This is a genomic window from Chromatiales bacterium (genome assembly GCA_014762505.1).
Taxonomy (GTDB): domain Bacteria; phylum Pseudomonadota; class Gammaproteobacteria; order SpSt-1174; family SpSt-1174; genus SpSt-1174.
In genome coordinates this window covers 1-54,251 of record JABURS010000042.1, presented here as the reverse complement: position 1 = coordinate 54,251, position 54,251 = coordinate 1, and the positions used below count along the sequence as shown (strand labels likewise).

Genomic DNA, 54,251 nt, shown 5'->3' with positions numbered 1-54,251 from the left:
GGAGGGGGCGTGCACGAAACGGCCGTCGCCCAGGTAGATGCCGACATGGCCGGTCTTGCCCTGGATGCGGAAGAACAGCAGGTCGCCCGGGCGCAGATCGTTCAGTGCCACGGGGCGGGCGGTGGAATGCTGCTGGGTGGTGGTGCGGGGGACGGGGATGCCCGCCACGCGATGGGCGTACTCCACCAGGCCGCTGCAGTCGAAGCCGCGGCTGGGGGAGTTGCCGCCGTAGCGGTAGGGCTTGCCGATCATCGACTGCGCCGTGCGCACCACGTACTGGCGCTCGATCTCGAGGGCACGCAGTTCCTGGGCGCCGGGGCCGCGCGACCCGGTCTGGACGTTGCTGCCGCCGCCGCAGCCGTAGAGCAGGGCGGTGGCGAGGCAGACTGTGGCGAGCGGTCGGATCGGCATGGCTGGGGTCCCGTTTCTGGTTCGATTCGAGTCTAGTCCCGGCGGGCCGGCAGGGCCAAGGCCGGGGCCATCAGTTTGTGACCTGCCGCTGAATCGGGACTGAATCGCTGCGGGACGGCCTACTGGCCGAGACGCTCCCGCAGGATCGCGAGCGGCAGGTCCTCGCCGGAACGCAGGCTGAGCACGGCCTCGCCCTCGGGCGGCTCGCGGCTGGCGAACTGCTGTTCGAGCACGGCGAGGTCGGCCTCGGAGGCGTCGCCGCCCTGCTGGGCGCGCGCCACCACGCGCCGGCGCAGCTCGGCGTTGTCCACGCTGAGCTCCAGCACCAGGAAGGGACAGCCGAGCGTGCCGGCCAGGTCGGCAAAGGCCCGGCGCTGGGCCCGCTTGAGGAAGGTGGCGTCGGCCACGGCGAGAAAGCCCGATTCGGCCAGCACGCCGCAGAGTTCGCGCAGGCGGTCATAGGTGCGTTGCGTGGCCTCGGCGGTGTAGATGCCGGCGTTGACGGCGGACCTGGAGTCCGCCTCGGGCGACAGCCCGAACAGGCGCTTGCGCTCGACGTCCGAGCGCAGGCGGATTGCGCCTAGGTCGTCGACCAGGGCCTGGGAGACGGTGGTCTTGCCCGAACCGGAGAGGCCATAGGTGATGGCGATGCCCGGGCGGTGCAGGGTGGTGTAGTGCTCGGCCAGATCGGCATAGCCCTGGTAGGCCTTCAGGATGCGTGCGCGCTCCTCGTCGGACAGGCCGCCCTGGGACAGGCGGATGCTCGAGACCTTGGCGCGCACCATGGCGCGGTAGACCTGGTAGAACCGCAGCAGGCGCAGGCCCTCGTAGTCGCCGGAGCGTTCGAGGTAGTGGTTCAGCACGTGACGGGCGTGGGTGTGGGCGCCGCGATCGTCGAGGTCCATCACCAGGAAGGCGATCTCGCTCATCACGTCGATCCAGCGGAAGTAGTCGTTGAACTCGATGCCGTCGAAGATGGCGAGTTCCCCGTCGATCAGGGCCATGTTGCCCAGGTGCATGTCGCCGTGGCACTCGCGAACAAAGCCGTCGCGCTTGCGTGCATCGAGCAGGGGGCGGAGCTCCTCGAAGCGCGCCCGCGTCCACGCCGCCAGGCGTTCGAGCTGGGCCTGCTGCTCGGGGTCGGTGATGAGCGGGGCGAGCTGTTCGAAGTTCTGCGCCATGGGCGCGTACACCGCCTCGCTGGTGCCGAAGGGCAAGTCGTCACCGGCCACGGCCGCCCCGGCGTGGAAGACGGCCACGCGGTCGGCGATCTCCTCCATGCGTGCAAGGCTCAGCTCGCCGCGCGCGAGCACGCGGTCGAGCAGGGTGTCCTGGTCGAACTGGCGCATCTTCACGGCGTATTCGAAGGCCTCGCCCTCGCCGTCGAAGCCGGGTGACTCCGGGCTGCCGGTGAAGGCGACGACATCGAGATAGAGACTGGGGGCGAGCCGGCGGTTGAGTCGCAGCTCCTCCTCACAGTAGCGCTTGCGGTCGGTCAGGGTGGCGAAGTTGAGAAAGCCGAGGTCCAGCGGCTTCTTGAGCTTGTAGGCGTAATCGCCCGTCAGCAGCACGGTGGAGATGTGGGTCTGGATCTCCTCGACGCCGGTCACGGGGTGCGGGTACGCACCGGGATGCTTCAGGGCCTCGATGAGGCGGCGCTGGGTGTCGATGGCGTCGGACATTATACTGGCTCGATGGTCATGGGCGGCGGAAAGCCGAAAAGGATAAAGAAAATGCACCTCTGGCGCCAATGGCGATGGGTCCTGGCAGGCCTGCCGGCCCTGCTGCTGACGGCCTGTCTGGATATGCCGGTGAGGCTGCCCGCCACCGTCGCAGGGACGTCCGTGCAGCCGACGCAGCAGGAGGTCGCCGATGCCCTGCGCGAGGCCCTGTCGCAGGGGGTCACGCGCGCCACCACCCAGCTGGGTCGTGAGGGCGCCTTCAGTGCGGATCGGCGCGTGCGCATCCCGCTGCCGGACGAGCTCGCGCGCGTGGCCGGCACGCTGGAACGGCTCGGCCAGGAACGCCATGTGCGGGAGTTTGAACAGTCCCTCAATCGCGCGGCGGAGGAGTCGGTACCCTATGCCACGGCGATCTTCGCCCGGGCGCTCCGGGCGATGACGCTGGAGGATGCCCTGGGCATCGTGCGCGGCCCGGACGATGCCGCCACGACCTATTTCCGCCAGCATGCCGGGGATGAACTCTATGCCGTCTTTCTGCCCGTGGTGGCGCGACAGACCGACAGCGTCGGCGTGACCCAGGCCTACAAGGACATGATCGACCGCACCGGCATGCTGAAGTCCATGCTCAGTCCCGAACTGCAGGACCTCGATGCCTACGTCACCCGGCGGGCGCTGGACGGCCTGTTCCTCTATATCGCCGAGGAAGAGGGCCGTATCCGTGAACAGCCGGTGGCCCGCACGACGGCACTGCTGCGCAAGGTCTTCGGCTACTATGCCGCACGATAGCCCCGGCGCGGTCACCACTGGATAACCCGACACCGATCCATGCCACCCAGGAAGAAAACCGCGAAACCGCGGCGCCGGAACAACCCGCCGCGCAAGTCACCGCCCGGCCGGCGGCCGTCGAACTGGCGCCGCTACGCCCTGCGCACCGCGGCCCTGCTGGCCGTGCTGCTGGCCGGTTACGTGGTCTGGCTCGACTATTCCGTGCGCCATCACTTCGAGGGCAAGCGCTGGGCGTTGCCGGCGCGGGTGTTTGCGCGCCCGCTGGAGCTGCATGCCGGACAGCTGCTGACGCCCGATGCGCTGCAGCGCGAACTGGAGCTCCTGCACTACCGGCGCGTGGCGCGGCCGCAGAACCCGGGCGAGTTCCGGCGCAGCGGCGGGCACTTCCTGCTGCATACCCGCGGCTTCGCCTTTGCCGCCGATGCCGAGCCGGCCCATGCCCTGAGCCTGACCCTGCGGGACGGCCGGGTGCAGGCCCTCAACCATGCCATCAGCGGCGAGCCGCTGGCCCTGGCCCGTGTCGAACCCCTGCTCATCGCCAACATCTATCCGGTGCACAATGAGGACCGTCTGCTGGTGCGCCTGGACGAGGTGCCGCCCCTGCTGGTGGCGGCGCTGCTCGCGGTGGAGGACCGGCAGTTCTACGAACACCATGGCCTGAGCCCGACGTCCATCGCGCGCGCGGCGCTCGCCAACCTGCGCGCCGGACGGGCGGTGCAGGGCGGCAGCACCATCACCCAGCAGCTGGTGAAGAACTTCTACCTGAGCAACGAGCGCACCCTCACGCGCAAGTTCAACGAGGCCATCATGGCCCTGTTGCTGGAGTGGCACTACGAGAAGGATGCCATCCTCGAGGCCTATCTCAACGAGATCTATCTCGGCCAGGACGGGGCGCGCTCGATCCACGGCTTCGGCCTCGCCAGCGAGTTCTACTTCCAGCGTCGTCTCGACCGGCTGGCGCCGCACCAGGTGGCCCTGCTGGTCGCCATCGTCAAGGGCGCCTCCTACTACGACCCGCGCCGTCACCCCGAGCGCGCACTGGCGCGGCGCAACCTCGTGCTCGACCTCCTGCACGAACAGGGGCGGCTGACGGACGCCGAGCTGGCCTCGGCCCGCGGCCGCGGGTTGGACGTGGTGGACTCGCCACCCTCCGGCGTCACGCCGTTCCCGGCCTACCTCGACGTGGTACGCGAGCAGCTCAGGCGCGACTACCGCGAGGAGGACCTGCGCAGCGAGGGGCTGTTCATCTTCACCAACATGGACCCGGCCGTCCAGCTGGCCGCCGAACGGGCGGTCGAGACGCGCCTGTCGCGCATCGAGGCCGACTACCGCCTGGCGGCCGGCACGCTGCAGGCCGCCACCGTGGTGGCGGCGGGGCAGGGCGAGCTGCTGGCGGTGGTGGGGGGTCGCGACCCGCGCTATGCGGGCTTCAACCGGGCGCTCACGGCGCGTCGGCCCATCGGCTCGCTGATCAAGCCGGCGATCTATCTCGAGGCCCTGTCGCGGCCCGCGGACTACACCCTGATGACGCGCGTCGACGACGGGCCGCTCACGGTGACGCTTACGGCCGACCAGGACTGGACGCCGGGCAACTACGACGGCGAGCACCATGGCGAGGTGACCCTGCTCGACGGGCTGGTGAACTCCTACAACGTCTCCAGCGCGCGGCTGGGCCTGGCACTGGGGCTGGACGCCATCGCCGATCGGGTGCGTGCGCTGGGCGTGGACCGTCCCATCAATCCCTATCCCTCCATGCTGCTCGGGGCGGTGGAGCTCTCGCCGCTGGAGGTCACCCAGATGTACCAGACCCTGGCCGCCGGCGGCTACCGCGCACCCCTGCGCGCCATCCGCCAGGTCATGGACCGCAACGGCGATACCCTGCAGCGCTACGCCCTCGAGATTGAGGAAGCTGCGGACCCTGCCGCGACCTACCTCGTCACCACGGCCCTGCACGAGGTGACGCGTCGCGGCACGGCCACCTCGCTGCAGCGGCTGCTGCCGGAGACACTCCCGGTGGCGGGCAAGACCGGCACCACGGACGACCTGCGCGACAGCTGGTTCGCGGGTTATACCGACAGCCACGTGGCCGTCACCTGGATCGGCCGCGACGACAACCAGCCGGCAGGACTGACCGGCGCCACCGGGGCCCTGCCTGTGTGGGCCGAACTCATGGGCAGCATCCCCACGCGCCCGCTCTCGCCCCTGCGGCCCGGGAACGTCACCTGGGTGCCGGTCGATCCCGCCAGTGGCCTGGCCACCGGGGAGCATTGTCCGGGGGCCGAGTGGGTGCCCTTCGTGGTGGGCTCGGAACCCGCCGGCCGGGCCGACTGCGCGGCCGGCCTGGGCGGCTCGATCCGGCGCTGGTTCCGCGGCGTCTTCGACTGACCGGCCGGCGCCGCTGCCTGTCGCGGGCATCGGCCGTCCTGTGTAAACTGCGCGCAGCATGAAACCGACCCTCATCCCAAGCCGTCTCGTCGGGCCGCTGGCCCTGCTGGTCCTCCTTGTGGCCGGCTGTGCCACGGCGCCGCCCGTCGGCCCGCGCGACCCGGGCACGGGGGCGAGTCCGGCGTTTCGACCGGCGCCGGCGGATGCGTCGGCCGCCCACGAGCTATCGCCTGCCGCCGCCAGCCTGGTCGCCGCCGCCGACGCGCGGCGGCGGGCCGGCGAGCCGGATGCCGCCATCGCCGAGCTCGAGCGGGCGCTGCGCATCGAGCCGCGCAATCCCCGCATCTGGCAGCGCCTGGCGGCGGCCCGGCTGCAGCAGGGCGACTACGCCCAGGCCGAGGCCCTGGCCGGCAAGGCCAATCGCCTGGCCGGCGACAACCGCGCCATCCAGAGCGTCAACTGGCGCCTGATCGCCGAGGCCCGGCGGCAGCAGAACGACCAGGTCGGTTTCGAGGCGGCGATGCGGCGCGCGGCCGAGCTGCAGGGGCGCTGACGTGGACCTCGACGCCCACGACGCCCTGGGGCCGCAGGGCCCCTTCGCCACGCTGCTGCAGGGCTTCCAGGCCCGCCCGCAGCAACAGGCCATGGCCGCGGCCGTGGAACGGGCCCTGGGTGATTACGCCATGCTCATCGCCGAGGCCGGCACGGGCGTGGGCAAGACCTTCGCCTACCTGGTGCCGGCGCTGCTCTCGGGCGGCAAGGTGATCGTCTCCACCGGCACCAAGACCCTGCAGGACCAGCTCTTTCACAAGGACCTCCCCCTGGTGCGCAAGGCGCTGGGCGTGAATGCCCAGTGCGCCCTGCTGAAGGGGCGTTCCAACTACCTCTGCCTGCACCGCTTTCGCGCCACCGTGGCCGAGGGGCGGTTGCGCGACCGCCAGCAGGTGGCCGAGCTGCGCCAGATCCGCGAGTGGGTGGGCGTCACGCGCTCCGGCGACATCGGCGAGGTGAGCGGGGTGGCGGAGAACGCCGAGATCTGGTCGCAGGTGACCTCCACGGTCGACAACTGCCTCGGCCAGGACTGCGAGGACTACAGCCGCTGCCACGTGGTGCAGGCCCGCCGCGCCGCGCAGGAGGCCGACGTGGTGGTGATCAACCACCACCTCTTCTTTGCCGACCTGGCGCTGAAGGAGGAGGGCTTCGGCGAGCTGCTGCCCAGCGCCAATGCCGTGATCCTCGACGAGGCCCACCAGCTGCCGGAGATCGCCTCGGTCTTCTTCGGCCAGACCCTGGGCAGCCGCCAGCTGCTCGAACTCGGCCGCGACAGCACCAGCGAGAGTCACAACGAGGCCCCGGACATGGAGGCCATCCGCACGCACGCTGCGGGCCTGGAGAAGGCCACGCTCGACCTGCGCCTGGCCCTGGGCCGTGCCGGGCAGCGCGAGCCCTGGGAGCGCATCCGCCACAAGCCCGACGTGGCCGACGGCCTGGAGCAGCTGGGCGACTGCCTGGCGGCGCTGACCGGGGCGCTGGAGCTCGGCGCCGAGCGCGGCAAGGGCCTGGAGGCCTGCCTGCGCCGTGCCCACCTGGCGCAACAGCGGCTCGAGCGGCTCAAGTCCCCGGACGATCGCGCCATCCAGTGGTACGAGACCTTCACCCGCGCCTTCACCCTGAACATCACGCCGCTGGACGTGGCCGAGCTCTTCCACAGTCGCTTGGCGGCCCATCCCTGCGCCTGGATCTTCACCTCGGCCACCCTGGCGGTGGGCGAGCGCTTCGACCACTTCGCCTCGCAGCTGGGCCTGTCCGAGGCCAAGACCCTGCAGCTCGACAGCCCCTTCGACTATGCCCGCAACGCCCTGCTGTATCTGCCGAACGGCCTGCCGGATCCCAACGACCCGGGCTATACCCGCGCGGTGGTGGAGGCGGCCCTGCCCGTGATCCGTGCCAGCCGCGGGCGCTGCTTCATGCTGTTCACCAGCCACCGCGCCCTGCGCGAGGCGGCCGAGCTCCTGGAGGGGCGGCTGCCGTTCCCGCTGCTGATCCAGGGCGACATGCCGCGCGGCGAGCTGATCGAGCGCTTTCGCGCCCTGGGCAATGCCGTGCTGCTCGGCACCAGCAGCTTCTGGGAGGGCGTGGACGTGCGCGGCGAGGCCCTGAGCTGCGTCATCATCGACAAGCTGCCCTTCGCCTCGCCGGGCGACCCGGTGCTGCAGGCCCGTCTCAATGCCATCCGCAGCGGCGGCGGCAACCCCTTCATGGACTACCAGCTGCCGCAGGCGGTGATTACCCTGAAACAGGGGGTGGGCCGGCTGATCCGCGACGCCGCCGACCGCGGCGTGCTGATGCTCTGCGACCCGCGCCTGCGCACCAAGCAGTATGGGCGCATCTTCCTCGACAGCCTGCCGCCGGTCCCTGTCACCCGGGATCACGACGACGTGACCGCCTTCTTCACCGTCGGCGAGCTCGCCGGCCGCGAAGCCACCGACAGGACCGCCTGATGAAGATCCTCGCCATCGACACCGCCACCGACGCCTGTTCCGCCGCACTGTTTCTCGACGATGCGGCATCGAGTCGCTTCGAACTCGCGCCGCGCCGCCATACCGAGCTCATCCTGCCCATGGCCGGCGAGCTGCTGGCTGCGGCGGGCCTGGCGGCCGCCGATCTCGACGCCATCGCCTTCGGCCGCGGCCCCGGTGCCTTCACCGGCCTGCGCATCGCCGCCGGCGTGGCCCAGGGTCTCGCGCTCGGGGCCGGGCTGCCCGTGATCCCGGTCTCCACCCTGGCGACCATGGCCCAGCAGGTGATGGACGAGCAGGGGGCGGAGCGGGTGATGGCGGCCCTGGATGCGCGCATGGGCGAGGTCTACTGGGGCTGTTACCGGCGTGCCGCCGACGGGGTGGCCGAACCGGTCGGCGAGGAGGTCGTCTGTGCCCCCGGGGCCGTGCCGCTGCCCCCGGGGGAAGGTGGGGATGAAGCTGGCGACGCGGGCTGGGTCGGCGTCGGCAGCGGCTTTGCCGCGCATGCCGAGGCCCTGCAGGCACGCCTGGGCGGCAGGCTCGCGCGGACCCTGCCCGATGTCCTGCCCGCTGCCCGGGCGATGCAGCGGCTCGCGGCCCGGGCCTATGCCCAGGGCGACTGCCTGCCGGCCGAGGCGGCCCAGCCCGTCTACCTGCGCGACAACGTCGCGGTTAAGCCGGGGCAGGACGCATGAGCGATCTCCGGGAGCCATGGACCACCGACTGGGCGCGCTGGCGGGCACCGGCGCTGACGGCCGGCATCATCCGCCAGCAGCCCGACGACTTTCGCGTCGACGAGATCCTGCCCTACACCGCCGAAGGCGAGGGGGAACACCTTTGGCTGCAGGTGGAGAAGACCGGCGAGAACACGGATTTCGTCGGCCGCGCCCTGGCGCGGGCCATCGGCGTGCCGCCGCGCGGGGTCGGCTATGCCGGCCTCAAGGACCGCCATGCCGTCACCACGCAGTGGTTCAGCGTCCACGCCCCCAAGGACCCGCCGGCCGACTGGCAGTCGGGCCTGCCATCGGGTATCCGGGTCCTCGAGGCCACGCGCGGGCGGCGCAAGATCCGTACCGGCAGCCTCAGCGGGAACCACTTCACGCTCGTGCTGCGCGACTGCCAGGGCGATGCGCAGGCACTGGCCGAGGGCCTGGCCGCGCTGACCGCCCACGGCGTGCCCAATTACTTCGGCGAGCAGCGTTTCGGTCGCGGTCGTGGCAATCTGGACCGGGCCGTGGCCCTGTTCGAGGGGCGTCTACGCGAGCCCGACCGCAAGCGCCGTGGCCTGTATCTCTCGGCAGCCCGTTCCTGGGTGTTCAACCAGGTGCTGGACCGGCGCCTGCGGGACGGGACCTGGGACCGGCCGCTGGACGGTGAGCTGCTGATGCTCGACGGTACGCACAGCTGGTTCCAGGCGCCGGTCATCGACGACACCCTGCGCCGTCGCCATGCCGAACTGGATGTGCACCCGACCGGCCCGCTCTGGGGGGCGGGGGCGCTGGAATCGACGGGCGCGGTGGCCGCGCTGGAGACCGCGGTGGCCGGGGAGTGGCAGGCGCTGTGTGCCGGGCTCGAGGCGGCCGGGCTGAGGCAGGAGCGGCGCGCCCTGCGCCTGCGCCTGGCGGACGTGGAGCACGCGTGGCTGGCGGCCGATACGCTGCAGCTGGCCTTCACCCTGCCGGCCGGGGCCTATGCCACGGCGGTGCTGAGAGAACTCGGCACGCTGCGCGATGCACAGCGTGCCGAGGGGGAGAACGAACTCTAGCCGGATAGCTGGCCGGATGTCTGGCCTCGCGCGCCGGCGTCCGGGCGGGTTACATGCTGTGGCGCAGGGTGAAGGCGCCGCGGATGTCGCCCTCGCTGAAGCCGCGTGCGCGGTCGTTCGGGTAGAGCGCGTCCAGGCGGGCCTTCACCGGCTCGCTGATCTTGCTGCCGTGGCAGGTGAGGCAGGCGGCCTCGGTGCCGATGGCCTTCATGTAGCGGAACTCGGTGCCGTGCGCGGTATCCACCACCTCGCTGTATTCCAGCGTGGCCACGTCCTTGCCTTCCGCCTTCTGCTGCTCGAAGCGTTCCAGCACGGCCTTTTCCCAGGCGTCCGGGTTGTTGTTGTCGTTACGGGTCTTGAGCGAGGTGCGGGCCACCTTCCAGCCGTCCTGCGAGAGGCTGTCGGCGATCTCGGGGGCGCGGGTGTTGCACACCTCGATGGCGGCCACCGGCCCTTCGGCCTTCATGGCGGAGACCAGCTCACCCTTGAGCGTGCCGCCGAACTGTTTCACCAGGGCGCGGGCCTCGGCGACGTCGGGCATGGCGGCCTGCTGGCCATGGTTGTCGGCGGCCACCGGCAGGGCGGCGACCAGCAGCAGAGCGGGAAGCATCTTCTTGTACATGTGAATCACCTCGACGGTTGGTCAGGCAGAAAGGGTCGTTGCGCAGAGCTTACGGCCGGACGGGGCAGGGGGTCGGTGACTTAATCACCGGTGCCACGCCAGCGGCGCAGCAGCACGTAGACCGCGCCGGTGCCGCCATCCACCGGCCGCGCCGAGCAGAAGGCCAGCACCTCGTCGCGCTGGCGCAGCCAGCGGTTGACCATGATCTTGAGTACCGGCCCCTGGTTGCTGGAGCGCAGGCCCTTGCCGTGGATGATGCGCACGCAGCGCGCGTCGAGGCGCCGGCATTCGTCGAGGAAGGTGACCAGGGCCTCGCGGGCCAGCGGCACGGTCAGTCCGTGCAGGTCGAGCTCGGCGGCCTGGGCGTATTCGCCCCGGCGCAGCTTGCGGTAGTGGGTCTTCTTCAGCCCGGGCCGGCAGAAGGCCAGCATGTCGCCCGGCTGCAGTTCGCTCGGGTCGTAGTCGTCGGAGAGCATGTCATCCAGCACGCGCGCCTCGTCGGCCATCAGCTGTGCCGGTCGCGGCGCCGGGCGCGAGGGCGGGGGTTCCACCTTGTCGTGGCGCAACGGCGCCACTTCTTCGCCCATCAGTTGGCGAAAGAGGTGGATGTCGCCATCGTTCGGATTGTCGTCGTCATCGGTCATGTCGGTTCCGGTGGCCGGGGGAATGGGCGGTCAGAACTATGGGCGGCCCGGATTCATTCCAGTATATTAACACCCTGATATCAAGGCCGGATCTTCATGCACATCCTCGTCAGCAACGATGACGGCTACCAGGCCCCGGGACTCGCCGAGCTCGCCCGGGCGCTTGCCCAGGTAGCCCGCGTCACGGTGGTCGCGCCCGATCGCGACCGTAGCGGCGCCAGCAACTCGCTCACGCTGGACCGCCCCCTGCGCGCCACCACACAGCCCAGCGGCTTCATCGCCGTCAACGGCACGCCTACCGACTGCGTGCACGTGGCCATCACCGGGCTGATGGAGGAGGAGCCGGACATGGTGATCTCCGGCATCAATCTCGGTGCCAACCTGGGCGACGACGTGCTGTATTCGGGGACGGTGGCCGCCGCCATGGAGGGGCGCTTCCTCGGCCTGCCGGCCATGGCCGTCTCGCTGACCTCCTTCGAGGGCCGGCATTTCGCGACCGCCGCGCGCGCTGCCATGCTGCTGCTCGCGCGCATGCAGGCGCGCCCGCTGCCCTCGGACACGATTCTCAACGTCAACGTGCCGGATATCCCCTGGGAGCAGGTGCGCGGCTTTCGTTCCACGCGACTCGGCTACCGGCACAAGTCGGAGTCGGTGGTGCGCGGTACGGACCCGCGCGGGCGCCCCATCTACTGGATCGGTCCGGCGGGTCCCGAGGCCGATGCGGGACCGGGGACCGATTTTCATGCCATTGCACAGGGGTATATCGCCGTCACCCCGCTGCAGGTGGATCTGACACGCCACAAGGCGCTGGACACCGTGGGTGACTGGCTGGGGGACATTCTTTGATCGATGATGTGAGCCGCCGAGGTATCGGCATGACCTCCCAGCGTACGCGCGACCGCCTGGTGGAGCGCCTGCGGGAACGGGGGATACGCAACGAACGCGTGCTGGAGGTGATGCGGCAGACCCCGCGCCACCTGTTCGTGGATGAGGCCCTCTCCAGCCGCGCCTACGAGGACACGGCCCTGCCCATCGGCTTTCGCCAGACCATCTCCCAGCCCTATACCGTGGCGCGCATGACCGAGATCCTGCTGGCCGGCGAACAGCCCGTGCGCCGGGTGCTGGAGATCGGTACCGGCTCGGGCTACCAGGGCGCGATCCTCGCCCAACTGGTGGAGAAGGTCTACAGCGTCGAGCGCATCCGCGACCTGCATCTGCGCACCCGCGACCTGGTGCATCGCCTGGGTTACCGCAATTTCTTCATGCGCCACACCGACGGCACCTGGGGCTGGCCCGAGCAGGCCCCCTTCGATGCCATCATCGCCACGGCGGCGGCCGACGAGATCCCGCAGGCCCTGCTGGAACAGCTCGCCGATGGCGGGCGCATGCTCATCCCGCTGGCGGAAGGGCAGGGGCAGCGACTGTGCCTGCTGGAGCGCAAGGGACAGGTCGTCGAGCGCCAGGAGGTGGAGGCGGTGAGCTTCGTGCCCTTCTGCCAGGGCGAGGTGCGCTGATGCTCTTCGGGCGGCTCTACGACTGGGCCATGCGACTGGCCGCCCACCGGCATGCGCCACGCTACCTGGCCGGCCTGAGCTTCGCCGAGTCGTCGTTCTTTCCCGTCCCGCCGGACGTGATGCTCATCCCCATGATCGCGGCGCAGCCGGAACGGGGCTATCGCTATGCCCTCATCACCACCCTGGCCTCGGTGGCGGGCGGCCTGTTCGGCTATCTCATCGGTTACCTCGCCTTCGAGGCCATCGAGCCATGGATCCACGAACTCGGCTACGGCCCGCGGCTCGACGAGGTGAAGACGGCCTTCGCCTCCTGGGGGGTATGGTTCGTACTGGTGGCCGGTTTCTCGCCCATCCCCTACAAGCTCTTTACCGTGACCGCGGGTGCCCTCTCTCTGGCATTGCTGCCCTTTCTGCTGGCCTCCTTTGTCGGCCGCGGGCTGCGCTTCTTTCTCGAGGCCGTACTCATCATCACCCTCGGGCCGAGCATGATTCCCATCGTGCGCCGTTACATCGAATGGTTTGGCTGGATCTCGGTGATCCTGTTGGTTCTGGCCGTATTGTTCGTTACGCTGGCGCAGGGATGAAACGCGCGCTACGCATTCTCGCCTGTGGATTGATGCTCCTGCTGCTGGCCGGGTGCAGTACCAGCGGTTCCCGCCTGCTCTATCCCGATCACTACACCGTACGGCGTGGCGACACGCTCTATTCCATCGCCTGGCGTTTCAAGCTCGATCACAAGGAACTCGCCCAGTGGAACGGCATCGGTCCGCCGTACACCATCTATCCCGGTCAGCGCCTGATCATGAATCCGATGCAGGCCCAGGCCGAACGCAGCCGGCGTGCCGCCGCTGCCAACACGACCAGCAGTGCGCCGCGCGAGCCGACGACGACGCGCCCATCGGCACCGGCATCGACCGCATCCGTCTCCCGACCGACCGTCACCACCACCACGGGCAAGATGGCCGCGGCACCGGCGCCGAGTCGCTGGATATGGCCCACCGATGGTGAGGTGATACGCCGGTTTTCGCAGGAAAATGCCGGCAAGAAGGGCATTGCCATCAGTGGTAAAAAGGGGCAGCCGGTGATGGCCACGGCGGGGGGCGAGGTGGTCTACAGCGGGAGTGGACTTCTCGGATACGGCCAGCTTATCATCATCAACCATAACAAGAATTATCTGAGTGCCTACGCGCACAACAGCAGTTTGCTGGTGAAGGAGGGTGACATCGTCGAGGCCGGTCAGCAGATCGCGAAACTCGGCGATACCGGAACCGATCGCGTCATGCTGCACTTCGAGATACGGCGTGACGGTCGGCCGGTCGATCCCCTGAAATACCTTCCCGCACGTTAGTCGCAAGCCACCGCCACCATGGGAGCTGAACTGCAATGCCGTCCAAGCAGCGCAGGAAGAAGGAATCGACCCGGCTGAAGAAGGGCATGCCTCGTGGCATGGACGACGATGTGAAGGACGAGCATGTCGATGAGCCCGAGGACGAGGAGCAGGCAGAGTCCGAGCTCGACCTCAATGCACAGGCGGACGTCCCGGACACGCCAGACGAGGGTGTTGAGGACGAAAAAAAGGTCTATGCGGCCGGCGATGTCCCCAAGCGTGAGCTCGATGCCACGCGCCTCTATCTGAGCGAGATCGAATACTCCCCGCTGCTAACCCCCGAGGAAGAAGTCTATTACTCGCGCCTGGCCCGCAAGGGCGACGAGTCGGGCCGGCGCAAGATGATCGAGTGCAACCTGCGTCTGGTGGTGAAGATCGCGCGGCGCTACATGAATCGCGGTCTCGCCCTGCTGGACCTGATCGAGGAGGGGAACCTCGGTCTGATCCGCGCCGTGGAGAAGTTCGACCCGGAGCGCGGCTTCCGCTTCTCCACCTACGCGACCTGGTGGATACGCCAGACCATCGAGCGTGCGCTGATGAACCAGACGCGCACCATCCGCCTGCCCATCCACGTCATCAAGGAACTCAACAGCTACCTGCGTACCGCCCGGCGCCTGGCGCAGGAGCTGGAACACGAGCCCACCCCGGACGAGGTCGCCCGCGAGCTGAACAAGTCGCCGGACGACGTGAAGCGCCTGCTGAACCTGAGCGAGCGCGCCACCTCGGTGGATCTGCCCATCGGCAAGGACAGCGATCGTCCGTTGCTGGACGTGATCCCCGACGAGCACATGCCCGAGCCCGCCGAACTGATCCAGGACCAGGACGTGCACGACTACGTGGACCACTGGCTGATGGAGCTGGACGAGAAGCAGCGCGAGGTGATCGTGCGCCGCTTCGGCCTGCACGGCTACGAGCGCTGCACGCTGGAAGAGGTGGGCAACGAGCTGGGCGTGACCCGGGAGCGGGTGCGCCAGATCCAGATGGATGCCCTCAAGCGCCTGCGCAAGATCCTGGAGAGCCGCGGCTTCTCCGAGGAGAACCTGCTGCACGAGTAGGGCGAAGGCCCCTCAGATCTGCAACAGGGCGGCCATCACGTGACGGCCCTCGGCCATCAGGATGTTGTAGGTCCGGCAGGCCGAGCCCGTGTCCATCACCTCCAGCCCGATGCCCTGTTCACGGAACAGCCGGAACACCTCCGGGGCAGGGAAGCGCTGAGACTCGCCGGTACCCAGCACCAGGATCTCGGGCTCCCAGGCGAGCAGGGGGGCCAGGGTTTCCGTGTTCAGGTCCTCAAAAACCTCCGGCGCCCATTCCGTATCGAGCCGTGCCGGTGCGATAATGAGACTGGTGGTGTGTACCGTCTCGTTCACCCGGATCTGCCCGCTGGCGTAGGCCGTGATCGCGTAGGTGCCCGCGCCGAATTCCTGTGTGAATTTCATTGCCATTTCCGACGGTTGCGGTCGCAAGCGCGCATTATAGCGCAGCGCATCGCCCCGGTCGGCGCAATTGACAGCATTTCCCGGCGTCAGTAATGTTGCCCGTTTACCCCGGGCCCGACCTTTTGTGGATAAATCACGGTGATAGACGAGTTTCCCAGAATCAAGCGACTGCCTCCTTACGTCTTCAATATCGTCAACGATCTGAAGGCCAAGGCCCGGGCCCGGGGCGAGGACATCATCGATTTCGGCATGGGTAACCCGGACCAGCCCACGCCCCAGCACATCGTCGACAAGCTGGTGGAGGCGGCCCAGCGCGGCGACACCCACCGCTACTCGGTCTCGCGCGGCATCCCGCGCCTGCGTCGCGCCATCGCCACCTGGTACAAGCGCGAGTACGACGTGGAGCTCGACCCCGAGTCCGAGGCCATCGTCACCATCGGCTCCAAGGAGGGCCTGGCGCACCTGGCGCTGGCCACCCTGGGGCCGGGCGATGCGGTGCTGGTGCCGAATCCGGCCTATCCGATCCACCCCTACGGCTGCGTGATCGCCGGGGCCGACATCCGCCACGTGGCCATGACCCCGGACGTGGACTTCTTCGCCGAGCTGGAGAAGGCCATCAAGGACTCCTGGCCCAGGCCGAAGATGCTGATCCTGAACTTCCCGGGCAATCCCACCGCGCAGTGCGTGGAGCTGGATTTCTTCGAGAAGGTGGTGGCCATCGCGCGCGAACACCAGATCTGGGTGGTGCACGACATCGCCTATGCCGAGATCGTCTTCGACGGCTACAAGGCGCCGTCGATCCTGCAGGTGCCGGGGGCCAAGGACGTGGCGGTGGAGTTCTACTCCCTGTCCAAGACCTACAACATGCCGGGCTGGCGCGTGGGCTTCATGTGCGGCAACAAGACCCTGGTCGCGGCCCTGGCGCGCATGAAGTCCTACCTCGACTACGGCACCTTCACGCCCATCCAGGTGGCGGCGATCACCGCCCTGGAAGGACCGCAGGACTGTGTCGAGGACATCCGCAAGCTGTACCTGAAGCGCCGCGACGTGCTCTGTGATGGCCTCAACGGCATCGGCTGGCAGGTCGAGAAACCGAAGGCCACCATGTTCGTCTGGGCCCGCATTCCGGAGCCCTACGTCGAGATGGGCTCGCTGGAGTTCTCCAAGAAACTCCTCAAGGAGGCCAGGGTGGCGGTCTCGCCCGGTGTCGGCTTCGGCCAGTATGGCGACGATCACGTGCGCTTCAGCCTGATCGAGAACGAACACCGCACTCGCCAGGCCCTGCGCGGCATCCGCCAGATGTTCCGCAACGACGGCCTGCTGGAAACCGATTAACGCAAGATTGGGAGCAATTCTTTGGAACCGGTCAAAGTAGGCCTGCTGGGCCTGGGCACGGTGGGCGGCGGGACCGTCAACGTGCTGAGGCGCAATGCCGAGGAGATCGCCCGCCGTGCCGGTCGCGGCATCGTGGTCACGCACGCCTCGGCGCGCGATCTCTCGCGCGAGCGCATCTGTGACACCAGCGATATCTCGCTCACCGACGACCCCTTCGAGGTGGTGAACGACCCGAGCGTGCAGATCATCGTCGAGCTGATCGGCGGTTACGATCTCGCCCGCGAGCTGGTGATGCAGGCCATCGACAACGGCAAGCACGTGGTCACGGCCAACAAGGCCCTGATCGCCCTGCATGGCAACGAGATCTTCGCCCGCGCCCAGGAAAAGGGTGTGATGGTGGCCTTCGAGGCAGCCGTGGCAGGGGGCATTCCCATCATCAAGGCGATCCGCGAGGGCCTGGCGGGCAACCGCATCCAGTGGCTGGCCGGTATCATCAACGGTACCGGCAACTTCATCCTCACCGAGATGCGCGACAAGGGCCGCGACTTCGACGACGTGCTGCGCGAGGCCCAGGCCCTGGGCTATGCCGAGGCCAACCCGGTGTTCGACGTGGAGGGCATCGACGCCGCCCACAAGCTCACCATCCTGGCCTCCATCGCCTTCGGCATCCCGCTGCAGTTCGAGAAGGTCTACACCGAGGGCATCACCCGCATCACCAGTGAGGACGTGGCCTTCGCCGGCGAGCTGGGGTATCGCATCAAGCACCTGGGCGTGGCGCGCCGCACGCCCAGGGGCTTCGAGCTGCGTGTGCACCCGACCCTGGTGCCGCACCGCCGCCTCATCGCCAACGTCGACGGCGTGATGAATGCGGTGCTGGTGTTCGGCGATGCCGTCGGGCCCACCATGTACTACGGCGCCGGTGCCGGCGCCGAACCCACGGCCTCGGCGGTGGTGGCCGACCTGGTGGACGTGGTGCGCACGCTCACCTCCGATCCCGAGAACCGGGTGCCCCACCTGGCCTTCCAGCCGGACGCGCTCTCCGACGCGCCGATCCTGCCCATCGAGGAGGTCGAGACGGCCTACTACCTGCGCATGAACGCCAGCGACAAGCCGGGCGTGCTGGCCGAGATCACGCGCATCCTGGGCTCCCGCGGCATCAGCATCGAGGCCTTCGTGCAGAAGGAGCCGCTGGAGGGTATGGTGGATGCTGATATCATTCTTCTGACGCAGCGTGTGATCGAGCGCGAGATGAATGCGGCCATCACCGAGATCGAGGCCCTGGACGTGGTGAACGCCCCGGTGACGCGGATCCGCGTCGAGGGGCTGAAGTTCATCCCGACCTGACGTCAAACTTGTTTATCGTTATCTGAATCAACAGGACAATCCCATGCCTTTTCGACCCCGTTATACCGGCCTGATCGAGCGCTACCGCGACCGCCTTCCGGTGCACGACGACACGCGCATCATCAGCCTGGGCGAGGGCAACACCCCGCTGATCCGCCTGCACAACGTCCCGGCGAAACTCGGCAAGGACGTGGACATCTACGTCAAGTTCGAGGGGCTGAACCCCACGGGTTCGTTCAAGGACCGCGGCATGACCATGGCCGTGACCAAGGCGGTGGAAGAGGGCAGCAAGGCCATCATCTGCGCCTCCACCGGCAACACCTCGGCGGCCGCCGCGGCCTATGCCGCGCGGGCCGGCATCACCGCCTTCGTTCTCATCCCGGACGGCAAGATCGCCATGGGCAAGCTGGCCCAGGCCATGATGTACGGCGCGGTCACCATCCAGATCAAGGGCAACTTCGACGACGGCATGCGCCTGGTGAAGGAGGTGGCCGAACAGGCCCCGGTCACCATCGTCAACTCCATCAACCCCTATCGCCTGCAGGGGCAGAAGACCGCCGCCTTCGAGATCATCGAGGAGCTGGGGCGCGCGCCGGATTACCACTGCCTGCCGGTGGGCAATGCAGGCAACATCACCGCGCACTGGATCGGCTACTGCGAGTATTCCTCGGCCTCCGGCGACCACGTCACCGAGTCCTGCGCCTTCTGCAAGGGCCACTGCAAGTATGCCGGCGGCGCCATCGTCGGCAACCGCCCGCGGATGATCGGCTACCAGGCCGCGGGTTCCGCGCCCTTCATGCGCGGCCACATGGTCGACAACCCGGAGACGGTGGCCACCGCCATCCGCATCGGCCACCCGCAGAGCTGGGACATGGCCTGGAAGGTGAAGGAGGAATCCGGCGGCTGGTTCGACGAGTGCACGGACGAGGAGATCCTCGCCGCACAGAAGCTGCTGGCCGAGACCGAGGGCGTGTTCTGCGAGCCCGCCTCCGCCGCCTCGCTGGCCGGTGCGATGCGCGACATCAAGAACGGCAAGATCCCCGAGGGCAGCAGCGTGGTCTGTACCCTGACCGGCAACGGCCTCAAGGATCCGGACACGGCCATCAAGCAGTCCACCGCCCCGGTGCTGACCGTGGATGCGACCCTGGACGAGGTGAAGCGCTCCATCATGGACAACATGACCGACTGAGCGTGTTTCATGCAGCCGTCATGAAAAAAGGCCCCGGATCGGTGATCCGGGGCCTTTTTCGTGGCGGGGCATGGTGGCAGAATCGATGCCATTGTCTTACGACGGACGAGATGGACGACCGATGATGAAAAAGTTCGAACACCTCTTCGAGGCCGCCCTGTTCGGCAGCCGCTGGCTGCTGGCGCCGCTCTTCGCCGGCCTGATGGTGGCGGTCATCGCCCTGCTGGTGAAGTTCTTCAAGGAGCTCTGGCACCTGCTCGGCGGGTTGTTCACGCTCACGTCGCAGGAGTCCATCGTCAGCATCCTCACACTGGTCGACGTCGCCCTGCTGGCCAGCCTGCTCCTGATCATCGCGCTCAGCGGCTACGAGAACTTCGTCTCCAAGTTCGCACTGGGCGATCACGAGGACCGTCCGGGCTGGATGGGCAAGGTGGGTTTCTCGGACCTCAAGATCAAGCTCATCGGCGCCATTGTCGCCATCTCCGCCATCGAGCTGCTCAAGGCCTTCGTGAATGCCGCCGAGGTCAGCCAGGAGATACTGATGTGGAAGGTGATCATTCACCTCACCTTTGTCTTATCGGGGGTGCTGTTCGCGGTGACCGACTACATCGTCGCGAAGGGCAAGGCGGCCGGAAAATAGCCGCGTGCGTCCCGACGGGACAATAACCGCCCAGGGAGGGCATGATGATGCAACATGGCGGAAGCTGTCATTGCGGGGCCGTGCGCTTCAGTTTCGAGGGAGAGCCGATCACACGCGGCCTGCGCTGCAATTGCTCGATCTGCGCGCGCAAGGGCGCGATGATGACACCCGAGGCGATCCCGCCGGAGCGTTTTCACATCGAGGCCGAGGAGGGTGCCCTGGGGCTCTACGAGTTCGGGGCCGCGACCGCCAAGCACTATTTCTGCCGCCACTGCGGCATCTATCCCTTCCACATCACCGCCCGCGTGCCGGGGCATTATCGCGCCAACCTGGGCTGCATCGAGGGCGTGGATCCCTTCGCCCTCGACTGCGATGTCTTCGACGGGCGTCACCTGCTCTGACTGGGGCGATGTCTGTTCAGTCGGCGGCCGTCACCCCGTAGGCAAGCGCCTTGCGCCGGTATTCCTGGGCGGCCTTGCGCTGCCCCGTGCGCATCAGGTAGCGCGTGATCAGCTGGCAGCCGTCCGGCACGTAGCCCGCATCCTGGTGCATGGCCGACTCGATGGCCTGCACCCCGTCCGCTTCGTTGCCGGCCAGCAGATAGCGGCCGATGAAGTAGTGCAGGCGGGCGCAGTCGGGGCAGGCGGTGAGCAGCTGGCGGTAATAGCCGCTCACTTCGTGGCGATCGTTGAGCTGGGCCTGGATGAGCTGGGCGCATTCCCAGGCGTCCTCTGCCGGCAGGCGCCCGTTCTGGGCCTGCACGATCAGCTGTTTCATGCGCTCCCACTGACGCTGGTTCTGGCTGTACTGCTGCTTCCAGGCCGCGAGGTTCTCGTCCAGCCAGGCGCGGTCCATCTGGACGCGGATGGCATCGAGGCGGGCCGGCAGGAGCTGGCGCGAGGCGGGCTGGTCGAAACCGCGCGGCTCGGGGATGCGGCTGTGACCGATCTCCTGCAGGTGCTCGGCGAGCGTGGGGCCATGCGGCGTCTTCTGGTAATGGCCGAGCACGTGGGTCAGCCAGTAGGCACTGGCGCCCTTGCGGTAGGCGCGGCGCATGTAGTTTTCCAGGTTGAGGTAAGGCGGATGCTTGGGCGTCGGGTGACGCTGGGCGCCCTTGTAGATGGCCGGCCAGTACTGGTGGTGCATGACATACTGGGCAAAGTGGTCGCTGACCAGGGCCTGGGCGACCACGTCGTCGTTGATCAGCTCCATCGGATGATGGTTGGCCAGACGCTGTTCCTGGCGCCCGTGTTCCTGACTCATCCATGCATAGACGGGCGCGTGCAGGGCGTAGAACAGGCGCGGCAGCAGCTGCTGCGGGCCCCAGCCGGCCCGGTAGTGACTGCGATAGGCACGGCTGATGTCGTCGACGGCCATCAGCCAGGCGCCTGGACGGCGACGGGCCTGGGCGAGGTAGCCGACCTCGCGGGCGAGCAGTACCTGCAGCTGGGGCGCCGAGAGCGATTCCAGCACCGGCAGGCCGATGATGAGGCTGTTGCGCAGCCGCAGGGGATAGCCGTTGACCGGCGTGCGCTCGACGCGCAGCTCGTATTCGGGCGAGAGGATGATCTGTTCGAAGTCCACCTTGCCGAAGTGCTGTTGCAGGTCGGCGAGCAGCGGGTAAAGCAGCGGGGCCTCGCGCGCGTCCAGGCGCCGTCCCTGGGGCAGGACCGGCCGTTCCTGCCACAGGTACCAGCTCATCGCGCCGGCCAGTACCAGCAGGGCAAGGTGGGAGAGGAAGAGCTGGAAGGAAAAACCGGTGTCCAGGGCGAACAGCTGACCTGCCAGCGAGGCCAGCATGGCCACGCCCAGCAGCGGGAAGGCAAAGGGAAAGACGGCGCCGGGCAGGGCGGTGAGGACGAGTACCAGTCCGTAGAGCTGGGGCCAGCGCTGCGCCAGGCCATGGCGCAGCCGGTCTTGGGTGCTCGGCATGTGGGTGGTGCGCAGCACCGTCTGCTGCAGGGCGTCTTCGGAACGCATGGGGCTACCCTCCGGGCTGTCTGTGTCGCCGTGATGGATAGCCAGCTTAGGGGGCGGGGCCGCGCCTCAGCGTGAACCCCCTCGCGTTTCGGCGTCTCATACTCCCCGGGTTGCAGGAAATGCGATCGCGATCACGGGCACCCGTCCTCGCGCTGCGGCTGCCAGTTCGCCACGTCGAGCGCCGGGGCCGTCCGCCAGGGGGCGGCCTGTCCCGGGCGGGGGCAGTATTCGTCCAGCAGCGCGCTGAAGGTCTCCCGCGGTATGCCCTGTGCGCCCATGCGCAGCATGTGCGGCGTGGCCTGCTGGCAGTCGATGAGGCGATAGCCCCAATGCTGCAGGTGGCAGGCCAGCCAGGCCAGTGCGATCTTCGAGCCGTCGCGCACGCGGCTGAACATGGATTCGCCGAAGAACACACGGCCGATGGCCACGCCGTAGAGCCCGCCGACCAGCCGGCCGGTGTCGTCGCTCACCTCCACCGAGTGGGCATGGCCGGCTGCGTGCAGCGCGCAGTAGGCCTCGATCATCTCGGGGGTGATCCAGGTGCCGTGCTGGTCGGGACGCGGCGCGGCGCAGGCCTGCATCACCTCGCGAAACCGCGTATCGAAGGTCACCGCGTACGGCCGGTTGCGCAGGGCCTTGCGCAGGCTGCGGCTGATGTTGAGGTCCTCGGGGTAGAGGATGGTGCGCGGATCGGGCGACCACCAGAGGATGGGCTGGCCCGCCTCGTACCAGGGAAAGATGCCGGCACGGTAGGCCCGCAGCAGGCGGGGGGTGGAGAGGTCGCCGCCGGCGGCCAGCAGGCCGTCGGGATCGCGCAGGGCACGGGAGACGGGCGGGAAGGGCTGGTCGGGGTCCAGCGGGTCGAGCCAGTGGATGCGGTTCATGAGATTGAGCGCCATGGTCCCGCGTCGGTCGTCACCATTCGAAGCGGTCGTAGAGGTCCGCCCCGTCACGCTTGTCGCCCGGCAGTTCGGTGACGCTGAGCTTGTACACCCGCTCGTTGGGGGCGGCCACCATGTGCGCCTCCACGGCAATGGCCACGGCCTTGTAGGCACCCATGTGGGTGGCGACCGAGTAGGAGAAGGAGCGCTTGGTGGGCGTCATCAGGCTCACGCGATAGCGCAGGGCGCTCGCCTCGGCGGGCATGTCCTTGCCATTGTAGGGATTGGTGCGCATTCAGCCATTCTCGCCCGAATCGCGGTCGACTTGCACGTCGATATCCTCACGAAACGGCGATTCGCGCAGCAGTTCCTGGCAGCGCTCCTGCATGAAGCCGCGTTCGCGGCGGCAGAAGGTGTCGATCACGGTGCGGAAGTCCTCATCGAGGATCCAGTGGGCGGACCAGGTGGTGGTGGGGAGGAAGCCGCGCGCGATCTTGTGCTCGCCCTGGGCGCCGGGCTCGAAGCGGGTCAGGCCCTCGGCGATGCAGTAGTCGATGCCCTGGTAGTAACAGGCCTCGAAGTGCAGGCTGTGGAAGTCCCGGTCGCAGCCCCAGTAGCGGCCGAACAGTGCCTTGTCATTGCGAAAGTTGAGTGCGCCGGCCACCCGTCGCCCGGCGTGCTCGGCGAAAACCACCACGATGCGCTCGCCCAGGGTGCGGCCGATCTCGCGGAAGAAGTCCAGGCTCAGGGTCGGGATGCCGGCGTTCTTCTCGAAGGTGTCGACATAGAAGCGATGGAAGGTCGCCCAGTCGTCGTCGGTGAGTTCCTGGCCGTGCAGCGTGCGGAGCCGGATGTCCTGTTCCGCCACCCGGCGGCGTTCCCGTTTCACCTTCTTGCGCTTGCGTGCGCTGAAGTCGGCGACAAAGGCCTCGAAGTCGGCGTAGCCGCGGTTGTGCCAGTGATACTGGCAGTCCCGGCGCAGCAGCATGCCCCGTGCCGCCAGGCGCTGCCGGTCGGCCGGCGTGAGGAACAGCCAGTGGATGCCCGACAGGCCGTTGTCCGTGGCGAGCCGGACGGCCGAGTCGATCAGCAGGTCGCGCATGGCCTCGCCGTCCACGTCGTCGGCCACCAGCAGCCGGCGGCCGGTGACCGGGGTGTAGGGGATGCCGACGACGAGCTTGGGATAGTAGCGTCGTCCGCTACGCTCGTAGGCCGATGCCCAGCTCCAGTCGAAGACCAGCTCGCCGTAGGAGTTGGTCTTGAGGTACATGGGCATGGCACCGACCAGGCGGCCCGTCTCGTCGCGCACGACGAGGTGGCGCGGATACCAGCCGAAGGTCTCGCCCACGCAGTCGTGGCGCTCCAGGGCGCTGAGGAAGGCGTGGGAGAGGAAGGGGTCGGCATGCCCGCCGAGGGCATCCCATTCCGCCGGCTGGATGCCCTCGAGCGAGGTCTCGATACGGATGTCCATGGCGGGGGGAGGGGCCGGAGGCGGTGCCTCCGGCCATGGGCCTACTTCGCGGCGAGGTTGTCGAGGTAGCGTTCGGCGTCCAGCGCGGCCATGCAGCCGGTGCCGGCGGAGGTGATGGCCTGGCGATAGATGTGGTCCATCACGTCGCCGGCGGCGAACACGCCCGGGATGCTGGTCTGCGTGGCATTGCCCTCGGTGCCGCTCTTCACCTTGAGGTAGCCGCCGGCCATCTCGAGCTGTCCCTCGAAGAGCTGGGTGTTGGGCTTGTGGCCGATGGCGACGAACACGCCCTGCAGTTCGATGTCCCGGGTCTCGCCGGTCTTCACGTTCTTCACGCGCATGCCGGTGACGCCGCTGTTGTCACCCAGCACCTCGTCGAGCACGCTGTCCCAGAGGATGGTGACGTTGCCGTTCTTTTCCTTCTCGAACAGGTGGTCCTGCAGGATCTTCTCGGAGCGCAGCTTGTCGCGGCGGTGGACCAGGATCACCTCGGAGGCGATATTCGACAGGTACAGCGCCTCTTCCACGGCGGTATTGCCGCCGCCGATGACGGCGACCTTCTGGTTGCGGTAGAAGAAGCCGTCGCAGGTGGCGCAGGCGGAGACCCCCTTGCCCTTGAAGGCCTCCTCGGACTCGAGGCCCAGGTACATGGCCGAGGCGCCGGTGGCGATGATGAGGGCGTCGCAGGTGTAGGTGGCCTGGTCGCCGATCAGGGTGAAGGGCTTCTCGGTGAGCTTCGCCGTGTGAATGTGGTCGAAGACGATCTCGGTGTCGAAGCGCTCGGCGTGCTTGCGCATGCGCTCCATCAGCTCGGGGCCCATCACGCCGTCGTTGTCACCGGGCCAGTTGTCGACATCGGTGGTGGTCATGAGCTGACCACCCTGTTCGAGACCGGTGACCAGGACGGGCCTGAGGTTGGCACGGGCGGCGTAGACGGCGGCCGTGTAGCCCGCGGGGCCGGAGCCGAGGATCAGGAGGCGACAATGCCTGGCTTCGCTCATGTATCTTTTCTCCGCAATTTTATTTATAAAACAAGGCGCTAGATAATCGCTGCGTCGCGACGGACCGCCCGCTATGGTAGGGGATGCCCGTCAGGGCGTAAAGCGCAGAACCCACAGCACCAACCTGTGAAGGAGCCCCGGATGCACATAGCCATTCCCCGCGAGATCAAGCCGGCCGAGGGCCGCGTGGCCCTGATCCCGGCGGCCTGCGGTGCACTGATCGCAGCCGGCCACGAGGTCTTCATCGAGTCCGGAGCCGGGACCAGGGCCGGGTATGCCGATGCCGACTACCAGGCCGCCGGAGTGACTGTGCTGCCGGATGCGGCAAGTCTGTATGCCCAGGGTGAACTGATCGTGAAGGTCAAGGAGCCGGTGGAGGCCGACCTCGCGTTGCTCAGACCCCATCACTGCCTGTTTTGTTTCCTGCACCTGGCGGCGGCGCCGGCACTGGGCGAGCGCCTGCGCGAGATCGGCCTCACTGCCGTGGCCTTCGAGACCCTGGAGGAGGACGGCGGGCTGCCTCTGCTGGCGCCCATGAGTGACATCGCCGGGCGCATCGCCGTGCAGATGGGGGCGCAGTTGCTGCTGCAGCCGCAGGGCGGGCGCGGGGTGCTGCTGGGCGGCGTGGCGGGGACCACGCGCGGCCACGTGGTCGTGGTGGGGGCGGGGCATGTGGGCCTCACCGCGGCCCGGCTCGCCGCCGGCATGGGGGCCCGCGTGACGGTCTTCGACAAGCGCCGCGACCGGCTGGAGGCGGCCCGCGCCATCGGGCCGAACGTCACCGGGCTGCAGGCCTTTGGCGATGATGTCGCCGAGGCCCTGCACGGCGCGGACCTGACCGTGGGCGCCGTGCTGGTGCCCGGGCGGCATGCCCCGCGGGTGATCACCCGCGAGATGGTGCGGGCCATGCCGCGGGGCAGCGTGCTGGCCGATGTCTCGGTGGACCAGGGGGGCTGTGCCGAGACCACCCGGCCCACCACCTACGAGGAAGGCGCCTACGTGGAGGAGGGGGTGCTGCACTTTACCGTCACCAACATGCCGGGGGCGGTTCCGCGCACTTCGTCGCAGGCCCTGTCGGCGGTTCTGGTACCCTATGTGCTGCGCCTGGCGGCAGCGGGCTGGGAGCGCGACGCGGCGCTTGCCACGGGCGTGAACGTGCGCGATGGCGCCTATGTGCACCCGGGTGTTCGCGAGGAACTATCCCGCGTATAATCAAGCTATTACAAGAACTACTTAAGAGCGAATATTACTTTGGCACAAGCCACTTCCAAGAAGTCGGAGCGCCGCCCGCTGCGCGTGCACGTGGGCCATGGCCTGCGCGAGGGGGCGCTGGTCGTGCTGGTCGCGGCAGGACTTTACCTGGCGATCGCGCTGCTGAGCTACGACCCGGCCGATCCCGGCTGGTCGCATACCGGCACCGGACATGCCGATGCCGCCAACCTCGGTGGCGTGGCCGGGGCCTGGTTCGCCGACGTGCTGTTCTCCCTGTTCGGCTACCTGGCCTTCCTCGCCCCGGTGATCGTGGCCTACAGCGGCCTGCTGGTGTACCGCGGGCGCAACGAGGATGGCAGCCTGGACCTGCGTACCCTCGGCCTGCGCTGGGCCGGGTTTCTGGTCACCCTGGCCGCCGGCTGCGGGCTGGCGGCACTGCACTTCGCCCCGGGCAGCCTGCCCATGTTCGCCGGCGGCATCCTCGGTGACGTCGTCGGCCTGGGCATGGAGGGCGTGCTGAACCTCGTCGGCACCACGGTCATCCTGCTCGCCCTGTTCCTCTTCGGCCTCACCCTCTTTACCGGCATCTCCTGGCTGGCGGTGATGGACCTCACCGGGCGTCTCACCCTGGATGCGATGGCCTGGGTGCAGGGACGCATCAACGAGCTGCGCGAGCGGCGCGCGGCACGGCAGGTGCGCCAGGAGCGTGAGGAGAGCTTTCTCAAGGAGAAGGTGAAGAAGGCCGAGCGCAAGAAGCCGCGCATCGAGCCGGTGATCACCAAGCCCGAGCCCAGCGTACGGGTGGAAAAGGAGAAGCAGATTCCGCTGTTCGAGGCCAAGGGGGGTGAGGGCGGTCTGCCGCCGTTCGCCCTGCTGGACCCGGCACCCGAGCGCCGCGGCAATTACTCCGAAGAGGCCCTGGCGGCCATGTCCCGCCAGGTGGAGCTCAAGCTGAGAGACTTCGGCATCGAGGTGGAGGTGGTGGCCGTGCATCCCGGGCCGGTGATCACGCGCTTCGAGCTGCAGCCTGCGCCGGGGCTCAAGGTGAACAAGATCACCAACCTGGTGAAGGACCTGGCGCGCGCCCTGTCCGTGGTGAGCGTACGCATTGTCGAGGTGATCCCGGGCAAGCCCACCGTGGGGCTGGAGATCCCTAACGAGAACCGCGAGATCGTCACCCTGGGCGAGATCCTGGAGTCGGCGGCCTACGACAAGTCGGCCTCGGCACTCACCCTGGCGCTGGGCAAGGACATCAGCGGGGCCGCCACGGTGGCCGATCTGGCCAAGATGCCGCACCTGCTGGTGGCGGGCACCACCGGTTCGGGCAAGTCAGTTGCGGTTAATGCCATGCTGCTTAGCCTGCTCTACAAGGCCACACCGGAGCAGGTCCGCTTGATCCTGATCGACCCCAAGATGCTCGAGCTGTCGGTATACGAAGGTATTCCGCACCTGCTGGCGCCCGTGGTCACCGACATGAAGGAGGCCGCCAACGGCCTGCGCTGGTGCGTGGCCGAGATGGAGCGCCGCTACAAGCTGATGTCGGCGCTCGGCGTGCGCAACATCACCGGCTACAACCGCAAGGTGAAGGACGCCCGGGAGAAGGGCGAGCCGATCCGCGACCCGCTGTGGGATGCGGCACGCGCCTTCGATCCCGAGGCGGGCCCGCCGGAGCTCGAGACCCTGCCGTTCATCGTCATCGTGGTGGACGAGTTCGCCGACATGATGATGGTGGTGGGCAAGAAGGTGGAGGAACTCATCGCGCGGCTCGCGCAGAAGGCGCGTGCCGCCGGGATCCATCTCATCCTCGCCACGCAGCGTCCGTCGGTGGACGTGATCACCGGCCTCATCAAGGCCAACATCCCGACCCGCGTCGCCTTCCAGGTGTCCTCGCGCGTGGACTCGCGCACCATCCTCGACCAGATGGGCGCCGAGCAGCTGCTGGGGCACGGCGACATGTTGTACCTGCCGCCGGGCACGGCACACCCGGTGCGCGTGCACGGGGCCTTCGTCTCCGACCAGGAGGTGCACAAGGTGGTGGACTACCTGCGCGGCTGCGGCGAACCGAATTACATCGAGGAAGTCCTACAGGAACCGCTGGGCGGCGGCGATGGCGTGCCGGGTCTCGAGCCCATCGAGGGCGATGCCGAGAGCGATCCGCTCTACGACCAGGCGGTGGCCATCGTCACCGAGTCGCGCAAGGCCTCCATCTCCTACGTGCAGCGACGCCTCAAGGTCGGTTACAACCGCGCCGCGCGCATGGTGGAAGACATGGAGGCGGCCGGCGTGGTGGGCCCCCTGCAATCCAACGGTCAACGTGAAGTGCTGGCGCCTGCGCCGCCGAAAGGATGATGATGAAACCACTGCTTCAAACCCTGTTGCTGCTCCTGCTGCTTGCCGCCCAGTCCGCCTGGGCGGGACGTGGCGAGGAGCGTCTCGATTTCTTCTTCCAGAACGTCGTTACCCTGAAGGCGGATTTCACCCAGACGGTCACCGACGAGGACGATGTCATCGTGCAGGAGGCGGCCGGACGCATGAAGCTGCTGCGTCCCGGGCGCTTTCGCTGGGATTATGAGACCCCCTTCAGCCAGACCATCGTGGCCGACGGCCAGTTCGTCTGGATCTACGACAGGGAGCTGGCACAGGCGAGTGTTCGCGGCATGGGCGAGGCCCTGGGCTCCACCCCCATCGTGCTGCTCAGCGAGAGTCGGCCGCTGGGCGAGGACTTCACCATCATCGAGGAGACCACCGATGGCGACATGGACTGGGTGGTGATCGTGCCGAAGATGAAGGACACCGACTTTCATCGCATCCGCTTCGGGCTGGACAGCGAGGGGCTGAAACAGATGGTGCTGTTCGACCAGTTCGGTCAGCGCACGGTGATTCGTTTTTCCAACATGCGGGTGAACGAGCAGATCTCTGCCGCCGACTTTCGCTTCGAGGCGCCGCCCGGTGTGGACGTGATCCGCGGGGAATAGGGACAGGCGCGCAATGGACCTGTTCGCACAGGACGGCAACGACTTCAAGCCGCTGGCCGATCGCATGCGGCCGCGGCACCTGGACGACTACGCCGGGCAGGGTCATCTGCTGGCCCCCGGCAAGCCGCTGCGCAAGGCGATCGAGGAGGACCGCCTGCACTCGATGGTCTTCTGGGGCCCGCCGGGCACAGGCAAGACCACGCTGGCCAAGCTCATCGCCAATTACTGCGGCGCACAGTTCCTCTCGCTCTCCGCCGTGCTCTCGGGCGTGAAGGACATCCGTGCCGCCATCGAGCAGGCGCGCCTGGCACGCGACCAGCAGGGGCGGCGCACCGTGCTCTTCGTCGACGAGGTGCATCGCTTCAACAAGTCGCAGCAGGATGCCTTCCTGCCGCATATAGAGGACGGCACCATCTTCTTCATCGGTGCCACCACCGAAAACCCCTCCTTCGAACTGAACAACGCGCTGCTCTCTCGCGTGCGCACCTACGTCCTCAAGTCGCTCACCGAGGAGGACATCGCGCGCATCATCGATCGCGCCCTGACCGACAGCGAGCAGGGTCTGGGCGATCGCGAGCTGACCATCGACCCGGCCGCGCGCGAGCTGCTGGCGAAGGCCGCGGACGGCGATGCCCGGCGCGCACTCAACCTGCTGGAGATCGCCGCGGATCTCGCCGAGCCAGGCACGGACGGGGCAGGGCAGATCGGCACCGACACCATCGTCGAGGTGACCAGCCAGAGCCTGCGCCGATTCGACAAGGGCGGCGACTACTTCTACGACCAGATCTCGGCCCTGCACAAGTCGGTGCGCGGCTCCGACCCGGATGCGGCGCTCTACTGGTTCTGCCGCATGCTGGATGGCGGCTGCGACCCGGTCTATATCGCGCGTCGCGTGGTGCGCATGGCCAGCGAGGACATCGGCAACGCCGATCCCCGCGGGCTGTCGCTCGCGCTCGATGCCTGGGATACCTACGAACGCCTGGGCAGCCCCGAGGGCGAGCTCACCCTCGCACAGGCCATCGTCTATCTCGCCGTCGCGCCCAAGAGCAATGCCGTCTACAAGGCCTACAACCAGGCCATGAGCGTGGCCCGCGAATCGGGCAGCCTGGAGGTGCCCATGCACATCCGCAACGCGCCGACGAAACTCATGAAGGAACTGGGGCACGGCGACGGCTACCGCTATGCCCACGACGAGGCAGACGGCTATGCCGCCGGGGAACGCTATCTGCCGGAGGAGCTGGGCGACCTGCGCTTTTACGAGCCGGTGGAGCGGGGGCTCGAGATCAGGATCCGGGAAAAGCTGGCCGAGCTGCGCCAGCGGGACCGGGCGAGGAAGACCTGAGGCCTTAGGCGAGGGGCGGCAGTCCAGTCACAGAAGACGCAGGGTTCACAGAGTAAAATCACGAAATCGACACATCTCTGTGTCCTCTGTAGCAAATCACATGGGCCGTGCCCGTCTGCTTGCTGTGGTTTGTCCCCGCTCACCAGCTCCCGCGCCCTCCGCAACAGGGGCAAATCCCAGTCGAATGGTTGGTTTTTTCGCCGAGCTGCTAAGCTCGGTAGTGTTGCCCTGCATGGAACGACCCGGCCCGGTATGAAATTACCGCTCGCAGACCGACGGCGCACACGGTCCCAGACCCTGACGCCGGCCGTTGCCGCCCTCTGGATCGGCCTTTTCTACGCCGTTATCGGTGGCCTGTGGATACTCTTTTCCGATCGGCTGGTCGGGGCGATTGCCACCGATGCGCGCATGCTCACGGAACTGCAGACGCTGAAGGGGTGGTTTTATGTCGCTCTCACTGCCGCCTTGCTGTCTCTCCTCGTTTATCACTATGGCCGTCATCTCTTCGCCCAGAATCAGGCCTTGCAGGAGCACCAGGAGGCCCTGGCCCGGCTCAATCGCGGCTATCGCATGCTCAGTGCAATCAACGGCAGCATCGTGCGCATACGCGAGCGCGACGAACTGGCCGGGGAGGCCTGTCGCATCTGTGTTGAACTGGGCGGCTTCGACTTTGCCTGGCTGGCAGTGCCCGAGGCCGACGGCCGTGGCTTTGCAACGGTGGCGCGGGCCGGCGACGACCGCGGCTGGCTGGGGCGCGCCATGCGGGCGCGCATGGTGCACCGGCCCGACTCGGCCCTGACACGGCTCATCAGGGAACGCCGCGCCTTCGTGGCCACCGACCTGTCGGATGAGGCACTCTGCGATACCTGGTGTACCTGGGCGTCGAGTTGCGGATTTCGAGCCCTGGCGGCCTTTCCGGTCAGTGCCGAAGACCGGCTCTCGGCCGTGATGGTACTGCTCTCGCGCGACCCGTCTGCCTTCGATGATGCCGAGTTACGGCTGCTCGACGAGATGTCGAACGACGTGGGACTGGGGCTGGACGTTATCAGCAAGGCGCAACGTCTGGACTACCTTGCCCGACATGATCCGGTGACCCAGCTGCCCAACGAGAGCTATCTGCGTGATCGTATCGACCAGGCCATTGCCCACCATCGGCCCGGTGATTCGGTGGGGTTGATGGTAATCAATGTGCAGGGATTTCGCCGCATCAATGACCTGCATGGCCATGGCGTGGGTGACGAGGTGTTGCGCGCGGTGGCAGATACACTGGGCAACCGGCTGCGCCCCGGAGATACCCTGGCGCGACTGGGTAGCCACGAGTTTGCCGTGATGGCGCCCGAACTGGCAGACCTGGACCAGCTCTATGTGTTGACCCGGGAGGTCATGGACGTGTTCCCACTCAAGCTGGTGCTCAACGATGAGACGTTGGAGGTCAGTGCCGGTGCAGGAGTCGCCTCCTGTCCACAGGACGCGGAGACGGCGGATGAGCTGGTGCGCGCGGCCATGCTCACGGTCAATGCCCGCGGGCATGCCAGCAATGACGTCGTGCACTTTTACTCGGTGGAGGAGGATCGCGCCTACGCCGAGCGCATGCTCCTGGAGCAGGCGCTGCGCGATGCCGTGCGCGATCGGGGTTTCGAGCTCTACTATCAACCGGTGGTGGAGCTGCAAACGGGCCTGTTGCGTGGTGCCGAGGCCTTGCTGCGCTGGCGCTCGCCGTCGCTGGGCAATGTGCCCCCCGGTCGCTTCATCCCCGTCGCCGAGGAGAGCGGGTTGATCGGCGAAATCGGTTTGTGGACGGTGGAACAGGCCTGGTGGCAGGCCCAGGCATGGCGTGGCGAGGGGCTCCCCGAACTGCAGATCGCCGTGAATGTCTCGGCACGCCAGCTCGACAGCTCGGCCTTCGTGCAGCAGATGCGCGTGCTGGCGAACCAGTCGCACGAGACCGCCGCCGGTATCGCCCTGGAGATCACCGAGACCAGCCTGCTGGCTGATCCCGTGCGGGCCAACGAGTTGCTGAGCGAATTGCGCGAGCACGGCTTTCGCATCTATCTCGACGACTTCGGTACCGGCTACTCGACGCTGGAGTACCTGGCAAGCCTCAACATCGATGCCCTCAAGATCGATCGCAGCTTTGTCTCACGGCTGGGAGAGGATGAGACCTACGGGCTGCTGGTCAACACGATGTTGTCCATGGCCGAGGCACTGGGTTTGAGTGTCATTGCCGAAGGGGTGGAGACCCGGCAGCAGGCCGAACTCCTCAGGGAGGCGGGCTGCGAGCTGGCGCAGGGATTCTATTTCGCCCGTCCGCGCTCGGCCCAGGTGCTGGAATCCCTGCTGCGCGAGTTCGCACCGGCCGCGCCATATATCCAGCCATCGACATGACGCACTGGTGGCGCCTGGAGGCGGGGGATGCGCTCGTGGCGGAGGACCTTTGCGAGGCCGTCCGCCAGGCCTGCCTGGATGCCGGGCAGGGGGCTACGGGCGCCTACCGCTACAGCCGCCTGGGGGATGGCCTGCATTGCCGGGTGACGATCTATTTTCCGCCCGCAGCGGCGGAAGTGGCAAAACGATTCAGCGCTGTCCCATGTAATCCGCCGCCCCGTGTGGGCCTCGAGCCGCTGACGGACGACCCGGGGGCCGGCGGTTAGCCAGACGCGAAAAGGCCCGGACATGCCGGGCCTTTTCCTTGGGGCTTGCGGGTTGGCCGGTCAGGCGCCGTAGACGGCCCGTGCGGCGGCCACCGCCTTGCCGCTGTCGATGTCGGCACCCATGCCGCCGAGCACGCTGTCCAGCGCCCCCAGGCAGAACAGCACGTTCTTCGGGTTGCTGGCAAAGCCCATCAGGCCGACGCGCCAGATCTTGCCCGCCATCGGGCCCAGGCCGGCACCGATCTCCAGGCTGTATTCCTTCAGCAGGGCGCTGCGCACGGCGGCCTCGTCGACCCCGTCCGGCACGGTGATGGCGTTGAGCTGCGGCAGGCGATGGGCCTCCTCGACGAAGAAGGACAGGCCCATGGCCTCGACACCGGCCTTGAGGGCCTCGTGGTTCTTGCGGTGGCGTGCCCAGGCGTTTTCCAGGCCTTCCTCCTGCAGCAGCACCAGGGCCTCGTGCAGGGCGTAGAGGGTGTTGATGGGCGCGGTGTGGTGATAGGCGCGCTTGGCGCCGCCACCCCAGTAGCCCATCACCAGGTTGAGGTCGAGGAACCAGCTCTGGACCTTCGTCTTGCGGCCCTTGATGCGTTCCACGGCGCGTTCGCCGAAGGAGACCGGCGACAGGCCGGGCACGCAGGACAGGCACTTCTGGGTGCCGGAGTAGATGGCGTCGATGCCCCATTCGTCGACCTTGAGCGGGGTGCCGCCCAGCGAGGTCACGGTGTCGGCGATCACCAGGCAGTCGTGGGCGTGGGCCAGTCTGGCGATGGCCTCGGCATCGGACTGCGCGCCGGTCGAGGTCTCGGCGTGCACGAAGGCGACGATGCCGGCCCCGGGGTTGGCCTTGAGGGCGGCCTCCAGTTTGTTGAGGTCCACCGGCTTGCCCCAGTCGTCCTCGACCATGATGGCCTTGCCGCCACAGCGCTCGACGTTTTCCTTCATGCGTCCGCCGAACACGCCGTTCTGGCAGATGATGACCTCGTCGCCGGGTTCGACCAGGTTCACGAAACAGGTCTCCATGCCGGCCGAACCGGGGGCAGAAACGGGCAGGGTGAGCTCGTTCTTCGTCTGGAAGGCGTATTGCAGCAGCGACTTCATCTCTTCCATCATGCCGACGAATACCGGATCGAGGTGACCGATGGTCGGTCGCGACATGGCCTCCAGGATGCGGGGATTGACGTCGGAGGGGCCGGGGCCCATCAGGGTGCGGACCGGGGGATGGAAGGAGTGTGCAGTCATGGGTGCTCCAGTGGAGTCGTTGTTTGTCTTGGCGAGAAAAATGCTCGCCAGAGTATATTGGAGTGCCAGAGTCAGGTACAACCACACCGGCGGAAGCCGGAAAACCGGGGCGGGTATATGGGTAGGATCTATACGGAATTAAGCCAGGAACACATTGATTTCATTGAGTGCCAGCATCTCTTCTTTACGGGCTCTGCGCCCGGTGAGGGACGAATCAACATCTCGCCCAAGGGCATGGACACCCTGCGGGTGCTCGATGCGCACACCGTGGGCTACCTGGACCTGACCGGTTTTGGTGCGGAGACGGCCGCTCACGTGCGCGAGGATGGTCGGCTGACGTTCATGTTCTGCAGCTTCGAGGGGCGCCCGCTCATTCTGCGCCTCTACGGGCGCGGCGAGCTGAGGCGGCCGTCGGATGACGGCTGGGAGGCCCTGAGCAGACGGTTTCCCGATCACCCGGGTGGCCGCCAGGTGGTGCTGCTGCACGTCGAGTCGGTGCAGACCTCCTGTGGCTTTGGCGTTCCGTTGATGGACTACCGGGGCGAGCGGGAGGAGTACGGCCGCTGGGCGGCGAAGAAGGGCGAGGAGGGACTGCTGCAGTATCAGCGTGACAAGAACCAGGAGAGCATCGACGGGCTGCCGACGGGTCTGGGCGAGGCGGACTGACTACGGCCGGGCTCAGTATTCGCGCAGGCTGCCATGGGTCTCCATGGCAGTGAGCTCGAGTCCGGGACTGAACTGCAGCAGGCTGAGCTTGGCCCCGTCCACGTCCTCCCAGTAGGCGGCCGCGGTGTCCAGGTAGTAGATGTTCTCCATCTGTGCCGCCTGGCGCAGCGGGGTATGTCCGACGAGCAGCAGCCGCAGTCCCTCCACCCGTGGTACCTCGCCACGGGCCTCGGCCCGGCGCAGCCGGTTGCGCGACCAGACGGCGTAGTACTGGAGGTACTTGTCGTCCTCCATCAGCTCCAGGAAGTCGTGCCAGCTGGTCTCGGCGGGGATATCGGCATGCACGATGCCGACCAGGCCTTCCTCGGTCTCCACCTCCATGGCGATGGGCAGGGCATCGATGGCCTTGCGAAACACCGCCTGCGTGCCGGCATCGATGTCCAGCCACCATTCGCCGCCGTTGTTCGTGGTCCAGTTGTGCATGCCGTCCGGGTCATCGATCGACTCGATGAGCATGCGCTCGTGGTTGCCCTGTACGGCATGGAACCATTCATAGGCCAGGAATTCCAGGGTGCGGTCGGACTCGGGGCCGCGATCGATCAGGTCGCCGACGCAGAACAGGCGGTCGCATGCCGGGTCGAAACCGACCTGGTCGAGCAGGTCCTCCAGCATGCTGTACATGCCGTGGACGTCGCCCACGGCGAAGTCGCGACCCCGCGTGTTTCTGTCGAAGTGCCTGACCAGCCTGCTCGTCATCGGATGCCCAGTTTCAGGGCCTGGCGGGGTTGCCGCCCGGCATCATGTTGGGGCATTGTTCGCCCTCGCCCACTATATCGAATCCTTGATGCCATGGACCAGCAGGAATTCCAGCAGTTTCGCGGCCCGCTGCTTCGCTTCGTCGGCCGCGTCCACCAGGTCACGGCCGCCATCGTGCTGCTGGCGTTTGCCGGTTACGGCGCGGCGCTCTACGCCTGGTTCCAGGGCCAGCAACTGGGGGCGCTGGTGATCGCGACCCTGGCCTACCTGCTGTTTCGCGCCTTTCGACCGATCTCGGTATCGCTGGCGCGATTGCAGCTGCAGCGTAACCCGGCCTTTGCGCAGCTGTGGCCACTGATCGACCGCGACCTGGAACGGCATTCGCCTGCCGTGCTGATCGAGCAGATCCAGCAGCTGGAACGTGATGCGGCCAAGGAGAAAAAGGCCAACCACAAGGAAGAGCGGGACTAGCGGGTCAGAGGCGGATGCTCTGGCCTGTCTTCTGGCTGAGCACCCGCTCCAGGGTGGCGGTGAGCGACTCGCCGGTCTTGTCGTTCTCCCACTCGCCGGAATCGCCGTTGTAGCCGAAGTGCGCAGGGCCTTCGGGCGAGGCGAGCCAGAGCTGCTCGACCGGTTCCTGGCGATTGATGATGAGCTTGGCGCCGTCGGCAAACTCGAGCTCGAACACGCCGTCGATCAGATCCATGTCGCAGTCTTCCAGGGCATCGATGGCCTCCAGGCGTTCCATCAGGTCCTCGACGGTCTGTTCGGCGTGCAGGGCAAAGGAGGCATGGCTCATGTCTCGAATCCTCTCATGGCGTGGTCGCGGTGTGATGCGCAGGGATGATGGTGGAGCGTCCCCCGGGGGTCAAGCGTCCCCGGGGGATCGCCGCCACGCGGCGACCGCCAGCAGCAGCCAGGCGAGGATGAAGGCCGTGCCGCCGAACGGGGTGATGGCGCCGAGCCAGCGTTCACCGGTGATGGCCAGCAGGTAGAGACTGCCGCTGAACAGCACCATGCCGGCCAGCAGCAGCCAGCCGCTGACGGCGAGCAGGCGATCGCCGCGAGCGCGGGCGATGACACCGACCAGCAACAGGCCCAGGGCATGGAAGAGGTGGTACTGCGCGCCGGTCTGGTACACGGCAAGCAGCGCGGGCTCCATGCTTTGTTTCAGGCCGTGCGCACCGAAGGCGCCCATGGCGACGGCGAGGGCCGCGTTCACGGCGCCCCAGAACAGGAACAGGTGGGTCATGGCGATCCTCGTGTGATGCGTCCTGTGATACGTTAACAGCTCGAACGATGAGGGAGAATGTCTATGCCGTCATTCGATGTGGTTTCCGAGATCGACCAGCACGAACTGACCAATGCCGTCGACCAGGTGAACCGCGAAGTGGGCAACCGCTACGACTTCAAGGGCAGCGACGCGCGGGTCGAGCAGGCGGAGCACACCCTGACCCTGCACGCGCAGAGCGAATTTCAGCTGGAGCAGATCATGGACATCCTGCGCCAGAAACTCGCCAAGCGCGGCATCGACCTGGCCTGCATGGATCCGGGCAAGGTGGAAGAGGCCAACAACCGCGCCCGCCAGGTGGTGACGCTCCGCGAGGGCATCGACCAGACGGTGGGCAAGCAGATCATCAAGCTGATCAAGGACGCCAAGCTCAAGGTGCAGGCCCAGATCCAGGGCGAGCAGGTGCGCGTGACCGGCAAGAAGCGTGACGACCTGCAGGCGGCCATCCAGCTCCTGCGGGAGGCGAAGATCGAGGTGCCGCTGCAGTTCAACAACTTTCGCGACTGAGCCCGCGCCTGCGCGGGCCGGGACTCAGGCCTCGTCAGAGAGGTCGCGATCCGGGTCCCAGCCCAGTTCCCGGGCCCGCTTGATGGCCTCGCCATGGATGCGCCGGTGGCGTTCCTGGATCTCGGGCGGCAGGTCGGAGAAGGTGTAGCCGTACTTCTGCTTGGCCGCACTCACACGATCGTACAGTTCCTGCATGCGGCCGAGATTCCAGCCCTCGCAGGTCTCGGTTTCGGGGATGAGCTCGAAGATCCAGGCATCCTTGACGATGTTGCCGAGCATGGTCATGCCGCCCCATTTGTCGTTGTGGATGCCTTCGTAGGTCTGTCCGCTCATTTTCATGGTTGGTTCCAATCCGTCTCGTTGCGTTTCACCAATGGCGTGATTGTAACATCGACCGACGACGAGAAATGCAGATGATCGATTCTGTAAACGACAACCCCACCCGCAGTGCCCTGCGCGGTGCGATCAAGCTGCTGCTGCTGATCGGCCTGCTGGCCGTGGCCTATGCCTTCACCCGCAGCCTGCCCGGACCCGAACCGGGAGGCGGGACGGCCGGTCATCGCGTCGACCTGGCCGGGCTGCCGGAGGGGGCGGTGCAGCGCATCGAGTGGGCGGGCCGTCGTTACCTCGTGCTGCACCGTTCGCCGGCCATGCTCGCCACGCTGGAAGCGGGGACGGGACCGGCGCTGGCCGACCCCGGATCCCGTCGCAGCCGCCAGCCGGTCGAGGTCGAGGGGGGGCTGCGTTCGCTGTCGGCGCGCTATCTCGTGGTGCTCGACTACGACACCGCGCTCAACTGTCCCCTCGACCTGGTGCCGCCGGCGGCACCGGATGCCGATGGCTGGCCAGGCGGTCTGCGCGACCGCTGTGCGGGCAGTCGCTACGACTACGCGGGCCGGGTGCTGGCCGGGGAGCGTGCGCCGCGCAACCTCGGCGTGCCGGCCCATCGTCTGTCGGGCGACACGCTGATCCTGCTGGCCGAGTAGCCGGTATCGGCTAGGCAGTGTTCGCAGGTGCCGCGCGCGGCACGACGTACAGGTCGTAGCGCGTGTTCCTGCTCTCGATGGCGGCCGAGGGCGGCGGCCCCTCCAGGCTGGGTGCGCCCTTCGGGCGCTTGACCACGACGCGCTGACGGGCCTTTCCCAGGGCGCTGGCGAGGATCTCCGCCGCATCGCCGTCTTCGCCGACCAGCTCGCGAAACAGGCGCATCTCCTTCTTCACCAGGGCACTCTTGTCGCGGTGCGGGTACATGGGGTCCAGGTAGACCGTATCCGGCGCCTCGGCAGGGGAGAGGCCGTGCAGCCAGTCGGCGGCATCGCCCTCCACCAGGATCATGCGCTCGCCGATCCAGGCACCCAGTTCCGCATCGGCGGCGGCGCGTTCCAGGCCGTCGCGCAACAGGGCGGCGATCACCGGGCTGCGCTCGACGAGCGTGACGCGACAGCCCAGTGTGGCCAGTACGAAGGCGTCGCGTCCGAGTCCTGCCGTGGCATCCACCACCGAGGGCGTCTGTCCCTTCTTCAGGCCGGCCGCCCGGGCCAGGGGCTGGCCGCGTCCGCCGCCGTAGAGCCGGCGATGGCGCGCACGGCCCTCGACGAAGTCCACATACACGGGCCCCGGGGCATCCGGGCCGAGGGCGCGCAACTCCAGGCGTTCGCGGGTGTAGACCAGGGCCAGCCCGGCGGCCGCGTCATCGTCCAGCGGGATGCCGAGCCGCCCGGCCAGGGCGGCGGCCTGTGCCTGACGGGCCGGGTCTTCGCAGCGCAGCACGAGTGCGGTCATGGGGTCAGTAATGGGGTGGCGGGGTCTCTTCCGCCTCGCTGGCGATGTTCGACGGGGTGATGGCGCGCACCCGGTCGCGCAGTTGCTGAACCTCCAGCGAGAGGGCGTCGATCACGGCCTGCTGGCCGATCAACGCCTGGTTCAGCTGTTCCACGGTGGCCTCGTGGTGGGCGAAGGCGATCTCCAGTTCCGCCAGGCGGTCTTCGGTGGTCATGTCTTCGGGTCCTCAGTCTGCAGCTGTGACGACGTTGCGTGGGGTGCCGGCCCGGAAGGCGCGGATGTTGTCCGCGATCTGGTCCAGCAGGCGCTGGCGGGCCTCGCGGCTCGCCCAGGCCACGTGTGGCGTGACGATGAGCTGGGGCAGGTCGGCCTCGAGCAGCGGATGCGGCCCGGTCGGGGGTTCGGTCGCCAGCACGTCGATGCCGGCACCCCCCAGGTGCCCGGAGCGCAGGGCGTCGAGCAGGGCCGTCTCGTCCACGATGCCGCCGCGTGCCGTATTGATCAGCAGGGCGCCGGGCTTCATCCGCGCCAGGGCAGCGGCATCGATGAGGTTGCGCGTGGTCTCGGTGAGCGGGCAATGCAGGCTCAGCACGTCGGCCTCGGCCAGCAGATCCTCCAGCGGGATGCGACCCGGGCGGGGCGTCTCACCCGGCCGCTCGGCCACGCGCACGCGCATGCCGAAGGCCTCGCCGAGACGTGCCACGGCTTGGCCCAGTACGCCATGCCCGACGATGCCCAGTGTCGCGCCCTGCAGTTCTGCCATGGGATAGTCCAGCAGACAGAACTGCGAGGAACGCTGCCATTCGCCCCGGCCGAGCGCCAGGCGATAGTCCAGCAATCGCCGGCGCAGGGAAAGCATCAGCGCGAACACGTGCTCGGCCACCGAGGGCGTCCCGTAGTCGCGCACGTTGCAGACGGTGATACCGTGTTCTGCGGCTGCGGCCAGGTCCACGTTGTTGGTGCCGGTGGCGGCCACGCAGATCAGTTCCAGCGAGCGCGCCCGGCCGAGGGTGGCGGCATCGAGCACGACCTTGTTGCTCACCACGATGCGGGCGTCGCGCACGCGGGCCAGCACCTCCTGCGGGCCGGTCTGCTCATGCAGGCGCCAGCCGGGCACGGCGGCCTCGAGTGGCGCGAGATCGATATCGTCGCGCGTCAGGCTGTCGAGGTCGAGAAATACGGCCTGGGTCATGGTGGATCGCCGGTGATCGGGGAGACCGATTGTAACAGCGCGAGAGGAGGGAGACGGAACCAAAAAGAAGGCCCCGCCATGGCGGGGCCTCATGCAGATATTGCGGGTCTTGCTCAGTCGTTGCCGGTGAAGGCGGAGACGAGGTTGAGCAGGTGCAGGAACAGCACGTAGATGTTGGAGAACAGGGCCACGGTCATGGTCACGTAGTTGGTCTCGCCACCGTTCACCATGCGGCTCACGTCGAACAGCATGAAACCGGAGATCAGGATCACCGCGCCGGCAGAGATGGCCAGCGACAGGGCCGGCATCTGGAAGAAGAAGTAATTGCCCAGGATCGCCGCCAGGATGACCAGGGCGCCTACCGTCAGGAAGCCGGAGAGGAAGCTGAAGTCCTTGCGCGTGGTCATCGCGTAGAAGGTGAGGCCGAAGAAGATCAGCGCGGTCAGGCCCAGCGAGGTGGTGACGATCTGGTCGCCATTCGGCAGGCTCAGATAGAAGTTGAGGATCGGGCCGAGGATATAGCCCATGAAGCCGGTCCACAGGAATACCAGCGGCAGCGAGATGGCGCTGTTACGCACGAAGTGGATCAGGATCGGCCCGCCCAGGAACACGCCAAACATCACCCAGATGTTGACCGGTGCGGCGTTGCTGGCCATGGCATAGAGCGCGGTGATCGTCGAGACCAGCAGGGTCATCGACAGCAGCATGAAGGTATTGCGAATGACCTTGTTGATCGCCAGGGCCTGCTGACGGGCCTCGGCATTGGCGCTGTAGGCGACGTTGCGGGATTCCATGGGGGTAAGTCCTCGTTGTTGGTGGTTCTGGATTATCGACCAAGCTACCTTGGCAAGGTTCCGAAGTCCAGACAGGACGCCATTCACTGGCCACTACCGGGGTTTTTCGCTATGCTTCCGCGCTCCGGAGAGGTGGCTGAGTGGTCGAAAGCGGCGGTCTTGAAAACCGTTGAGGCGCAAGCCTCCGTGGGTTCGAATCCCACCCTCTCCGCCACATGATTTCGGGACAAGGCTTCGGCTTGTGCGGTATCCGGCATGCTGCCATACCATCGGGTGGGGTTCGAACCCACGGAATCGATGAAGACGGGCTCGACCGCGAGGGCGGCGGCCCGAGCGACCCCATCCCACCCTCTCCGCCATACATCTGTTCCTCTCCCCACCATATCCATAGAACTCTGCGCTATGCTGGGGGCTCACGTTCGCGAGCGAGGCCCTGCCGATAAGGAATACCCGCATGTGGGATGAACGCTACGCCGATCCCGACTTTGCCTATGGCACCGAGCCAAACGACTTCCTGGTGGAGCAGGCCGGGCTGCTGCCGCAGGGGCCGATACTCTGCCTCGCCGAGGGCGAGGGACGCAATGCCGTCTGGCTGGCGCAACAGGGCCATGCGGTCACCGGCGTCGATGCCTCGGCCGTGGGTCTGGACAAGGCCCGTCGCCTGGCTACGGAGCGAGGGGTGCAGATCGAGACCGTCTGCAGCGACCTGGCGCATTTTCACATCGAGCCGGGTGCCTGGGCCGGTATCGTCTCCATCTTTGCCCACGTGCCGCCTGCGTTGCGTCGCGACCTGCACCGGCGCGTGGTGCACGGCCTGCGTCCGGGCGGGGTGTTGCTGCTCGAGGCCTACACGCCCGAGCAGCTGCGTTACGGCACCGGTGGTCCGCCCGTGGCGGAGATGACCATGCAGATCGCCCTGCTGGAGGAGGAACTGGCCGGCCTGGAATTCGTGACGGCCTGCGAACGCGAGCGCGAGGTCGTCGAAGGCAAGTATCACACCGGCGCCGGACACGTGGTGCAGCTGGTGGCGCGCAAGCCGGGATAGTCTCGGGGCGAGACGCCCTTCAGCACAAGGCAGACGATACCGCGTTTATTTCTCGCGTCGTTTCATGCGTCGGATCAGAAAGCGCCCGGGGTGTATCGCCTCGAGCAGCTCGCGCTCCAGCGGCAGGGGTTCGCCCAGGACCTGCGCGGCGATCACCTCGGCGGTGAGCGGGGCGCCGATCAGCCCCCGCGAGCTGTGGCCGGCGGAGACGTACAGCCCGCTGGCATAGGTCGCCGATGGGTAGCGATCCGGCTTGCGTCCCTTCCACAGGTCGCCGTAATCCGCTTGCAGGCGCGCCGTCTCCGGCACGGCGCCGGCCAGGGGCAGGCGATCGGGTGTGGTGGAGCGCAGGGCGGCTCGACCCGGCAGGGCGTCCCCGTCGATATCCGGCCACCAGTCCGGAAACAGCCGATGCAGCCTGTCCAGGTTGTCCCGGTGATCCCGCGGGCGGACCGCCAGCGCGGTGTCCGCGCGATCATAGGTCGCCCCCAGTACATGCCATCCCGCGATCGCGGGCGTGAGATAGCCCTTGTAGCAGAGTACACAGCGCAGCCTGTCGGTCTCGGCCGTGGCCGGCAGTTCCGTGATCTGGCCGCGCACGGCGACCAGGTCGGCGGCGATATCGGGCAGCAGCGCCGGGGTGTCTGCACCGCTGCAGATGGCCAGCGACGATCCCCGCGCGATCTCCGAGCCCTCTGCATCGCACACCGACCACTGCCCGCCATCTCGTGCCAGCTGTATGGCCTCGCGGTGGCGTATCAGCCTCAGATGGTCGTCGCGGCAGGCGGCGAGCAGGGCCTGGCAGAAACTGCGCGGATCGATCCATCCGCCTTGCGGAAACCACAGCCCGCCTTCGGGCATCTCCTGTCCTGCAAGCGCCGTGGCCTCGGCGGCATCCACCACGCGGGCGAAGGCCGCGGGCAGGGCGCGCCTGGCCACCCGGGCGTGACTGCGGCGTACCGTTTCATGAAAGCCGAGCTGCAGCACGCCCGTAGCCTCCCAGCGCGGTGGGTGGCCGGCGGCCGCGAGCCTGGCCAGCAGGTCCAGCGTGTAGCGGTAGGCCTCGGTGTAGTAGCGGCTGGACAGGCTCTGGTCGGCGGTGAGCTTGGGCATGAGCAGGCCCGCCGGGTTGCCGGAGGCGGCCTGCGCGATGCCGTCCGCGCGCTCGATGAGGGTGACCTGCAGGCCGCGCTGCGTGAGTGCATGGGCGAGGCTGCAGCCGGCGATGCCCGCACCGATGATCACCACGTCTCTCTCATGCACATCACGGGCGGGTGGCGGGTCGAACCAGGGCGTCTGCGTCACGCACTGCGGTGCCGTGTCGATGCCTGCGGTGATCATTTCGCGCTTGCGACCGAAGCCCTGGCGCTTGCTGACCGCGAAGCCGGCGTCCTCGAGCGACCGGCGTACGGCGCTGGCCGCGGTAAAGGTGGCGAGCGTGGCCCCCGGGGCGCTGTGTGCGGCCAGTTGCCTGAAAAGGGCCGGCGTCCACATGGATGCGTTGCGCGCCGGGGCGAAGCCGTCGAGGTACCAGGCGTCCACGCGGCCATCCAGGCGCGCGTAGGCCTCGGCGGCATCGCCAAACAGCAGCATCAGGCGCACGCGCCCGCCGTCCAGCAGCAGGCGGTGAAAGCCCGGCAGCTGCGGCGGATAGTGGGCGAGCAGCTCGGCGGCGAGGCTGGCGAGTTCCGGGAAGCGCGCGAGCGCCTGCGCCAGCTGTTCCGTGGACAGTGGGCTGGCCTCGGCGGAGAGATAGTCGAGGCTGGCCTCGCCTGCGGCGGTCTCTCTCCAGGCCTGCCAGGTGGCGAGAAAGTTGAGGCCGGTACCGAACCCGGTCTCGCCGATGACGAAGTGCCTGCGGTCCAGCCAGCGTGCGGGCAGGTCGTTGCCGGCGAGAAACACGTGACGCGTCTCTGCCAGTCCGTCCCGCGGGGAGTAATAGATGTCGGCGTGGATTTCGGAATAGGGCACGCCGTCGTCGAAGCGCACGATGGGCGGGGCGATGTCCAGCGGGCGCGCCATGACCGTCAGCTGCGGATGCCGTAACCCCTGTTCAGCAGGTGCAGGCTGAACCAGAACAGTGCCGCGATGAAGGCCAGCACGATGCCGTAGGACACCATGACCGGGATGTCGCTGGTGCCGAGTATGCCGTAGCGAAAGGCGTTGATCATGTACAGGATCGGATTGGCCAGCGAGGCGGCCTGCCAGAACTCCGGCAGCATCTTGATCGAGTAGAAGATGCCGCCCAGATAGGTGAGCGGCGTGAGCACGAAGGTGGGGATGATCGAGATGTCATCGAAGCTCTTTGCATACACCCCGTTGATGAAGCCTGCCAGGGCGAACAGCACGGCGGTGAGCACGACGATGGACAGCGTGATGCCGATGTTGTGCACGCTGATGTCGCTGAAGAACAGGGCGACGATGGTGACCATGGCGCCGACGATCAGCCCGCGCGCCACGCCGCCGGTGATGAAGCCGAGCAGGATCAGGTAGTTCGGGATGGGCGAGACGAGCAGCTCCTCGATGTTGTGCTGGAACTTGTGGCCATAGAAGGAGGAGACCACGTTGGCATAGGAGTTGGTGATGATGGCCATCATGATCAGACCGGGGACGATGTAGTCCATGTAGCTGTAGCCGTCCATGTCGCCGATCTGCGAACCGATCAGGTTGCCGAAGATCACGAAATACAGGGCCGTGGTGATGACCGGCGGCAGTATCGTCTGTACCCAGATGCGCGAGAAGCGCAGCACTTCCTTGATGACGATGGTCTTGAACGCCGTGAATTGCTCGCTGAAGGTCATGGGTTCAGTCCTGGGTGATCTGGATGGCGTCGGTGGCCGGCTTGTCGCGGCTGATGAGGTTGATGAACAGCTGCTCCAGGCGATTGGTCTTGTTACGCATGCTCAGAACCTCGATGCCGGACTTCGAGAGTTCCGTGAACAGGCGGTTGACGCTGGTCCCCTTGGTGACGTCCACCTCCAGGGTATGGTCATCGCGCAGACGCAGTTCGTAGCCGGCGATGGAGGGTGCCGCCTCGATCTCGCCATCGATATCCAGCACGAAGGTCTCGCAGTTCAGGCGGTTGAGCAGACGCTTCATGGTGGTGTTCTCGATCAGATGGCCGTGATCGATGATGCCGATGTGGCGGCACAGGCTCTCGGCCTCCTCCAGGTAATGCGTGGTGAGGATGATGGTGGTGCCCTGGCGGTTGATGCGGGCGAGGAATTCCCACATGGAGCGGCGGATCTCGATATCCACGCCGGCAGTCGGCTCGTCGAGGATCAGCAGTTTCGGTTCGTGCACCAGTGCCCGGGCGATCATCAGGCGGCGCTTCATGCCGCCGGAGAGGTTGCGGGCCATCTCCCGACGCTTGTCCCACAGGCCGAGCTGTTTCAGCAGCTGTTCGGCGCGGCGATAGGCCTCCTTGCGCGGGATGCCGTAATAACCGGCCTGGTTGACCACGATCTCCACCACCGGCTCGAAGACGTTGAAGTTGAATTCCTGCGGCACCAGGCCGATCAGGCTCTTTACGGTCTCGCGCTCGCGGATGAGGTCGTGGCCGAAGATGCGCACCTCGCCATCGGTGATGTTCACCAGGGAGGTGATGATGCCGATGGTGGTCGACTTGCCGGCGCCGTTCGGCCCGAGCAGGGCGTAGAAGTCGCCCTGGGGGACTTCCAGGTCGATGCCCTGGACGGCGGTGAAGCCGTTGCCGTAGACCTTGGTCAGGCCCTTGATCGAGAGTGCGGGTGTCATGTCGTCCATCGAACCGATGTGTGGGTGAAAAGGCAACCGGGGTTCGCTTTCGAAGAGGCGGCATTCTACCATAGACCACCCCGGGCCCGCGGCCCGGCAGCCAACCGTTTTCCTCACCGGAGGTCCCATGCTCGACTGTTACGCCCTGGACGATGCCGCTGCAGCCATCCCGCTCATCCCCGTGAGCCGGCATACGCTGGACGCCTGGCTGGAGGCACAGCCGGAGCGGGTGAGGCACTGGGTTGCGGACGCCGGCTTCACTGCCAAGGCGAACAGTCGCTTGCGCCTGCCGGGCGAGGACGGACGCCTGGCCGCGGTGCTGCTCGGTGTGCACGAAGACGGCGACACCTGGGCCTTCGGCGGGGCGGCGGCCAAACTCCCTGCAGGCCTGTACCGCATCACGGCCGACTGGGATGAAGACCGCATGAATCGCGCGGCCATTGCCTGGGGGCTGGGCGCCTATCGCTACGAGCGCTACAAGACATCCAGCCGCGAACAGCCCCGCCTGGTGCTGGGTGGTGATGACGCGCTGGCCGCCGCCGAAACGGTGGTGCGCGCCGTCTACCTGGTGCGCGACCTCATCAATACCCCGGCGGCGGACATGATGCCCGCGGACCTGGCCGCCGCCGCGCACGACCTGGCAGCGGCCTTCGGTGGCGAGGTGCGCGAGATCGTCGGCGAGGACCTGCTGGCCGAGAACTACCCGGCCCTGCATGCCGTGGGCCGGGCCAGTATCCATGCGCCGCGTCTCATCGACCTGCGCTGGGGGGAGGCGGACCATCCGCCGCTCACCCTGGTGGGCAAGGGCGTGTGCTTCGACAGCGGGGGCCTGGACATCAAGCCCGCCGCCGGCATGCGCCAGATGAAAAAGGACATGGGCGGCGCGGCCCACGTGCTGGGCCTCGCGCGGCTCATCATGGCGAGCGGCCTGCCGGTGCGCCTGCGCGTGCTCATCGGTGCGGCGGAAAACGCCATCGCCGGCAATGCCTTCCGTCCCGGCGACGTGCTGCGCACGCGCAAGGGGCTCACCGTCGAAGTGGACAACACCGATGCCGAGGGCAGGCTCGCCATCTGTGATGCCCTGGCCGAGAGTGCGGCCGACGAACCCGAACTGCTGATCGACTTCGCCACCCTCACCGGTGCGGCGCGCGTCGCCCTGGGTACCGAGGTGCCGGCCTTATTCACCAACTCGGACGAGGTCGCCGCCGGCCTGATGCAGGCCAGCATGGCCGAGGACGACCCCATCTGGCGCCTGCCGCTGCACCGACCCTACCGCTCGGAGCTCGACAGCGACATCGCCGACCTCGTCAACTCCGCCGCCGGCGGCTTTGGCGGCGCCATCACCGCCGCACTGTTCCTCGAGCGTTTCATCCCCAGGCACACCGACTGGGTGCACTTCGACGTGATGGCCTGGAACAATCGCGCCCGCCCGGGGCGTCCGAAAGGCGGCGAGGCGATGGGGCTGTATGCGACCTATCGCTATCTGGAAGAACGGTTCCGCCCCAAAGAATAGGCGTCGTTCATTTGTGCTGCGAGGTCTTTGAAAGTCGCTATCACACGGCAATCATCACGTTTTGACTATTCTATTTGTCACCATATGATCACGCTGAACCGCCGCTTCTGTGTCGCCCCCATGATGGACTGGACCGACCGGCACGACCGCTATTTTCTGCGCCTGATCAGCCGGCACGCGGTGCTGTACACGGAGATGGTCACCACGGGGGCGCTGTTGCATGGCGATACGCATCACCTGTTGCGCTTCGACCCGATGGAGCACCCGGTGGCGCTGCAGATCGGCGGCAGCGAACCGGCGGAGATGGCGGCGGCGGCGCGGCTGGGGGAGGAGGCCGGTTACGACGAGATCAACATCAACGTCGGCTGCCCCAGTGAGCGGGTGCAGCGCGGTGCCTTCGGCGCCTGCCTGATGGCCGAACCGGCGCTGGTGGGCGACTGCGTGGCGGCGATGCGCGCGGTGGTGGATGTGCCGGTGACGGTGAAGACCCGCATCGGCATCGACGAGCAGGATTCCTACGAGGCGCTGGTCCACTTCATCGAGACGCTGCGCGCCGCCGGCTGCCAGACCTTCATCGTGCATGCGCGCAAGGCCTGGCTGAAGGGGCTGAGCCCGAAGGAGAACCGCGAGGTGCCGCCGCTGGACTACCCGCGGGTCTATCGTCTCAAGCAGGCATTCCCGGATCTCGAGATCATCATCAACGGCGGTATCGCCACGCTGGATGCATGCGAGGGGCATCTGCGGCACGTCGATGGCGTGATGCTGGGCCGGGAGGCCTACCACAACCCCTATCTGCTGGCCGAGGTCGATCGGCGTCTGTATGGCGACGACCATCCCATCCCGTCGCGACACGAGGTGCTGGAGGCCTTTTACCCCTACCTGGCGCGGGAGCTGGCCGCCGGGGTGCACCTGGGACACATGACGCGCCATATACTCGGTCTGTTCCAGGGGCTGCCCGGTGCGCGCAAGTGGCGCCGGCACCTGAGCGAGAATGCGCACCGTGCCGGCGCGGACCTGGAGGTCGTCCGTCAGGCCGCGGCGCTGGTGCCGCGCCTCGACGAGGCGGCCTGAGCGCGGATAGCGAACCAAACATCAAGGAGGCATGCCATGTCCGAAACCGTCGTCATCACCGGAGCCAACCGTGGTATCGGCCTGGCGTTCGTGCGCCATTATGCGCAGGCCGGCGCGACCGTTTACGCTGGCTGCCGTTCACCGGAGCAGGCCGGCGACCTCGCGTCCCTGGCGGCGGCATCCGGCGGGCGCGTACAGATCCTGCCGCTGGACGTGGTGAACCCGGCACACATCGCCAATCTGCGGGCCGTGCTGGGTGATCGCCCGGTGGACATCCTCCTCAACAATGCCGGCACCTATGGCCAGGACGACGCGCATTTCGGCCATACCGACGAGGAGGCCTGGCTGCGGGCCTTTCGCATCAACACCATCGCGCCGGTGAAGATCGCGGAGGCCCTGGTGGAGAACGTGGCGGCGAGCCGCCGACGGGTGATCGCCTGTCTGTCGAGCAAGATGGGCAGCATCGACGACAACGGCTCGGGCGGCAGCTACGTGTACCGCAGCTCCAAGGTGGCACTCAACATGTGCGTGAAGAGCATGTCCATCGATCTGGCGCCGCGCGGCATCACGGTGGTCGCCTTCCACCCGGGCTGGGTGCTCACCGAGATGGGCGGGCCGAATGCAGAGATCGATGCGGAAACCAGCGTGGCCGGCATGACGGGAGTCATCGAGCAACTGTCGTCGGGCGACAGCGGGAAGTTCCTGGAATACGACGGGCAGGAGATCCCCTGGTAGGAATCAGGCGCTGTCTTCCAGCATCGCGGCGAGGTCGCGGTGCAGCAGTTCCGGATCGCCGAGGTTGAGCTCCACGATGCGGCGCAGGTGCTGCATGCTCTCCAGGTCGATGACGTCGCAGTGCAGCCCCAGGCAGCGGCCCTTGATATTGGCCACGCTCACGTCCATCTGTACCGAGATCTCGGGAGAGAGGGGGAAGCTCAGGTGTCCCTGCTCGCCGATGGTCGCACCGTGATCCGGTGTGTCGAGCTCGATCATGACCCCCTTGAGCGACACGTCGTGGATACGGCCGCTGAGGCTGCGCCCGCCCATCTCGAGGCTGGCGTCGTCCTCGAAGGCGACACGATGGAAATGGCGGCGGGCGGCCGGGTCGCTGTCGGTCATGGCGGATCTCCTGGAGGCTCGATTCAGCCTAGATGAAGAGCGAGGGCAGATCAACGCCAGATCAACGGAAATCCACGCCCGGGCTTTTCCCTCTGCATGGGCCGGGCTACCATGCCTCCAGACCACCATCATGACGAGAACAGGACAACGGGCGGGTGACGCAATTATTGGCCATCGCGGCGGGCGGGGCGCTGGGGGCGCTGATGCGCTTCTGGGTATCCACCGGCATCTATGCCCTGCTGGGACGCGGATTCCCCTGGGGGACCCTGGTCGTGAACGTGGGCGGCTCGCTGCTGATGGGCCTGCTCTCGGCCCTGCTCATCGAGCGCCTGGCGGCCTCGCCGGAATGGCGTGCCGGCCTGCTCATCGGGTTCCTGGGGGCGTTTACCACCTTTTCCACCTTTTCCATGGAGACGCTCAATCTCATCGAGCAGGGCGCGCCGCTGCGTGCCGGGCTCAACATGCTGCTGAGCGTCATGCTCTGCGTGGGGGCCGCCTGGGCGGGCCTGATACTGGGACGACAGCTATGACCCAACCGACCAATGTGACCGTGGCGCGCATCTATGTCACGGAAGGCAAGGGACTGCACCGGCGCATCTTCGAGCGGCTGCATGACGTGGAAAAGGTGCGCGGGGTGACCCTGTTTCGCGGCATCTCGGGCTTCGGCGCCAGCGGCAGGGTGCACTCGGGCGATCTACTCGACATGTCGCTGGACCTCCCGGTGGTGATCGAGTTCTTCGACACCCCGGAGCGGGTGGCGGGCATCGTCGAGCGCCTGGCGGATCTTGTGGCGCCGGGCCATGTGGTAACATTCGCCGCCGAACTTCACTGACCTACGACGACTATCCATGCTCGACCCCAAACGCCTGCGCAACGAACTCGACGAGGTCGCCGCCGCCCTGGCGCGCCGCCAATTCATGCTGGACAAGGCCGCCTTCGAGGCCCTGGAGCAGCGCCGCAAGGACCTGCAGGTCCGCACCCAGGAACTGCAGGCCGAGCGCAACGCACGCTCCAAGGCCATCGGCCAGGCCAAGGCGCGGGGCGAGGACATCGAGCCGCTCAAGTCGGCCGTGTCCGATCTGGGTGAGCAGCTGGCCGAGGTCTCGGCCGGGCTCGATGCGATCCAGGCCGAGCTCGACGAGATCATCATGGGCATTCCCAACATCCCGGACGCCTCGGTGCCCGATGGTGCTTCGGAGGACGACAACGTCGAGATCCGTCGCTGGGGCGAGCCGCCGGTCTTCGATTTCGAGGCCAGGGATCACGTCGACCTGGGCGCGCCCAACGACTGGATGGACTTCGAGGCGGCCGCGAAGCTCACCGGCTCGCGCTTCGTCGTGATGCGCGGCCCCATGGCGCGGCTGCACCGTGCCCTGATCCAGTTCATGCTCGACACCCACACGACCGAGCACGGCTACCAGGAGGTGTACGTCCCCTACCTGGTGAACGCCGACAGCCTGCGTGGTACCGGCCAGCTGCCCAAGTTCGAGGCCGACCTGTTCAAGGTGGGCGACGAGGAAAAACCGTACTACCTCATCCCCACGGCGGAGGTGCCGGTCACCAACCTGATGGCGGACAGCATCGCCGAGGCCGATGCGCTGCCCATCCGCATGACCGCCCACACCCCCTGTTTCCGTTCCGAGGCCGGCGCCTATGGCAAGGACACCCGCGGCCTGATCCGCCAGCACCAGTTCGAGAAGGTGGAGCTGGTGCAGCTGGTGCGCCCGGAGGACTCCTGGGCGGCGCTGGAGGCGCTCACCGGTCATGCCGAGGCCATACTGCAGAAGCTGGGGCTGCCCTACCGCGTCGTGACCCTGTGCACCGGCGATCTCGGCTTTTCCGCGGCCAAGACCTACGACCTGGAGGTCTGGCTGCCGGGGCAGGGCAAGTACCGCGAGATCTCTTCCTGCTCGAACTTCCTCGATTTTCAGGCGCGACGCATGAAGGCGCGCTGGCGCAATCCCGAGACCGGCAAGCCCGAACTCCTGCATACCCTGAACGGCTCCGGTCTGGCCGTGGGCCGCACCCTGGTGGCCATACTCGAGAACTACCAGCAGGCGGACGGGCGGGTCCGTATTCCCGAGGCCCTCAAGCCCTATCTGGGCGGTGCCGACCTGCTGGAATAGACGGCGGCCCGTCCCCGTCTCTTTCCGGCATGACGGCTTGCGTGAATCACTTGCACCAGATCAAGAACCGGCAGACGCGTCTGTGCCATCATCAAATTGCGGGGCTGTGCCCGCATGATTGATCCCGTGCCCATGAAGCCACTGCCACGCCATCGCCGGTTGCTCCTGCCACTGTCTCTTCAGGCTGTGCTGCTGCTGTTGTGCCTCGTCCTTGCCGGCCCGGCAGCGGCCGATTACGAGGACCTGTTCGACCAGCCCTATATCGACGACACCCCCCGCGAGCGCAACGTACAGCACCCGGACTGGTTCAAGCTGAGCTTTCTCGACCTGAGCGAGGACCTGCGGGAGGCCGTGGCCGCCGACAAGTTCGGGATCGCCGTCTACTTCGGGCAGAAGCACTGCGCCTATTGCGAGGCGCTGATGCGGGTCAACTTCGGGCAGGACGACATCGTGCGCTATACCCAGCAGCATTTCGATGTCATTCCCACGGATATCTGGGGCAGTCGCGAGGTGACCGACCTGGAAGGGCAGATCTGGTCTGAGCGCGCGTTCGCCGTACACAAGGGCACCAACTTCACGCCATCCATCATCTTCTATGATCGCGACGGGAAGGAGGCCTTCCGCATGCGCGGTTACTACCCGCCGTACAAGTTCCGCGCGGTGCTGGAATACGTGGTGGAGGGCTATTATCAGCGCGAGAGTTTCCGCGACTATCTGGCCCGCGCCGACCCGCCACCCAAGTTCGACATCGGCGATCTCAACGACGAGCCCTTCTTCGAGGAACCGCCCTACGCGCTGGACCGCTCGCGTTTCCGTGCCGATCGCCCGCTGGTGGTGTTCTTCGAGCAACGCGACTGCCATGCCTGCGACATCCTGCATACCGAACCCCTGAGCGACGACAAGACGCGCGAGATGCTCAGCGAGTTCCGGGTCGTGCAGCTGGACATGTGGTCGGACACGCCGGTGCTCACGCCGGACGGAAAACGCATGACGGCGGAAGACTGGGCCAACGAGCTCGGGATCTTCTACGCACCCACCCTGGTGTTCTTCGACGAGAGGGGCAGGGAGATCATACGGGTCGATGCCGTGGTGCGCCTGTATCGCCTGCAGGGTGTGGTGGAATACGTGCTCTCCAAGGGCTATCTCGAGACGCCGAATTACCAGCGCTGGCGCGAAATGCAGCGCGGCCCCGTGATCCTGCCGCCCGACATCTGAGTCATCGCTGCCCGTCTCCGGGCAACACCCGTTCCCGCAGGCGGCGCAGCATGGGCAAGGCTGCCTCGCCGCGCCGTAGCCATGCCCTGGCCGTGGGCGAGTGACGCAGCAGCACGATCAGCCCGAACAGCATCAGGGGCAGGCCAGTGGGCAGTGGCAGCCAGACGGTCAGCAGACCCGCCAGCAGCAGGCACCCGCCGGACAGGATGGCCGCCCATTTCCACAATCGCGCGACAAGCGTCATCCGCACAATCTATCCGGCTGAGGTGATGGACTGATGACGGAGGGGCGCGCAAGTTCACCCTTTGTCGTGTTATCTGCTAACTTGCAGGGATGGCGGCCCGCGTCGACGGGCCATATGGACCGACGACAAGTCAGAATCTGTATGCCGCAGCAGCCCAGAAGCTTTCTCCAGCCCACTCTGCTCGGGTCCGACCTGTCGGACCACGAGGTGGAACGCCTGGTGGAGGTGCTGACGCGGGCCGAGAGAAACCACCGTGAGTGGCTGCTCCGCCTCAATCGCGAGCTGCTGTGTCGGGGTGATTTCGAAGACGACATCCTGGACGAACGGGCCCACCGGCACTGCCGCTTCGGTCGCTGGTACTACGACGAGGCCTCGGTCATGGTGCGTGGCCAGGAAGACTTCGTCGCCCTGGAGCGACTGCATGCACACATGCACGACCAGGCGCGGGGCCTTGCGCACAACGTGCAGCTGGGGCAGGGTGTGCTGCCTGCCGATTACGACCGCTTCGCCGAGCAGCAGGCGGAGTTCTTCGACACCCTGCAGCGCCTGCGCGACCACATGCGCGACAGCCTGGCGGCCTTCGACAGCCTCACCGGCGCTCGCACCCGCGAGTCCTTCGTGCAGATCATGGAGGCGGAGGCCGAGCGCGTCCGGCGCAGCGGTGTGCCCTGTACGATGGCGCTGATCGACCTGGATCACTTCGGGTATACGGATTTAATGGTTGATGGGGCACCTTCACCCCATCAATCTGATACCA

Annotated in this window: 59 protein-coding genes and 1 tRNA gene (1 of these 60 running past the window's edge); 36 read left to right on the top strand and 24 right to left on the bottom strand. The window is 67.1% G+C overall.

What is annotated here, in order from left to right:
* Both HUJ28_10680 and HUJ28_10675 read right to left on the bottom strand, forming a co-directional pair.
* Positions 1 to 411: the 5' portion of a C40 family peptidase gene (locus HUJ28_10680; protein MBD3619929.1), read on the bottom strand. It extends 81 nt beyond the left edge of the window; only the first 411 of its 492 coding nucleotides appear in the window; the start codon lies at positions 409 to 411; its stop codon lies beyond the left edge, outside the window.
* 119 nt (positions 412 to 530) lie between these two features.
* Positions 531 to 2,093, bottom strand: a complete 1,563-nt coding sequence (locus HUJ28_10675) for an AAA family ATPase (protein ID MBD3619928.1) — start codon at positions 2,091 to 2,093, stop codon at positions 531 to 533.
* 51 nt (positions 2,094 to 2,144) lie between these two features.
* Between HUJ28_10675 and HUJ28_10670 the strand changes: the two genes are divergently transcribed.
* The 6 genes from HUJ28_10670 to truD all read left to right on the top strand — a co-directional run bounded on the left by HUJ28_10670 (position 2,145) and on the right by truD (position 9,548).
* Entirely contained in the window at positions 2,145 to 2,879 is a 735-nt protein-coding gene (locus tag HUJ28_10670) for a DUF4197 domain-containing protein (protein ID MBD3619927.1), read from the top strand.
* A 39-nt stretch (positions 2,880 to 2,918) separates the two neighbouring features.
* Positions 2,919 to 5,264, top strand: coding sequence for a penicillin-binding protein 1B (mrcB, locus tag HUJ28_10665; protein ID MBD3619926.1), 2,346 nt, complete (start codon positions 2,919 to 2,921; stop codon positions 5,262 to 5,264).
* Positions 5,265 to 5,322: 58 nt separating this feature from the next.
* Complete coding sequence (locus HUJ28_10660; protein ID MBD3619925.1) at positions 5,323 to 5,817, top strand: tetratricopeptide repeat protein; 495 nt, start codon at positions 5,323 to 5,325, stop codon at positions 5,815 to 5,817.
* 91 nt (positions 5,818 to 5,908) lie between these two features.
* Positions 5,909 to 7,765: an ATP-dependent DNA helicase gene (locus HUJ28_10655; protein MBD3619924.1), complete on the top strand. Its 1,857-nt coding sequence runs from the start codon at positions 5,909 to 5,911 to the stop codon at positions 7,763 to 7,765.
* Positions 7,765 to 8,478, top strand: a complete 714-nt coding sequence (gene tsaB / locus HUJ28_10650; protein ID MBD3619923.1) for a tRNA (adenosine(37)-N6)-threonylcarbamoyltransferase complex dimerization subunit type 1 TsaB — start codon at positions 7,765 to 7,767, stop codon at positions 8,476 to 8,478. Before HUJ28_10655 ends, tsaB begins: the two co-directional genes overlap by 1 nt.
* Positions 8,475 to 9,548: a tRNA pseudouridine(13) synthase TruD gene (truD, locus tag HUJ28_10645; GenBank protein MBD3619922.1), complete on the top strand. Its 1,074-nt coding sequence runs from the start codon at positions 8,475 to 8,477 to the stop codon at positions 9,546 to 9,548. The genes tsaB and truD overlap by 4 nt, the downstream gene beginning before the upstream one ends.
* A 49-nt stretch (positions 9,549 to 9,597) precedes the next feature.
* Here the strand turns inward: truD and HUJ28_10640 are convergent, their stop codons facing one another.
* Positions 9,598 to 10,158 carry a DUF3365 domain-containing protein gene (locus HUJ28_10640; GenBank protein ID MBD3619921.1) on the bottom strand — a complete coding sequence of 187 codons (561 nt, stop codon included), beginning with the start codon at positions 10,156 to 10,158 and terminating at the stop codon, positions 9,598 to 9,600.
* Positions 10,159 to 10,250: 92 nt separating this feature from the next.
* Entirely contained in the window at positions 10,251 to 10,814 is a 564-nt protein-coding gene (locus tag HUJ28_10635) for a Smr/MutS family protein (GenBank protein MBD3619920.1), read from the bottom strand.
* A 96-nt stretch (positions 10,815 to 10,910) separates the two neighbouring features.
* Here HUJ28_10635 and surE point away from each other — a divergent pair, with 96 nt between their 5' ends.
* The 5 genes from surE (at position 10,911) to rpoS (ending at position 14,770) form a co-directional block, all read left to right on the top strand.
* Positions 10,911 to 11,660, top strand: coding sequence for a 5'/3'-nucleotidase SurE (gene surE / locus HUJ28_10630; GenBank protein ID MBD3619919.1), 750 nt, complete (start codon positions 10,911 to 10,913; stop codon positions 11,658 to 11,660).
* Positions 11,661 to 11,689: 29 nt separating this feature from the next.
* Positions 11,690 to 12,328 carry a protein-L-isoaspartate(D-aspartate) O-methyltransferase gene (locus tag HUJ28_10625; protein ID MBD3619918.1) on the top strand — a complete coding sequence of 213 codons (639 nt, stop codon included), beginning with the start codon at positions 11,690 to 11,692 and terminating at the stop codon, positions 12,326 to 12,328.
* The gene (locus tag HUJ28_10620; GenBank protein MBD3619917.1) at positions 12,325 to 12,912 is read left to right on the top strand and encodes a DedA family protein; all 588 of its coding nucleotides are present in this window, start codon (positions 12,325 to 12,327) and stop codon (positions 12,910 to 12,912) included. The genes HUJ28_10625 and HUJ28_10620 overlap by 4 nt, the downstream gene beginning before the upstream one ends.
* Positions 12,909 to 13,676, top strand: coding sequence for a peptidoglycan DD-metalloendopeptidase family protein (locus HUJ28_10615; protein ID MBD3619916.1), 768 nt, complete (start codon positions 12,909 to 12,911; stop codon positions 13,674 to 13,676). Before HUJ28_10620 ends, HUJ28_10615 begins: the two co-directional genes overlap by 4 nt.
* An 86-nt stretch (positions 13,677 to 13,762) precedes the next feature.
* Entirely contained in the window at positions 13,763 to 14,770 is a 1,008-nt protein-coding gene (gene rpoS / locus HUJ28_10610; protein MBD3619915.1) for an RNA polymerase sigma factor RpoS, read from the top strand.
* A gap of 12 nt (positions 14,771 to 14,782) precedes the next feature.
* On the opposite strand, the gene HUJ28_10605 is transcribed toward rpoS, so the two are convergent.
* Entirely contained in the window at positions 14,783 to 15,154 is a 372-nt protein-coding gene (locus tag HUJ28_10605) for an Xcc1710-like domain-containing protein (protein ID MBD3619914.1), read from the bottom strand.
* A gap of 138 nt (positions 15,155 to 15,292) precedes the next feature.
* Here HUJ28_10605 and alaC point away from each other — a divergent pair, with 138 nt between their 5' ends.
* The 5 genes from alaC to HUJ28_10580 all read left to right on the top strand — a co-directional run bounded on the left by alaC (position 15,293) and on the right by HUJ28_10580 (position 20,063).
* Entirely contained in the window at positions 15,293 to 16,489 is a 1,197-nt protein-coding gene (gene alaC, locus HUJ28_10600) for an alanine transaminase (GenBank protein MBD3619913.1), read from the top strand.
* A 21-nt stretch (positions 16,490 to 16,510) separates the two neighbouring features.
* A complete protein-coding gene (locus tag HUJ28_10595; GenBank protein MBD3619912.1) occupies positions 16,511 to 17,833 on the top strand; it encodes a homoserine dehydrogenase in 1,323 nt (440 codons plus the stop codon).
* Between the two features lie 43 nt (positions 17,834 to 17,876).
* Entirely contained in the window at positions 17,877 to 19,022 is a 1,146-nt protein-coding gene (locus tag HUJ28_10590; protein ID MBD3619911.1) for a threonine synthase, read from the top strand.
* A 121-nt stretch (positions 19,023 to 19,143) separates the two neighbouring features.
* Positions 19,144 to 19,662, top strand: a complete 519-nt coding sequence (locus tag HUJ28_10585) for a TIGR00645 family protein (GenBank protein ID MBD3619910.1) — start codon at positions 19,144 to 19,146, stop codon at positions 19,660 to 19,662.
* Between the two features lie 41 nt (positions 19,663 to 19,703).
* Positions 19,704 to 20,063 (top strand): GFA family protein, encoded by a 360-nt coding sequence (locus HUJ28_10580; protein MBD3619909.1) that lies wholly within the window; start codon positions 19,704 to 19,706, stop codon positions 20,061 to 20,063.
* A 16-nt stretch (positions 20,064 to 20,079) separates the two neighbouring features.
* Here HUJ28_10580 and HUJ28_10575 read toward each other — a convergent pair whose 3' ends face one another.
* From HUJ28_10575 to trxB, 5 genes are all read right to left on the bottom strand, one after another.
* Complete coding sequence (locus tag HUJ28_10575) at positions 20,080 to 21,642, bottom strand: hypothetical protein (GenBank protein ID MBD3619908.1); 1,563 nt, start codon at positions 21,640 to 21,642, stop codon at positions 20,080 to 20,082.
* Positions 21,643 to 21,773: 131 nt separating this feature from the next.
* Entirely contained in the window at positions 21,774 to 22,541 is a 768-nt protein-coding gene (locus HUJ28_10570) for a leucyl/phenylalanyl-tRNA--protein transferase (GenBank protein ID MBD3619907.1), read from the bottom strand.
* Positions 22,542 to 22,557: 16 nt separating this feature from the next.
* On the bottom strand, positions 22,558 to 22,818 hold the full coding sequence (locus tag HUJ28_10565) for a hypothetical protein (protein MBD3619906.1): 261 nt from the start codon (positions 22,816 to 22,818) through the stop codon (positions 22,558 to 22,560).
* Complete coding sequence (locus tag HUJ28_10560) at positions 22,819 to 23,994, bottom strand: N-acetyltransferase (protein MBD3619905.1); 1,176 nt, start codon at positions 23,992 to 23,994, stop codon at positions 22,819 to 22,821.
* Positions 23,995 to 24,035: 41 nt separating this feature from the next.
* Positions 24,036 to 24,995, bottom strand: coding sequence for a thioredoxin-disulfide reductase (trxB, locus tag HUJ28_10555; GenBank protein MBD3619904.1), 960 nt, complete (start codon positions 24,993 to 24,995; stop codon positions 24,036 to 24,038).
* A gap of 141 nt (positions 24,996 to 25,136) precedes the next feature.
* On the opposite strand from trxB, the gene ald reads away from it, so the two are divergent.
* The 6 genes from ald (at position 25,137) to HUJ28_10525 (ending at position 33,175) form a co-directional block, all read left to right on the top strand.
* A complete protein-coding gene (ald, locus tag HUJ28_10550; protein ID MBD3619903.1) occupies positions 25,137 to 26,207 on the top strand; it encodes an alanine dehydrogenase in 1,071 nt (356 codons plus the stop codon).
* A 39-nt stretch (positions 26,208 to 26,246) separates the two neighbouring features.
* On the top strand, positions 26,247 to 28,556 hold the full coding sequence (locus tag HUJ28_10545; GenBank protein MBD3619902.1) for a DNA translocase FtsK 4TM domain-containing protein: 2,310 nt from the start codon (positions 26,247 to 26,249) through the stop codon (positions 28,554 to 28,556).
* Positions 28,556 to 29,182: an outer membrane lipoprotein chaperone LolA gene (lolA, locus tag HUJ28_10540; GenBank protein MBD3619901.1), complete on the top strand. Its 627-nt coding sequence runs from the start codon at positions 28,556 to 28,558 to the stop codon at positions 29,180 to 29,182. Before HUJ28_10545 ends, lolA begins: the two co-directional genes overlap by 1 nt.
* A gap of 13 nt (positions 29,183 to 29,195) precedes the next feature.
* The gene (locus tag HUJ28_10535) at positions 29,196 to 30,524 is read left to right on the top strand and encodes a replication-associated recombination protein A (GenBank protein ID MBD3619900.1); all 1,329 of its coding nucleotides are present in this window, start codon (positions 29,196 to 29,198) and stop codon (positions 30,522 to 30,524) included.
* Between the two features lie 252 nt (positions 30,525 to 30,776).
* Positions 30,777 to 32,909 (top strand): EAL domain-containing protein, encoded by a 2,133-nt coding sequence (locus tag HUJ28_10530; protein MBD3619899.1) that lies wholly within the window; start codon positions 30,777 to 30,779, stop codon positions 32,907 to 32,909.
* Positions 32,906 to 33,175: a hypothetical protein gene (locus tag HUJ28_10525; GenBank protein MBD3619898.1), complete on the top strand. Its 270-nt coding sequence runs from the start codon at positions 32,906 to 32,908 to the stop codon at positions 33,173 to 33,175. Before HUJ28_10530 ends, HUJ28_10525 begins: the two co-directional genes overlap by 4 nt.
* 60 nt (positions 33,176 to 33,235) lie before the next feature.
* On the opposite strand, the gene HUJ28_10520 is transcribed toward HUJ28_10525, so the two are convergent.
* Complete coding sequence (locus HUJ28_10520) at positions 33,236 to 34,417, bottom strand: alanine--glyoxylate aminotransferase family protein (protein ID MBD3619897.1); 1,182 nt, start codon at positions 34,415 to 34,417, stop codon at positions 33,236 to 33,238.
* 117 nt (positions 34,418 to 34,534) lie between these two features.
* Here HUJ28_10520 and HUJ28_10515 point away from each other — a divergent pair, with 117 nt between their 5' ends.
* The gene (locus HUJ28_10515; protein MBD3619896.1) at positions 34,535 to 35,083 is read left to right on the top strand and encodes a pyridoxamine 5'-phosphate oxidase family protein; all 549 of its coding nucleotides are present in this window, start codon (positions 34,535 to 34,537) and stop codon (positions 35,081 to 35,083) included.
* 12 nt (positions 35,084 to 35,095) lie between these two features.
* On the opposite strand, the gene HUJ28_10510 is transcribed toward HUJ28_10515, so the two are convergent.
* Positions 35,096 to 35,839, bottom strand: a complete 744-nt coding sequence (locus HUJ28_10510; GenBank protein MBD3619895.1) for a metallophosphoesterase — start codon at positions 35,837 to 35,839, stop codon at positions 35,096 to 35,098.
* Positions 35,840 to 35,932: 93 nt separating this feature from the next.
* Here HUJ28_10510 and HUJ28_10505 point away from each other — a divergent pair, with 93 nt between their 5' ends.
* Positions 35,933 to 36,310, top strand: a complete 378-nt coding sequence (locus HUJ28_10505; protein ID MBD3619894.1) for a hypothetical protein — start codon at positions 35,933 to 35,935, stop codon at positions 36,308 to 36,310.
* Positions 36,311 to 36,314: 4 nt separating this feature from the next.
* On the opposite strand, the gene cyaY is transcribed toward HUJ28_10505, so the two are convergent.
* Together cyaY and HUJ28_10495 are read right to left on the bottom strand one after the other, a co-directional pair.
* Positions 36,315 to 36,638 (bottom strand): iron donor protein CyaY, encoded by a 324-nt coding sequence (gene cyaY / locus HUJ28_10500; GenBank protein ID MBD3619893.1) that lies wholly within the window; start codon positions 36,636 to 36,638, stop codon positions 36,315 to 36,317.
* Between the two features lie 69 nt (positions 36,639 to 36,707).
* On the bottom strand, positions 36,708 to 37,091 hold the full coding sequence (locus tag HUJ28_10495) for a DUF423 domain-containing protein (protein ID MBD3619892.1): 384 nt from the start codon (positions 37,089 to 37,091) through the stop codon (positions 36,708 to 36,710).
* 63 nt (positions 37,092 to 37,154) lie between these two features.
* Here HUJ28_10495 and HUJ28_10490 point away from each other — a divergent pair, with 63 nt between their 5' ends.
* Complete coding sequence (locus HUJ28_10490; protein MBD3619891.1) at positions 37,155 to 37,637, top strand: YajQ family cyclic di-GMP-binding protein; 483 nt, start codon at positions 37,155 to 37,157, stop codon at positions 37,635 to 37,637.
* Between the two features lie 24 nt (positions 37,638 to 37,661).
* Here the strand turns inward: HUJ28_10490 and HUJ28_10485 are convergent, their stop codons facing one another.
* On the bottom strand, positions 37,662 to 37,976 hold the full coding sequence (locus HUJ28_10485; GenBank protein MBD3619890.1) for a hypothetical protein: 315 nt from the start codon (positions 37,974 to 37,976) through the stop codon (positions 37,662 to 37,664).
* A 68-nt stretch (positions 37,977 to 38,044) separates the two neighbouring features.
* On the opposite strand from HUJ28_10485, the gene HUJ28_10480 reads away from it, so the two are divergent.
* The gene (locus HUJ28_10480; protein MBD3619889.1) at positions 38,045 to 38,623 is read left to right on the top strand and encodes a ubiquinol-cytochrome C reductase, iron-sulfur subunit; all 579 of its coding nucleotides are present in this window, start codon (positions 38,045 to 38,047) and stop codon (positions 38,621 to 38,623) included.
* 10 nt (positions 38,624 to 38,633) lie between these two features.
* On the opposite strand, the gene HUJ28_10475 is transcribed toward HUJ28_10480, so the two are convergent.
* From HUJ28_10475 to HUJ28_10460, 4 genes are all read right to left on the bottom strand, one after another.
* Positions 38,634 to 39,419, bottom strand: a complete 786-nt coding sequence (locus tag HUJ28_10475; protein MBD3619888.1) for a class I SAM-dependent methyltransferase — start codon at positions 39,417 to 39,419, stop codon at positions 38,634 to 38,636.
* A 4-nt stretch (positions 39,420 to 39,423) separates the two neighbouring features.
* Positions 39,424 to 39,633 (bottom strand): SlyX family protein, encoded by a 210-nt coding sequence (locus HUJ28_10470; GenBank protein ID MBD3619887.1) that lies wholly within the window; start codon positions 39,631 to 39,633, stop codon positions 39,424 to 39,426.
* Positions 39,634 to 39,645: 12 nt separating this feature from the next.
* Positions 39,646 to 40,611 carry a 2-hydroxyacid dehydrogenase gene (locus HUJ28_10465; protein MBD3619886.1) on the bottom strand — a complete coding sequence of 322 codons (966 nt, stop codon included), beginning with the start codon at positions 40,609 to 40,611 and terminating at the stop codon, positions 39,646 to 39,648.
* Positions 40,612 to 40,724: 113 nt separating this feature from the next.
* Positions 40,725 to 41,405, bottom strand: coding sequence for a Bax inhibitor-1/YccA family protein (locus HUJ28_10460; GenBank protein MBD3619885.1), 681 nt, complete (start codon positions 41,403 to 41,405; stop codon positions 40,725 to 40,727).
* Positions 41,406 to 41,531: 126 nt separating this feature from the next.
* Here HUJ28_10460 and HUJ28_10455 point away from each other — a divergent pair.
* Positions 41,532 to 41,619 (top strand) — tRNA-Ser (locus HUJ28_10455).
* Between the two features lie 240 nt (positions 41,620 to 41,859).
* Complete coding sequence (locus HUJ28_10450; GenBank protein MBD3619884.1) at positions 41,860 to 42,450, top strand: class I SAM-dependent methyltransferase; 591 nt, start codon at positions 41,860 to 41,862, stop codon at positions 42,448 to 42,450.
* Positions 42,451 to 42,495: 45 nt separating this feature from the next.
* On the opposite strand, the gene mnmC is transcribed toward HUJ28_10450, so the two are convergent.
* From mnmC to HUJ28_10435, 3 genes are read right to left on the bottom strand one after another with little or no spacing between them, the layout of a single operon-like run.
* Positions 42,496 to 44,472 carry a bifunctional tRNA (5-methylaminomethyl-2-thiouridine)(34)-methyltransferase MnmD/FAD-dependent 5-carboxymethylaminomethyl-2-thiouridine(34) oxidoreductase MnmC gene (gene mnmC, locus HUJ28_10445; GenBank protein MBD3619883.1) on the bottom strand — a complete coding sequence of 659 codons (1,977 nt, stop codon included), beginning with the start codon at positions 44,470 to 44,472 and terminating at the stop codon, positions 42,496 to 42,498.
* A gap of 5 nt (positions 44,473 to 44,477) precedes the next feature.
* Positions 44,478 to 45,251 carry an ABC transporter permease gene (locus HUJ28_10440; protein MBD3619882.1) on the bottom strand — a complete coding sequence of 258 codons (774 nt, stop codon included), beginning with the start codon at positions 45,249 to 45,251 and terminating at the stop codon, positions 44,478 to 44,480.
* Positions 45,252 to 45,255: 4 nt separating this feature from the next.
* Positions 45,256 to 46,206, bottom strand: a complete 951-nt coding sequence (locus HUJ28_10435) for an ABC transporter ATP-binding protein (protein ID MBD3619881.1) — start codon at positions 46,204 to 46,206, stop codon at positions 45,256 to 45,258.
* Between the two features lie 127 nt (positions 46,207 to 46,333).
* Here HUJ28_10435 and HUJ28_10430 point away from each other — a divergent pair, with 127 nt between their 5' ends.
* The 3 genes from HUJ28_10430 (at position 46,334) to HUJ28_10420 (ending at position 49,525) form a co-directional block, all read left to right on the top strand.
* Entirely contained in the window at positions 46,334 to 47,719 is a 1,386-nt protein-coding gene (locus HUJ28_10430) for a leucyl aminopeptidase family protein (GenBank protein ID MBD3619880.1), read from the top strand.
* Between the two features lie 84 nt (positions 47,720 to 47,803).
* A complete protein-coding gene (gene dusA / locus HUJ28_10425) occupies positions 47,804 to 48,790 on the top strand; it encodes a tRNA dihydrouridine(20/20a) synthase DusA (GenBank protein MBD3619879.1) in 987 nt (328 codons plus the stop codon).
* 36 nt (positions 48,791 to 48,826) lie between these two features.
* Positions 48,827 to 49,525 carry an SDR family oxidoreductase gene (locus HUJ28_10420; GenBank protein MBD3619878.1) on the top strand — a complete coding sequence of 233 codons (699 nt, stop codon included), beginning with the start codon at positions 48,827 to 48,829 and terminating at the stop codon, positions 49,523 to 49,525.
* Positions 49,526 to 49,528: 3 nt separating this feature from the next.
* Here HUJ28_10420 and HUJ28_10415 read toward each other — a convergent pair whose 3' ends face one another.
* Entirely contained in the window at positions 49,529 to 49,909 is a 381-nt protein-coding gene (locus tag HUJ28_10415) for a PilZ domain-containing protein (protein MBD3619877.1), read from the bottom strand.
* Positions 49,910 to 50,064: 155 nt separating this feature from the next.
* Between HUJ28_10415 and crcB the strand changes: the two genes are divergently transcribed.
* From crcB to HUJ28_10395, 4 genes are all read left to right on the top strand, one after another.
* Positions 50,065 to 50,439 (top strand): fluoride efflux transporter CrcB, encoded by a 375-nt coding sequence (gene crcB, locus HUJ28_10410; protein MBD3619876.1) that lies wholly within the window; start codon positions 50,065 to 50,067, stop codon positions 50,437 to 50,439.
* The gene (locus HUJ28_10405) at positions 50,436 to 50,741 is read left to right on the top strand and encodes a DUF190 domain-containing protein (protein ID MBD3619875.1); all 306 of its coding nucleotides are present in this window, start codon (positions 50,436 to 50,438) and stop codon (positions 50,739 to 50,741) included. The genes crcB and HUJ28_10405 overlap by 4 nt, the downstream gene beginning before the upstream one ends.
* A 16-nt stretch (positions 50,742 to 50,757) precedes the next feature.
* Positions 50,758 to 52,035, top strand: a complete 1,278-nt coding sequence (serS, locus tag HUJ28_10400; GenBank protein ID MBD3619874.1) for a serine--tRNA ligase — start codon at positions 50,758 to 50,760, stop codon at positions 52,033 to 52,035.
* Between the two features lie 132 nt (positions 52,036 to 52,167).
* Positions 52,168 to 53,250 carry a thioredoxin fold domain-containing protein gene (locus tag HUJ28_10395; GenBank protein ID MBD3619873.1) on the top strand — a complete coding sequence of 361 codons (1,083 nt, stop codon included), beginning with the start codon at positions 52,168 to 52,170 and terminating at the stop codon, positions 53,248 to 53,250.
* Position 53,251: 1 nt separating this feature from the next.
* On the opposite strand, the gene HUJ28_10390 is transcribed toward HUJ28_10395, so the two are convergent.
* Entirely contained in the window at positions 53,252 to 53,494 is a 243-nt protein-coding gene (locus HUJ28_10390) for a hypothetical protein (protein MBD3619872.1), read from the bottom strand.
* A 141-nt stretch (positions 53,495 to 53,635) separates the two neighbouring features.
* Between HUJ28_10390 and HUJ28_10385 the strand changes: the two genes are divergently transcribed.
* Positions 53,636 to 54,251 (top strand): CZB domain-containing protein (locus tag HUJ28_10385; GenBank protein MBD3619871.1); only part of this gene is annotated, 616 nt, incomplete at its 3' end.

Coding starts and splice junctions, on each gene's coding strand:
- HUJ28_10510 (MBD3619895.1), bottom strand. CDS start 35,839: ATGACGAGCAGGCTGGTCAGGCACTTCGACAGAAACACGCGGGGTCGC.
- HUJ28_10590 (MBD3619911.1), top strand. CDS start 17,877: ATGCCTTTTCGACCCCGTTATACCGGCCTGATCGAGCGCTACCGCGAC.
- tsaB (MBD3619923.1), top strand. CDS start 7,765: ATGAAGATCCTCGCCATCGACACCGCCACCGACGCCTGTTCCGCCGCA.
- HUJ28_10440 (MBD3619882.1), bottom strand. CDS start 45,251: ATGACCTTCAGCGAGCAATTCACGGCGTTCAAGACCATCGTCATCAAG.
- HUJ28_10390 (MBD3619872.1), bottom strand. CDS start 53,494: ATGACGCTTGTCGCGCGATTGTGGAAATGGGCGGCCATCCTGTCCGGC.
- HUJ28_10570 (MBD3619907.1), bottom strand. CDS start 22,541: ATGGCGCTCAATCTCATGAACCGCATCCACTGGCTCGACCCGCTGGAC.
- HUJ28_10460 (MBD3619885.1), bottom strand. CDS start 41,405: ATGGAATCCCGCAACGTCGCCTACAGCGCCAATGCCGAGGCCCGTCAG.
- HUJ28_10565 (MBD3619906.1), bottom strand. CDS start 22,818: ATGCGCACCAATCCCTACAATGGCAAGGACATGCCCGCCGAGGCGAGC.
- HUJ28_10655 (MBD3619924.1), top strand. CDS start 5,909: ATGGCCGCGGCCGTGGAACGGGCCCTGGGTGATTACGCCATGCTCATC.
- surE (MBD3619919.1), top strand. CDS start 10,911: ATGCACATCCTCGTCAGCAACGATGACGGCTACCAGGCCCCGGGACTC.
- rpoS (MBD3619915.1), top strand. CDS start 13,763: ATGCCTCGTGGCATGGACGACGATGTGAAGGACGAGCATGTCGATGAG.
- HUJ28_10560 (MBD3619905.1), bottom strand. CDS start 23,994: ATGGACATCCGTATCGAGACCTCGCTCGAGGGCATCCAGCCGGCGGAA.
- trxB (MBD3619904.1), bottom strand. CDS start 24,995: ATGAGCGAAGCCAGGCATTGTCGCCTCCTGATCCTCGGCTCCGGCCCC.
- dusA (MBD3619879.1), top strand. CDS start 47,804: ATGATCACGCTGAACCGCCGCTTCTGTGTCGCCCCCATGATGGACTGG.
- HUJ28_10420 (MBD3619878.1), top strand. CDS start 48,827: ATGTCCGAAACCGTCGTCATCACCGGAGCCAACCGTGGTATCGGCCTG.
- HUJ28_10475 (MBD3619888.1), bottom strand. CDS start 39,419: ATGACCGCACTCGTGCTGCGCTGCGAAGACCCGGCCCGTCAGGCACAG.
- HUJ28_10660 (MBD3619925.1), top strand. CDS start 5,323: ATGAAACCGACCCTCATCCCAAGCCGTCTCGTCGGGCCGCTGGCCCTG.
- HUJ28_10505 (MBD3619894.1), top strand. CDS start 35,933: ATGGACCAGCAGGAATTCCAGCAGTTTCGCGGCCCGCTGCTTCGCTTC.
- serS (MBD3619874.1), top strand. CDS start 50,758: ATGCTCGACCCCAAACGCCTGCGCAACGAACTCGACGAGGTCGCCGCC.
- lolA (MBD3619901.1), top strand. CDS start 28,556: ATGATGAAACCACTGCTTCAAACCCTGTTGCTGCTCCTGCTGCTTGCC.
- HUJ28_10575 (MBD3619908.1), bottom strand. CDS start 21,642: ATGCGTTCCGAAGACGCCCTGCAGCAGACGGTGCTGCGCACCACCCAC.
- HUJ28_10395 (MBD3619873.1), top strand. CDS start 52,168: ATGAAGCCACTGCCACGCCATCGCCGGTTGCTCCTGCCACTGTCTCTT.
- HUJ28_10640 (MBD3619921.1), bottom strand. CDS start 10,158: ATGCTTCCCGCTCTGCTGCTGGTCGCCGCCCTGCCGGTGGCCGCCGAC.
- HUJ28_10520 (MBD3619897.1), bottom strand. CDS start 34,417: ATGACTGCACACTCCTTCCATCCCCCGGTCCGCACCCTGATGGGCCCC.
- HUJ28_10675 (MBD3619928.1), bottom strand. CDS start 2,093: ATGTCCGACGCCATCGACACCCAGCGCCGCCTCATCGAGGCCCTGAAG.
- HUJ28_10580 (MBD3619909.1), top strand. CDS start 19,704: ATGATGATGCAACATGGCGGAAGCTGTCATTGCGGGGCCGTGCGCTTC.
- HUJ28_10450 (MBD3619884.1), top strand. CDS start 41,860: ATGTGGGATGAACGCTACGCCGATCCCGACTTTGCCTATGGCACCGAG.
- HUJ28_10470 (MBD3619887.1), bottom strand. CDS start 39,633: ATGACCACCGAAGACCGCCTGGCGGAACTGGAGATCGCCTTCGCCCAC.
- HUJ28_10585 (MBD3619910.1), top strand. CDS start 19,144: ATGATGAAAAAGTTCGAACACCTCTTCGAGGCCGCCCTGTTCGGCAGC.
- HUJ28_10535 (MBD3619900.1), top strand. CDS start 29,196: ATGGACCTGTTCGCACAGGACGGCAACGACTTCAAGCCGCTGGCCGAT.
- mrcB (MBD3619926.1), top strand. CDS start 2,919: ATGCCACCCAGGAAGAAAACCGCGAAACCGCGGCGCCGGAACAACCCG.
- HUJ28_10405 (MBD3619875.1), top strand. CDS start 50,436: ATGACCCAACCGACCAATGTGACCGTGGCGCGCATCTATGTCACGGAA.
- HUJ28_10515 (MBD3619896.1), top strand. CDS start 34,535: ATGGGTAGGATCTATACGGAATTAAGCCAGGAACACATTGATTTCATT.
- HUJ28_10485 (MBD3619890.1), bottom strand. CDS start 37,976: ATGAAAATGAGCGGACAGACCTACGAAGGCATCCACAACGACAAATGG.
- ald (MBD3619903.1), top strand. CDS start 25,137: ATGCACATAGCCATTCCCCGCGAGATCAAGCCGGCCGAGGGCCGCGTG.
- HUJ28_10465 (MBD3619886.1), bottom strand. CDS start 40,611: ATGACCCAGGCCGTATTTCTCGACCTCGACAGCCTGACGCGCGACGAT.
- cyaY (MBD3619893.1), bottom strand. CDS start 36,638: ATGAGCCATGCCTCCTTTGCCCTGCACGCCGAACAGACCGTCGAGGAC.
- HUJ28_10635 (MBD3619920.1), bottom strand. CDS start 10,814: ATGACCGATGACGACGACAATCCGAACGATGGCGACATCCACCTCTTT.
- HUJ28_10625 (MBD3619918.1), top strand. CDS start 11,690: ATGACCTCCCAGCGTACGCGCGACCGCCTGGTGGAGCGCCTGCGGGAA.
- HUJ28_10415 (MBD3619877.1), bottom strand. CDS start 49,909: ATGACCGACAGCGACCCGGCCGCCCGCCGCCATTTCCATCGTGTCGCC.
- HUJ28_10430 (MBD3619880.1), top strand. CDS start 46,334: ATGCTCGACTGTTACGCCCTGGACGATGCCGCTGCAGCCATCCCGCTC.
- truD (MBD3619922.1), top strand. CDS start 8,475: ATGAGCGATCTCCGGGAGCCATGGACCACCGACTGGGCGCGCTGGCGG.
- HUJ28_10480 (MBD3619889.1), top strand. CDS start 38,045: ATGCAGATGATCGATTCTGTAAACGACAACCCCACCCGCAGTGCCCTG.
- HUJ28_10435 (MBD3619881.1), bottom strand. CDS start 46,206: ATGACACCCGCACTCTCGATCAAGGGCCTGACCAAGGTCTACGGCAAC.
- HUJ28_10525 (MBD3619898.1), top strand. CDS start 32,906: ATGACGCACTGGTGGCGCCTGGAGGCGGGGGATGCGCTCGTGGCGGAG.
- HUJ28_10670 (MBD3619927.1), top strand. CDS start 2,145: ATGCACCTCTGGCGCCAATGGCGATGGGTCCTGGCAGGCCTGCCGGCC.
- HUJ28_10495 (MBD3619892.1), bottom strand. CDS start 37,091: ATGACCCACCTGTTCCTGTTCTGGGGCGCCGTGAACGCGGCCCTCGCC.
- HUJ28_10490 (MBD3619891.1), top strand. CDS start 37,155: ATGCCGTCATTCGATGTGGTTTCCGAGATCGACCAGCACGAACTGACC.
- mnmC (MBD3619883.1), bottom strand. CDS start 44,472: ATGGCGCGCCCGCTGGACATCGCCCCGCCCATCGTGCGCTTCGACGAC.
- HUJ28_10605 (MBD3619914.1), bottom strand. CDS start 15,154: ATGAAATTCACACAGGAATTCGGCGCGGGCACCTACGCGATCACGGCC.
- HUJ28_10615 (MBD3619916.1), top strand. CDS start 12,909: ATGAAACGCGCGCTACGCATTCTCGCCTGTGGATTGATGCTCCTGCTG.
- HUJ28_10530 (MBD3619899.1), top strand. CDS start 30,777: ATGAAATTACCGCTCGCAGACCGACGGCGCACACGGTCCCAGACCCTG.